This window comes from Halomonas sp. DN3 (assembly GCF_024137905.1).
GTDB classification, from domain to species: Bacteria; Pseudomonadota; Gammaproteobacteria; order Pseudomonadales; family Halomonadaceae; genus Halomonas; species Halomonas litopenaei.
This window is the reverse complement of record NZ_CP099965.1, coordinates 2,360,126-2,415,308: the sequence shown is the minus strand read 5'-3', so window position 1 is coordinate 2,415,308 and position 55,183 is coordinate 2,360,126. Positions and strand designations below refer to the sequence as shown.

At 63.5% G+C, this 55,183-nt stretch carries 56 protein-coding genes and 1 tRNA gene (1 of these 57 only partly in view); 18 read left to right on the top strand and 39 right to left on the bottom strand.

Annotated elements, in window-relative coordinates; translation table 11 throughout:
* Positions 1–244: the start of an NADP-specific glutamate dehydrogenase gene (gene gdhA / locus NKF27_RS10415; RefSeq protein WP_253556365.1), read on the bottom strand. 1,109 nt of this gene lie to the left of the window's left edge; only the first 244 of its 1,353 coding nucleotides appear in the window; it begins with the start codon at positions 242–244; its stop codon lies off the left edge, out of view.
* 215 nt (positions 245–459) lie between these two features.
* Between gdhA and NKF27_RS10410 the strand changes: the two genes are divergently transcribed.
* Positions 460–1,257: a M48 family metallopeptidase gene (locus tag NKF27_RS10410; RefSeq protein WP_253556364.1), complete on the top strand. Its 798-nt coding sequence runs from the start codon at positions 460–462 to the stop codon at positions 1,255–1,257.
* Positions 1,258–1,318: 61 nt separating this feature from the next.
* Here the strand turns inward: NKF27_RS10410 and NKF27_RS10405 are convergent, their stop codons facing one another.
* The 4 genes from NKF27_RS10405 to NKF27_RS10390 form a co-directional block, all read right to left on the bottom strand.
* On the bottom strand, positions 1,319–1,516 hold the full coding sequence (locus NKF27_RS10405; protein ID WP_124804775.1) for a hypothetical protein: 198 nt from the start codon (positions 1,514–1,516) through the stop codon (positions 1,319–1,321).
* Between the two features lie 70 nt (positions 1,517–1,586).
* Complete coding sequence (locus tag NKF27_RS10400; protein ID WP_253556363.1) at positions 1,587–3,971, bottom strand: arylsulfatase; 2,385 nt, start codon at positions 3,969–3,971, stop codon at positions 1,587–1,589.
* Between the two features lie 295 nt (positions 3,972–4,266).
* Positions 4,267–5,592 carry an MFS transporter gene (locus NKF27_RS10395; RefSeq protein WP_253556457.1) on the bottom strand — a complete coding sequence of 442 codons (1,326 nt, stop codon included), beginning with the start codon at positions 5,590–5,592 and terminating at the stop codon, positions 4,267–4,269.
* Between the two features lie 404 nt (positions 5,593–5,996).
* Positions 5,997–6,086 (bottom strand) — tRNA-Ser (locus NKF27_RS10390).
* A gap of 319 nt (positions 6,087–6,405) precedes the next feature.
* Here NKF27_RS10390 and NKF27_RS10385 point away from each other — a divergent pair.
* From NKF27_RS10385 to NKF27_RS10360, 6 genes are all read left to right on the top strand, one after another.
* The gene (locus tag NKF27_RS10385) at positions 6,406–7,077 is read left to right on the top strand and encodes a Bax inhibitor-1/YccA family protein (RefSeq protein ID WP_045991749.1); all 672 of its coding nucleotides are present in this window, start codon (positions 6,406–6,408) and stop codon (positions 7,075–7,077) included.
* A 121-nt stretch (positions 7,078–7,198) separates the two neighbouring features.
* Positions 7,199–7,591 carry a sulfurtransferase complex subunit TusD gene (gene tusD, locus NKF27_RS10380; protein ID WP_045991750.1) on the top strand — a complete coding sequence of 131 codons (393 nt, stop codon included), beginning with the start codon at positions 7,199–7,201 and terminating at the stop codon, positions 7,589–7,591.
* 81 nt (positions 7,592–7,672) lie between these two features.
* Positions 7,673–8,053: a DsrE family protein gene (locus NKF27_RS10375; protein WP_045991751.1), complete on the top strand. Its 381-nt coding sequence runs from the start codon at positions 7,673–7,675 to the stop codon at positions 8,051–8,053.
* A 118-nt stretch (positions 8,054–8,171) separates the two neighbouring features.
* Entirely contained in the window at positions 8,172–8,462 is a 291-nt protein-coding gene (gene tusB / locus NKF27_RS10370) for a sulfurtransferase complex subunit TusB (RefSeq protein WP_052704269.1), read from the top strand.
* Positions 8,463–8,471: 9 nt separating this feature from the next.
* On the top strand, positions 8,472–8,825 hold the full coding sequence (locus NKF27_RS10365; protein ID WP_222569569.1) for a TusE/DsrC/DsvC family sulfur relay protein: 354 nt from the start codon (positions 8,472–8,474) through the stop codon (positions 8,823–8,825).
* Between the two features lie 10 nt (positions 8,826–8,835).
* The gene (locus NKF27_RS10360) at positions 8,836–9,411 is read left to right on the top strand and encodes an ACP phosphodiesterase (RefSeq protein WP_253556362.1); all 576 of its coding nucleotides are present in this window, start codon (positions 8,836–8,838) and stop codon (positions 9,409–9,411) included.
* Between the two features lie 68 nt (positions 9,412–9,479).
* Here NKF27_RS10360 and glp read toward each other — a convergent pair whose 3' ends face one another.
* The 11 genes from glp to NKF27_RS10305 form a co-directional block, all read right to left on the bottom strand.
* Positions 9,480–10,703 (bottom strand): gephyrin-like molybdotransferase Glp, encoded by a 1,224-nt coding sequence (gene glp / locus NKF27_RS10355; protein WP_253556361.1) that lies wholly within the window; start codon positions 10,701–10,703, stop codon positions 9,480–9,482.
* A complete protein-coding gene (moaB, locus tag NKF27_RS10350; RefSeq protein WP_253556456.1) occupies positions 10,693–11,205 on the bottom strand; it encodes a molybdenum cofactor biosynthesis protein B in 513 nt (170 codons plus the stop codon). Before moaB ends, glp begins: the two co-directional genes overlap by 11 nt.
* Before the next feature lie 20 nt (positions 11,206–11,225).
* The gene (locus NKF27_RS10345) at positions 11,226–11,555 is read right to left on the bottom strand and encodes a DUF1244 domain-containing protein (RefSeq protein ID WP_108133399.1); all 330 of its coding nucleotides are present in this window, start codon (positions 11,553–11,555) and stop codon (positions 11,226–11,228) included.
* 149 nt (positions 11,556–11,704) lie between these two features.
* Positions 11,705–12,748, bottom strand: coding sequence for a formate dehydrogenase subunit gamma (locus NKF27_RS10340; protein ID WP_253556360.1), 1,044 nt, complete (start codon positions 12,746–12,748; stop codon positions 11,705–11,707).
* 9 nt (positions 12,749–12,757) lie between these two features.
* Positions 12,758–13,381 (bottom strand): formate dehydrogenase FDH3 subunit beta, encoded by a 624-nt coding sequence (gene fdh3B, locus NKF27_RS10335; RefSeq protein ID WP_045992214.1) that lies wholly within the window; start codon positions 13,379–13,381, stop codon positions 12,758–12,760.
* A 34-nt stretch (positions 13,382–13,415) separates the two neighbouring features.
* Positions 13,416–16,271 (bottom strand): formate dehydrogenase subunit alpha, encoded by a 2,856-nt coding sequence (locus tag NKF27_RS10330; protein WP_253556359.1) that lies wholly within the window; start codon positions 16,269–16,271, stop codon positions 13,416–13,418.
* An 18-nt stretch (positions 16,272–16,289) separates the two neighbouring features.
* The gene (locus tag NKF27_RS10325; protein ID WP_045992212.1) at positions 16,290–16,502 is read right to left on the bottom strand and encodes a twin-arginine translocation pathway signal; all 213 of its coding nucleotides are present in this window, start codon (positions 16,500–16,502) and stop codon (positions 16,290–16,292) included.
* A gap of 2 nt (positions 16,503–16,504) precedes the next feature.
* On the bottom strand, positions 16,505–17,164 hold the full coding sequence (locus tag NKF27_RS10320; protein ID WP_253556358.1) for a molecular chaperone: 660 nt from the start codon (positions 17,162–17,164) through the stop codon (positions 16,505–16,507).
* On the bottom strand, positions 17,161–18,963 hold the full coding sequence (locus NKF27_RS10315; RefSeq protein WP_253556357.1) for a 4Fe-4S binding protein: 1,803 nt from the start codon (positions 18,961–18,963) through the stop codon (positions 17,161–17,163). The genes NKF27_RS10320 and NKF27_RS10315 overlap by 4 nt, the downstream gene beginning before the upstream one ends.
* 119 nt (positions 18,964–19,082) lie before the next feature.
* Positions 19,083–19,895 carry a DUF3306 domain-containing protein gene (locus NKF27_RS10310; protein ID WP_253556356.1) on the bottom strand — a complete coding sequence of 271 codons (813 nt, stop codon included), beginning with the start codon at positions 19,893–19,895 and terminating at the stop codon, positions 19,083–19,085.
* Positions 19,892–20,323 carry a DUF3305 domain-containing protein gene (locus tag NKF27_RS10305; RefSeq protein WP_222569575.1) on the bottom strand — a complete coding sequence of 144 codons (432 nt, stop codon included), beginning with the start codon at positions 20,321–20,323 and terminating at the stop codon, positions 19,892–19,894. The genes NKF27_RS10310 and NKF27_RS10305 overlap by 4 nt, the downstream gene beginning before the upstream one ends.
* A 223-nt stretch (positions 20,324–20,546) precedes the next feature.
* Between NKF27_RS10305 and NKF27_RS10300 the strand changes: the two genes are divergently transcribed.
* Complete coding sequence (locus tag NKF27_RS10300; RefSeq protein ID WP_222569576.1) at positions 20,547–21,404, top strand: formate dehydrogenase accessory sulfurtransferase FdhD; 858 nt, start codon at positions 20,547–20,549, stop codon at positions 21,402–21,404.
* A 31-nt stretch (positions 21,405–21,435) separates the two neighbouring features.
* Here NKF27_RS10300 and NKF27_RS10295 read toward each other — a convergent pair whose 3' ends face one another.
* Together NKF27_RS10295 and NKF27_RS10290 are read right to left on the bottom strand one after the other, a co-directional pair.
* Positions 21,436–22,068 carry a helix-turn-helix domain-containing protein gene (locus NKF27_RS10295; protein WP_045992207.1) on the bottom strand — a complete coding sequence of 211 codons (633 nt, stop codon included), beginning with the start codon at positions 22,066–22,068 and terminating at the stop codon, positions 21,436–21,438.
* Positions 22,069–22,400: 332 nt separating this feature from the next.
* Entirely contained in the window at positions 22,401–23,336 is a 936-nt protein-coding gene (locus NKF27_RS10290) for a histone deacetylase family protein (protein ID WP_253556355.1), read from the bottom strand.
* Between the two features lie 228 nt (positions 23,337–23,564).
* Between NKF27_RS10290 and NKF27_RS10285 the strand changes: the two genes are divergently transcribed.
* Positions 23,565–26,312 (top strand): bifunctional acetate--CoA ligase family protein/GNAT family N-acetyltransferase, encoded by a 2,748-nt coding sequence (locus tag NKF27_RS10285; RefSeq protein ID WP_253556354.1) that lies wholly within the window; start codon positions 23,565–23,567, stop codon positions 26,310–26,312.
* An 80-nt stretch (positions 26,313–26,392) separates the two neighbouring features.
* Here the strand turns inward: NKF27_RS10285 and pdxH are convergent, their stop codons facing one another.
* Positions 26,393–27,034, bottom strand: a complete 642-nt coding sequence (gene pdxH, locus NKF27_RS10280) for a pyridoxamine 5'-phosphate oxidase (protein ID WP_108133409.1) — start codon at positions 27,032–27,034, stop codon at positions 26,393–26,395.
* A 264-nt stretch (positions 27,035–27,298) separates the two neighbouring features.
* Between pdxH and NKF27_RS10275 the strand changes: the two genes are divergently transcribed.
* The gene (locus tag NKF27_RS10275; protein ID WP_253556353.1) at positions 27,299–28,126 is read left to right on the top strand and encodes a cytochrome b/b6 domain-containing protein; all 828 of its coding nucleotides are present in this window, start codon (positions 27,299–27,301) and stop codon (positions 28,124–28,126) included.
* Positions 28,127–28,138: 12 nt separating this feature from the next.
* Here NKF27_RS10275 and NKF27_RS10270 read toward each other — a convergent pair whose 3' ends face one another.
* The 5 genes from NKF27_RS10270 to NKF27_RS10250 all read right to left on the bottom strand — a co-directional run bounded on the left by NKF27_RS10270 (position 28,139) and on the right by NKF27_RS10250 (position 30,715).
* Positions 28,139–28,627 (bottom strand): cytochrome c, encoded by a 489-nt coding sequence (locus NKF27_RS10270; RefSeq protein WP_045992202.1) that lies wholly within the window; start codon positions 28,625–28,627, stop codon positions 28,139–28,141.
* A gap of 131 nt (positions 28,628–28,758) precedes the next feature.
* Positions 28,759–29,163 carry a DUF2069 domain-containing protein gene (locus NKF27_RS10265; protein WP_253556352.1) on the bottom strand — a complete coding sequence of 135 codons (405 nt, stop codon included), beginning with the start codon at positions 29,161–29,163 and terminating at the stop codon, positions 28,759–28,761.
* Complete coding sequence (gene wrbA, locus NKF27_RS10260; RefSeq protein WP_045992200.1) at positions 29,160–29,780, bottom strand: NAD(P)H:quinone oxidoreductase; 621 nt, start codon at positions 29,778–29,780, stop codon at positions 29,160–29,162. The genes NKF27_RS10265 and wrbA overlap by 4 nt, the downstream gene beginning before the upstream one ends.
* A 71-nt stretch (positions 29,781–29,851) precedes the next feature.
* On the bottom strand, positions 29,852–30,202 hold the full coding sequence (locus NKF27_RS10255) for an arsenate reductase family protein (protein ID WP_253556350.1): 351 nt from the start codon (positions 30,200–30,202) through the stop codon (positions 29,852–29,854).
* 81 nt (positions 30,203–30,283) lie between these two features.
* The gene (locus NKF27_RS10250; RefSeq protein ID WP_253556348.1) at positions 30,284–30,715 is read right to left on the bottom strand and encodes a gamma-glutamylcyclotransferase family protein; all 432 of its coding nucleotides are present in this window, start codon (positions 30,713–30,715) and stop codon (positions 30,284–30,286) included.
* A gap of 169 nt (positions 30,716–30,884) precedes the next feature.
* Here NKF27_RS10250 and smrA point away from each other — a divergent pair, with 169 nt between their 5' ends.
* Positions 30,885–31,502: a DNA endonuclease SmrA gene (smrA, locus tag NKF27_RS10245; RefSeq protein WP_108133414.1), complete on the top strand. Its 618-nt coding sequence runs from the start codon at positions 30,885–30,887 to the stop codon at positions 31,500–31,502.
* 245 nt (positions 31,503–31,747) lie between these two features.
* The gene (locus NKF27_RS10240) at positions 31,748–32,194 is read left to right on the top strand and encodes a hypothetical protein (protein ID WP_213227871.1); all 447 of its coding nucleotides are present in this window, start codon (positions 31,748–31,750) and stop codon (positions 32,192–32,194) included.
* A 58-nt stretch (positions 32,195–32,252) separates the two neighbouring features.
* On the opposite strand, the gene NKF27_RS10235 is transcribed toward NKF27_RS10240, so the two are convergent.
* The 5 genes from NKF27_RS10235 to metH all read right to left on the bottom strand — a co-directional run bounded on the left by NKF27_RS10235 (position 32,253) and on the right by metH (position 41,091).
* Positions 32,253–33,242: an AraC family transcriptional regulator gene (locus tag NKF27_RS10235; protein WP_253556346.1), complete on the bottom strand. Its 990-nt coding sequence runs from the start codon at positions 33,240–33,242 to the stop codon at positions 32,253–32,255.
* 404 nt (positions 33,243–33,646) lie between these two features.
* Positions 33,647–34,189, bottom strand: a complete 543-nt coding sequence (locus NKF27_RS10230) for a DUF934 domain-containing protein (RefSeq protein ID WP_045992194.1) — start codon at positions 34,187–34,189, stop codon at positions 33,647–33,649.
* A complete protein-coding gene (locus NKF27_RS10225) occupies positions 34,182–35,834 on the bottom strand; it encodes a nitrite/sulfite reductase (protein WP_045992193.1) in 1,653 nt (550 codons plus the stop codon). Before NKF27_RS10225 ends, NKF27_RS10230 begins: the two co-directional genes overlap by 8 nt.
* Before the next feature lie 140 nt (positions 35,835–35,974).
* Positions 35,975–37,390, bottom strand: coding sequence for an MATE family efflux transporter (locus NKF27_RS10220; protein WP_253556344.1), 1,416 nt, complete (start codon positions 37,388–37,390; stop codon positions 35,975–35,977).
* Entirely contained in the window at positions 37,390–41,091 is a 3,702-nt protein-coding gene (metH, locus tag NKF27_RS10215) for a methionine synthase (RefSeq protein ID WP_253556342.1), read from the bottom strand. The genes NKF27_RS10220 and metH overlap by 1 nt, the downstream gene beginning before the upstream one ends.
* Before the next feature lie 320 nt (positions 41,092–41,411).
* On the opposite strand from metH, the gene nfuA reads away from it, so the two are divergent.
* On the top strand, positions 41,412–42,002 hold the full coding sequence (gene nfuA / locus NKF27_RS10210) for a Fe-S biogenesis protein NfuA (RefSeq protein ID WP_045992189.1): 591 nt from the start codon (positions 41,412–41,414) through the stop codon (positions 42,000–42,002).
* 298 nt (positions 42,003–42,300) lie between these two features.
* On the opposite strand, the gene NKF27_RS10205 is transcribed toward nfuA, so the two are convergent.
* Entirely contained in the window at positions 42,301–43,335 is a 1,035-nt protein-coding gene (locus tag NKF27_RS10205; RefSeq protein WP_253556340.1) for a DNA-binding protein, read from the bottom strand.
* Positions 43,336–44,729: 1,394 nt separating this feature from the next.
* Here NKF27_RS10205 and NKF27_RS10200 point away from each other — a divergent pair.
* Positions 44,730–45,884: a site-specific integrase gene (locus NKF27_RS10200; RefSeq protein ID WP_253556455.1), complete on the top strand. Its 1,155-nt coding sequence runs from the start codon at positions 44,730–44,732 to the stop codon at positions 45,882–45,884.
* A 74-nt stretch (positions 45,885–45,958) separates the two neighbouring features.
* On the opposite strand, the gene NKF27_RS10195 is transcribed toward NKF27_RS10200, so the two are convergent.
* Positions 45,959–46,117, bottom strand: a complete 159-nt coding sequence (locus NKF27_RS10195; RefSeq protein ID WP_156088610.1) for a hypothetical protein — start codon at positions 46,115–46,117, stop codon at positions 45,959–45,961.
* Positions 46,117–46,536 (bottom strand): hypothetical protein, encoded by a 420-nt coding sequence (locus NKF27_RS10190; RefSeq protein WP_045992081.1) that lies wholly within the window; start codon positions 46,534–46,536, stop codon positions 46,117–46,119. The genes NKF27_RS10195 and NKF27_RS10190 overlap by 1 nt, the downstream gene beginning before the upstream one ends.
* A 173-nt stretch (positions 46,537–46,709) precedes the next feature.
* Here NKF27_RS10190 and NKF27_RS10185 point away from each other — a divergent pair, with 173 nt between their 5' ends.
* A complete protein-coding gene (locus tag NKF27_RS10185) occupies positions 46,710–47,135 on the top strand; it encodes a SufE family protein (RefSeq protein ID WP_253556338.1) in 426 nt (141 codons plus the stop codon).
* Positions 47,136–47,169: 34 nt separating this feature from the next.
* Here the strand turns inward: NKF27_RS10185 and yidD are convergent, their stop codons facing one another.
* The 6 genes from yidD to NKF27_RS10155 all read right to left on the bottom strand — a co-directional run bounded on the left by yidD (position 47,170) and on the right by NKF27_RS10155 (position 52,021).
* Positions 47,170–47,469: a membrane protein insertion efficiency factor YidD gene (gene yidD, locus NKF27_RS10180; RefSeq protein ID WP_253556454.1), complete on the bottom strand. Its 300-nt coding sequence runs from the start codon at positions 47,467–47,469 to the stop codon at positions 47,170–47,172.
* A 100-nt stretch (positions 47,470–47,569) separates the two neighbouring features.
* A complete protein-coding gene (gene hisI / locus NKF27_RS10175) occupies positions 47,570–48,013 on the bottom strand; it encodes a phosphoribosyl-AMP cyclohydrolase (protein WP_253556336.1) in 444 nt (147 codons plus the stop codon).
* A gap of 5 nt (positions 48,014–48,018) precedes the next feature.
* On the bottom strand, positions 48,019–48,537 hold the full coding sequence (locus NKF27_RS10170; RefSeq protein WP_253556335.1) for a Fur family transcriptional regulator: 519 nt from the start codon (positions 48,535–48,537) through the stop codon (positions 48,019–48,021).
* Positions 48,538–48,609: 72 nt separating this feature from the next.
* Positions 48,610–49,590, bottom strand: coding sequence for an alpha-L-glutamate ligase-like protein (locus NKF27_RS10165; RefSeq protein ID WP_045992077.1), 981 nt, complete (start codon positions 49,588–49,590; stop codon positions 48,610–48,612).
* Between the two features lie 3 nt (positions 49,591–49,593).
* On the bottom strand, positions 49,594–51,108 hold the full coding sequence (locus NKF27_RS10160) for an inactive transglutaminase family protein (protein ID WP_253556333.1): 1,515 nt from the start codon (positions 51,106–51,108) through the stop codon (positions 49,594–49,596).
* Positions 51,109–51,169: 61 nt separating this feature from the next.
* On the bottom strand, positions 51,170–52,021 hold the full coding sequence (locus NKF27_RS10155; RefSeq protein ID WP_108133627.1) for an ATP-dependent zinc protease: 852 nt from the start codon (positions 52,019–52,021) through the stop codon (positions 51,170–51,172).
* A gap of 450 nt (positions 52,022–52,471) precedes the next feature.
* On the opposite strand from NKF27_RS10155, the gene NKF27_RS10150 reads away from it, so the two are divergent.
* From NKF27_RS10150 to NKF27_RS10140, 3 genes are all read left to right on the top strand, one after another.
* Positions 52,472–53,155 carry a type 1 glutamine amidotransferase domain-containing protein gene (locus NKF27_RS10150; protein WP_108133626.1) on the top strand — a complete coding sequence of 228 codons (684 nt, stop codon included), beginning with the start codon at positions 52,472–52,474 and terminating at the stop codon, positions 53,153–53,155.
* Positions 53,156–53,196: 41 nt separating this feature from the next.
* A complete protein-coding gene (locus NKF27_RS10145; RefSeq protein WP_253556331.1) occupies positions 53,197–53,412 on the top strand; it encodes a hypothetical protein in 216 nt (71 codons plus the stop codon).
* A 71-nt stretch (positions 53,413–53,483) separates the two neighbouring features.
* On the top strand, positions 53,484–53,996 hold the full coding sequence (locus tag NKF27_RS10140; RefSeq protein ID WP_253556329.1) for a GNAT family N-acetyltransferase: 513 nt from the start codon (positions 53,484–53,486) through the stop codon (positions 53,994–53,996).
* A 414-nt stretch (positions 53,997–54,410) separates the two neighbouring features.
* Here the strand turns inward: NKF27_RS10140 and NKF27_RS10135 are convergent, their stop codons facing one another.
* Complete coding sequence (locus NKF27_RS10135) at positions 54,411–55,169, bottom strand: FadR/GntR family transcriptional regulator (RefSeq protein WP_213227835.1); 759 nt, start codon at positions 55,167–55,169, stop codon at positions 54,411–54,413.
* Positions 55,170–55,183 lie beyond the last annotated feature (14 nt).

Below are 55,183 nucleotides of genomic sequence, written 5' to 3'. Positions count from 1 at the left end.
TGAACTGGACACGGTAGCCCTTGTTGACCTGGATGTTGCCGTTGTCGTCGGTCCAGCAGACGCGGAACATCAGTTGACGCTCGGGCTCGACCAGTCGCTCGATGATGGCGTGCTCGAGATAGCGAGAGTCCGACTCCAGCAGAGGCCTCAGGGACGCCAGGATCTTCTCTGCAGCGGCATAGAATTCCGCCTGGGCGGGGCTGGTGGCTTTCAGCCCCTCCAGAGTGTTGTGCAGGTAGTCCATGGCCGCATCTCCTTTTCCGAGGCTTCCTTCGGCGTTGTGCCGTAGCTGGCTCGTTCACTATAGAAGCGGGGCCGCTGGTCAGACAGCGGGATGCGCTCTATGGCGAATTCCAGATGCGTCTGGCAGCGGCCGTAGTCAAACACCGTGACAAGCGGCATCATTCAAACGAAAGGGCGACGGTCGCCCGGTAGCCGTTGATGAAAAGGTCAGGCGCGATGAAACGATCCTATTTTCCCGTGATACTGGCGCTCCTGGTGTCGATTGGCCTGGTGGGCTGCGACGAGACACCCACCGGGCGTAGCCAGCTTGCGCTGGTGCCAGGCTTCGTGATGAGCGACATGGGGGGTGACGCCTTCGATCAGATGCGTAGCCAACTGCCGCTTTCCAGCGATGCTTCCATCAAGACCGAGGTCCAGTGCGTCAGCACCGCCTTGATCAAGTCGGCGCGGCTCGTCTATCCCCAGGTCGAGATGCCTGATGACTGGCAGGTGGTCGTGTTCGACAATCCCTCGCCCAACGCCTTTGCCCTGCCGGGAGGGCGCATCGGCGTGCACTCGGGGCTTTTGCAAGTGGCTCAGACGCCTGACCAGCTGGCGGCGGTGGTCGGTCATGAGATCGCCCACGTGCTCGCCGACCATGGCAACGAACGATTGACCCAGCAACTGGGCATCAAGGCCGTGCTGCTGGTGGTCGGACTGATGAGCGAGGGGGACGTGGGTCAGGAACCCTTGCTTCAGGCGCTGGGCATCGGCAGCCAACTCGGCATCGCCTTGCCGTTCAGCCGAGCCCATGAGTCCGAAGCCGACGTGATGGGGCTGGCCATCATGGCGCGCGCCGGATTCGATCCCGGCGAGAGCGTCGCCCTCTGGCGCAATATGGCATCGGTTGGCGGTGATCAACCGCCGGAGATCCTGTCCACCCATCCGGGGCATCAGTCACGTATCGAAGGGTTGCGTGCCGAGATGGTGCAGGCCAAGGAGGTTTACAGAGGCGTTTCGCCCAGCCGCTGCTAGGGCTTGTCTGAAAAGTGCCTGCGCTCGCTAAGACGGCGTGAAAATCAGATCAACAGGTGGGTCAGACGTTGGTGGGCGTTCGACCGAGCTTGTCTTCAAAGGCCAGGGCCGCGGCGGCGGCCCTGGCTTCGTCCTGTCCATCGTGGCGAGAGACCACCCGCCGTGAGGCGTTGGGAGAGGAATCCGAAAATGCCACCACCGCCCAGCGAGTGCGCTTCATCGTTCTTGTCTGATAACTCTCTACACGATAATGCTTCATGTCCATCCATCTCGGCATAGTTCACGGGTATGACCCTGATTGCCGACGTAAAGTTCGAAAGCCTCACCAATTAGAGCAGCTCAATCGTAAAGGCTTCTATCTTGCCGCCAAAGGCGAAAGGGCGTCGCTCTGCGTAGTGGCGTGAGACGGGGGAGCCCAGATCGCGGCCCACGTCGAAGGTCTCGCTGGCGCTGAAGGCCAGGGGGACCGTCGAGAGCACCTGACCTTCCGCCGCGGTCTGCCCATCCACCTCGATCGTCACCTGCGCCGCTTTACCGGGCACCGGGATCCGGGTGGTGATGACGATGTCGTGGCTGCCCGGGGCCAGGGCGGCTGTGTGAATGCGGGTATTCTCCATCAGCAGCATATTGTACTCGTAGGTCAGCCTGCCCTGATCAAGATAGACGCTGAGCCCGCCGCCGGCACCTCCGATCGCATACAGCACGCCGTCGACGCTGTCCTGGCTGGTGTCGATACGCAGGCTGGCCCGGGTGCTCTGGCGGCCGATGCCCGGGGCCGAAAATTCCGGCATGCGTTGGGTCGTCTGGGTAAAGGTCCAGTGATCGTAGCGCGTCTTGACCCGGTCCTCGGGGTGGACGCGAAGCCAGTTGCCCGCACCGGTGGGGAAGGCCTTGTTGTCCTCGGCGATATCCATGAAGCGTTGTTTCATCATGGCCAGTCGCTCAGGCTGAGCGTGGGCCAGATCTCTGGCCTGGGAAAAATCGCTTCGCAGGTCGTAGAGTTCCCACACATCTTCGGCGGAATCCCAGTCGGCGATCCGCTGTGCCGCGCTCGAGGTATCCCAGGGAACCAGCGGGCCAAAGGTACCGGCAAAGTAGCCATCCAGGTAGAGCCCTCGACTGCCGTTATTGTCGAAGAACTGGTGGTGCTTGCGCTCGGGCGCCCCGGGGTCGTCGAAGGTGTAGCTCAGACTGATACCGTCCATGGGCATCTGCGGGTAGCCGTTGACGACGTCCGGTAGCGGGATCTCCAGAATGTCGTAGAGGGTCGGGGCAATATCCACCACGTGGTGGAACTGGTGGCGGACCCGATCATCCGGTGCGATATGCCCGGGCCAGGAGATGACCATGGGATTGCGGGTGCCGCCGAAATAGGCACCCAGCAGCTTGGTGCCCTTGAAGGGAGTGCTGCCCGCCCAGGCCCAGCCTGCGTGGTACATGTTTTCGGTCTCTGGGCCACCGAGTGCGTCGAGGCCGCCCATGCGGTCCAGGACTTTCAGCTGCTGTTCGACACTGCTGCCGATGTTGTTCTGGGCCAGCAATTCGCTGATCGAACCGTGCTGGCCTTCGGCGCTGGAGCCGTTGTCGCCGACGATATAGATGACCAGGGTGTTGTCTCTAAGTCCCATGTCCGCCATGCCTTCGAGCAGTCGCTCGACCTGGCTGTCGGTGTGCTCCACGAAGCCCGCGTAGATTTCCATCAAGCGAGTCTGGAAGTCGCGCTGGCCCTCGGGAATCTCGTCCCAGCCTTGCAGGCTGTCGTCGCGGGGCGTGAGCTCGGTGCCGTCAGGGATGATGCCCATCTCGAGCTGTCGCTGGTGGGTACGCACGCGGTAGGCATCCCAGCCATCGTCGAACTGGCCGGCGTAGCGATCGGCCCATTGCGGTGCAACGTGATGGGGGCCATGGGCCCCGCCCGGCGCCCAGTACATGAAAAACGGCTTGTCCGGATCGAAGGCCCGGTAGTCGGCGAGCCACGCGAGCGCCTGGTCCGTCAGGTCCTCGGTCAGGTGGTAGTCGGGGTCGTCTTCGGGGGGCTCGACATGCAGAGTGTCCACGGTCAGTCGTGGCTCCCACTGGGACGTCTCGCCCCCCAGAAAGCCATAGAAGTGCTCGAAACCATAGCCGGTGGGCCAGCGGTCCTTGGGGCCGATCGCTGTCGTCTCGACCGCCGGGGTGTTGTGCCACTTGCCGAAGGCGGCGGTGTGGTAGCCGTACTGCTTGAGCACCTCGGCGATGGTGGCGGCATTCTTCGGAATCACGCCGGTATAGCCGTCGAAGGCCACCGCCCGTTCGGCAATGGTACCGGAGCCCACCCGGGTATGGTTGCGACCGGTCAGCAGGGAGGCCCGCGTGGGGGAACAGATGGACGTGGTATGAAAGCCGGCGTACTCGATGCCTTCATCGGCCAGGCGCGACAGCGCTGGCATCCTGATCTCGCCACCGAAGACCTCGGACACCCCGAAGCCCACATCGTCCAGCATGACGATAAGAACATTGGGGGCGTCTTCCGGCAGGTGGGACGGCTCGTCCGGCCACTGCATGGTGGCGTCCTGGAGGCGAGGTGGTACATCGCTCGGCATGGGGGCGGGGGCGAAGGGTAATAACGCTCCGTCCGTCTCGGGCCGACCGGTCTCGGGCTGGCTTGCCCCAACCGGGCCCGATACGGGAGAGAGCAGCACCAGGCCGGCGAGGGCGCCGACCATGACTTGCATGGACCTTTGCATGGACCTCTGCATGACACACCTTCCTCGATAGCGGATTGCTGCGCATGGAAACGCTGGCTCGACGGGCGTGTCCCTGGCGACAATCGTTGCTGTGTTTCGGTACCCGACTCGTTCAGAAATCGTTGAGCGCCTATCACAGCAGGCCGAGCTATCGGCGGCGATAACACTGAGGAGAGATGTCGCGACGTTCTCTGGGGTGATTGACCCCGGTCAGGATTGCCGCATTGTCCTGGCAGGGCATGGCTTATGCCGGGCATAGCGCTATTTGGGGCTGCGCCGTGCGTCACCGCCGTTCTTCTTCACGTCTATGTTCAAGACCGGCGGTCGGCTCGCCTTGTGGGTCTTCTCCAGCCAAGTATTCAGGGTCCTCCAGTGGCTCGCCCGCTTCGTTCTGAAGCTGTAGATCGTAGGCGGACTGGAGGCCCGGTGGATCCTCCACCTCTTCATCGCCCACCTGATGAATATGGCCTGGGTACAAGGGCGACAGCAGGGCAACAAGGATGCCGATTGACGCGAAGATGGCGAACCCCTCGGCATAGCTGAAGACATTGAGCAGAGCGCCGATGACCGGCGAGCCGGTGGCCTGGCCGAGCGACACGGCCATGAAAGGCAGCACCGGCCCCATCGCCAGACGCCCGGGCAGCAGGCGAATACCGGTCATCAGGTAAAGGCCTGTCAAGCTCATGTAGGCAAGCCCAAAGACAAGAGCGGAGAATGCTGCCAGCACAGGTTGAGCGGGACTGGCAGCAAGCAAGGCCAGGCTTGCCGCCAGCATGGTCAGCATCAAGGCCTGGGTGATGGGCGGATTGTTGCGATCTGCCAGATCCGCGACTACCGCACCGCCGAGCCCGGCGATGCCGACGGCGAGCCACAACCACCCCGTGGCACTTGGCGACAGACCGCCAAGTGTCACCACCAGGTCCGGAGCAAAGATCCAGTAGGCGGCCGAGATGAAGCCCATCGCGTAAGCAAAGAGAGAAAGCCTGACGAGCCGTGACCACGGCAGTTCACGCAATGGGGGCGGGTCGGCAGCGTTCGCAGGGGTGATTCGCGATACCGAGGGTAGATACAGCCAGGTGGCGCACACGCCGATGACCGTCAAAACGGCGAACGACAGATAGGCCAGCCGCCAGGCGTCCGCCATGAACAGTACGGTCGGCACGGCGACGATCACGCCGATACTGGTTCCCGCATTCATTACCGAACTGACACGAGCATGCAGGGAGCGCCTTACCAGCGCCTGCATCCCGGCGGTGAGTGCGGGCATCATCAGGCCGGTACAGATGCCACAGGCGAATACTCCGATGCTGAGCAGGGTGGCATCTTGCGCCTGGCTGATCAGCGCCAGGCCGCCGACACAGAAAAGCCCGGACAGTACCGCTGCATAACGGGCGCCGAGACGATCGGTGGCGTAGGGCGCCACCGCCGTGGACAGCAGGAAGCTGACGAGGGGAAGGGCGCCAATGATGCCGATGGCATCAGGCGTCAGTGACAGCTCATCACGAATCTGGGGGACAAACAGGCCGAAGGCAAAACGCGCCAGTCCGTAGCTGATGGCGACCAGGGCCGCGCCGAAAACCGCAAATCCGGTGCTGGAAAGAGACCTCATGCTAGCTCCTCTGACATGCACGTTGCGCCACCTGTAGCGCTCTGGCGCCTTGATGCATCGTGTCTGGTTCGTCCCTGTCGTGCTGACTGGAGCAACAGATGCAAGCAGGGTGCACGATTGGCGGCGTTGTCGGCAATCCAGTAACGACAACCGTCGATCTTTTCACGACAACGTGTGAACACACCTTGCTGCTGGGGGGCCTGGTGTACAGAACCAGATGTGCAGTAGCTGGTGTGCAGTCCCTAGTGTGAAGAACCATGTGTGCAGGACCATGGCGGGGCAGCGCCTCGAGACCGTCGAAGGACTGGCGTGCCGACAGGCAGGGAGCTGTTGAAGGAAGAGGGAAGAGGGAAGAAACGAAGAAGGGGATCAGTCATTTGACTGATCCCCTTCTAGATTCGAGGTGGCGGAGGGACAGGGATTCGAACCCTGGAAGGGCGTTAACCCTTGCCGGTTTTCAAGACCGGTGCATTCAACCGCTCTGCCATCCCTCCGGCTCACGGCGATGTACTTTACCAGCTTTTCTTCTCACGTCAACACTTCTGTGCGATCAATGTCTTACGCGAGAGAGTGGCCTCCGTCCATGATGGCTTCAGGGAGGCCGTTGCAATAGGGTGACTGCGCAAAAATTGTGCAGCTAAGCAAATTTTTGTCGCCGATAGGAAACAGTGTTCGTGCCGCCCATGGCGGGGCAGAGGGCAGGTTCAATCGCTTGAAGGGCGTTGAAACCGCGCCGCCAGGCGGCTTGCGTCGGGAACCTGCGGGGGGCATGCTGTGTCGAATGCATGTCAACCAACAGGGAGCTCTGGATACATGGCTTATCAAGAGTCACAGGTGAATCGTCAGACCCAGACGCAGGTCGCTGCGACGAACAAGGTTCTGCGCAACACCTACGGCTTGCTGGCGATGACACTACTGTTCTCTGCCATCACCGCAGGGGCCGCCGTGGCCCTCGGCGTACAGCAGATGAACATTCTGGTGTTCTTTATCGGCGCCTACGGCCTGATGTTCCTGGTCCACAAGACCGCCAACTCGGCCCTCGGCCTGCTGGCGACCTTTGCCTTCACTGGCTTCATGGGCTTTACCCTCGGCCCGATCCTGAGCGCCTATCTGACGCTGTCCAACGGTCCTGAGCTGATCATGACCGCACTGGGCATGACCGGCCTGACCTTCTTTGGTCTGTCGGCGGTGGCGTTGATCACGCGCAAGGACTTCAGCTTCCTGGCCAATTTCATGATGGCTGGCGCCATCGTGCTGATCCTGGCCATGGTGGCGGCGTTGATCTTCAACATTCCGTCGCTGTCGCTGATGGTATCGGCTGGCTTCGTGCTGTTCTCCTCCGCGGCGATCCTGTACCAGACCAGCGAGATCGTGCACCGTGCCGGCGAGACCAACTACATCCTCGCCACTATCACTCTCTATGTGTCGATCTACAACCTGTTCATCAGCCTGCTGTCGCTGCTGGGCGTGGTAAGCCAGGACTGATCGTCGCAAGACGTTCTGGCACAACTGTCGTACACTGTCGGCCCCGCCTTGGCGGGGCCGACGTGTTTTTGATGACCCGCTTTGTTCAACTCCCGACGTTGGCGGGAGCCAAGGGAATACCATGCGTTATGCCATCCTGCTGCTGGGTGCCCCCTACAGCCATCAGGCCGCACACAGCGCGCTGCGCTTCGCTCGTGCCGTGATCGCCCGTGGTCACCACCTGGAGGCCGTCTTCTTCTATCGCGATGGCGTTCACAACGCCGCGCGCCTGGCATCGCCGCCCCAGGACGAGCCTCATCTGGTCGACGGATGGACCACGCTGAATCAGGAGCATGGCGTGCGTCTCGAGGTATGCATCGCCGCCGCACTGCGCCGAGGCATCGTCGACGCCGACGAGGCAGCCAGGCACGGCAAGCAAGGCCACAGTGTCCAGGCGCCGTTCGAGCTGACCGGCCTCGGCCAGCTGGTGGACCTGGGTCTCGAGTGTGACAGGCTGGTAACCTTTGGTGCCTGAACGACACCGAGCTGCTGCCGACTGCCGCCAGGCAATGGGTCCCGAGCAGGGCAACGCTGAACCGAGAAGAGTGGAAGGTCGATGATTGAGGAACCCAACGACGATTCGGGGGATCTGCTGGTGATTCTTCGTCATGGCCCCCATGGCACCAGCTACCTGAAAGAAGGTCTCGACACGGCGCTGGTGGCCGCCGCCTTCGGACGCCGGGTATCACTGTTGTTCATGGCCAGTGGCGTGGCGGCACTGGTGCCGGGGCAGGGCGCCGGTCCGCTGGGGCAGAAGGGCACCCAGCCGACGCTGGCCATGCTCGAGATGTACGACATCGACCGGCTGTTCGTGGATGGGGCAGGACTTGCCGAGTTGGGCGTGGCGCCCGAGACGCTGACGCCGGATGCCACTGTCATCGAGGGTGACGCCATTGCCGCCCTGATGGCGGAGCACGCATTGGTGCTGACCTTCTGAATCGGCGTCACAGACGACTCGAGACCGCGTCTCTGTCGGGGCTCGCTCCCACCAGGTTTCACCCATCGACGTCAGCCACTGGACTCACCCACGACCACTACCACTACCAGGAATCGGGATGATACTGCACACCCTCAATCGTTCACCGCTGGAGTCGACGGTCTATCGGCAGGCGCTACGGGCGTTGGCAGAAGACGACAAGCTGTTATTGATCGAAGACGGCGTGCTTGGCGCTCTGCCGGCCCAGCAGGCGCTGTGGTCGTCGCTGCCCGGTCGTCTACTGGCGCTGGCCGAAGATCTCGAGGCGCGCGGCTTGAGCGAACACTGTGCCACCGGCATCGAAGTCGTCGACGTGGACGGTTTTGTCAGGCTCACCGAAGAGGCCGATAAAGTGGTCAGCTGGTACTGAGGTAACACGATGGCAAGCACTGAAACTGCACGAACCCTGGAACTCGGCCAGGCCTCCGTCCCCCTGGACCCGGAAGGCTATCTGGTCAATCTCGATGACTGGAGTCCCGCCGTCGCCGAGGCTCTGGCGGCGGAAGAGGGTATCACCCTCGGCGACGAACACTGGCAGGTGATAGACGTCCTGCGAGACTTCTATGCGCGCTTCGAGCAGGCACCGGCCATGCGCCCGCTGGTCAAGGCGGTGGGCCAGGCGCTGGGCAAGGACAAGGGGAGCTCGCTGTACCTGATGAAGCTGTTCCCCGGCAGTCCCCCCAAGCTGGGCGCCCGCTTGGCGGGGCTGCCCAAACCAACCAACTGCCTGTAGACGTGCGGCGTTGAACTTTCTCGCCCACGCCTGGCTCGCCCGTGCCGGTGACGACGACTTTCTGCTCGGCAACCTGATCGCCGACGGCGTCAAGGGGCGCGATCTCGGCCAGTGGCCCGAAGGCGTCGCAGCAGGCATACATCATCACCGGCGGGTGGACGCCTTCGTCGATCATCATCCCTCGGTACTTGCCGCTCGACGTCGGGCACCTGCGGCGAGTCGTCGTGTGGCCGGTATCGCCCTGGATCTGATGTGGGACCACTTTCTCGCTCGGGATCTGGCTACCAGCGACCCGCACGAGCGCGAGGTCGTGATCGAGCGATGCTATCGACTGTTCGAGTGCCACGGCGCACCGCAGCGGCTGGCCACCATGGTGCCGGTACTGGTGCGTGAGGACTGGCTGCGTCGCTACGCCAGCCTCGCCTTCACCTGCCGTGCCATCGCCGGCATTGGCTCACGCCTGTCCGGGCCCAACCGACTGGCCGAACTGGTACCGCATCTGCGCGATGACTATCGTCAACTGGACGACGACTTTGCGACCCTGTGGCGCGATACCCGCACGGAACTCGAGACCTCGGGTTCCTAGGGCTCTAACCTTCGCTCGTCGACTTTTCGGACCGCGCCTAGCGACTACCGCGCTGCTTCAGCGGACCGCTACCAGGTCCGCAGCCACAGGCATTCCACCTTGTCGCCCGGCGCTATCTCGCAATGGGGCGGGATCACCGCCAGGGCGTCGGCATCAATGCAGGATGACAGTACCCCGGAGTTCTGGTCGGAAAACGCCAGGGCGCTGACGCCCTGTGGGCCGAAGACGAGGCGCACCCGCATGTAGTGCTGGCGCGGACCGGTGGAGGTGGCAAAGTCGCTGCGGGCCCATAGCCGCGGTAGCTCCGCCATGGACTCACAGCCCTGCAGGGCACCCAGCAGCGGGCGCAAGAATAGCCAGGCACCGACATAGCTGGACACCGGATTGCCGGGCAAGCCGACAAACCGCACTGGCGTGCCGCCAGGACCTTCCATCTGGCCCAGGGCCAGCGGCTTGCCGGGACGAATGGCCAGGCGCCACAGGTTCAGCGTGCCCAGTGACTCCAGCGCCGCCTTGACGTGATCTTCCTCACCGACGCTGACGCCGCCGGTGGAGACCACCAGGTCCGCTACCTCGGCGGCCTCCTTCAGACAGGCGCGGGTACCCTCCGGGCTATCCGGTACGCTGCGCGTGAGCACTACTTCGGCGCCGAAGCGCTCCAGCAGGCTCTTGAGCATGGGGCGGTTGGAGTTGTAGATCTGGCCAGCTGCCAGGGGCTTGCCCGGATCGATGATCTCATCGCCGGTGGACAGCAAGGCCACCCTGGGTCGGCGGTGGACGTCCACTTCGACGATACCCTGGCCTGCCAGGTGGCCAAGTGCGGCGGCGTCCAGCCGAGTGCCGGCGTCCAGCAGCGGGGCGCCTGCGCGTACGTCGCGGCCGCGCCGGCGCACGTTGTCGCCCGCCGGGATGTCGGCGGGAATGACGGCCTCATTACCTTCACGCTGGACCTTCTCCTGCATCACCACGCAGTCGGCGCCTTCGGGCAGCTGGCCACCGGTAAAGATGCGGGCACAGCGGCCGCGCTCCAGTCGCTCGCCCGGGGCCCCGGCGGCCACTCGCAGGGCCACAGGCAGGCGTTGTCCGGCGTCCTCATGGTGCAGGGCGTAACCGTCCATGGCGCTATTGTCGAACGGCGGTACATCCAGGGCGGCCACGACCGGGGCTACCAGCACCCGGCCTTCGGCCTGTTCGCAGGGCTGGCGCTCCACCGGCAGCGGCGCGACGCCTTCGAGCAGGGTGGCCAGGGCGTCCTCCATGGGCGCCAGTGACGCTGCGTGGCTAGACGTCATGCTGCCCCCGCTCCGGTATCACCAGATTGGCGAAGTTGCAGGGCCGGTGACGGCTGTCGAGCTGCTCGGCAAGGATGCCGTCCCAGGCGGTGCGGCAAGCGCCGGTGGAGCCCGGCAGGCAAAACACCACGGTGTGATTGGCCATGCCTCCCAGGCAGCGGCTTTGCACGGTGGAGCTGCCGATTTCCTGATAGGACAGCTGGCGGAACAGCTCGCCGAAGCCCTCGATGCGCTTGTCGAGCAGGGCCGATACCGCCTCCGGGGTGGAATCCCGTTCGGTGAAACCGGTACCACCGGTGGTCAGGATCACCTGCACTTCGGGGTCGGCGATCCAGCCTGACACCACCGCGCGGATACGATAGATGTCGTCGATCACGATCTGCTTGTCGGCGAGCTGGTGGCCGGCGGCCTCGAGCCGCTGCACCAGCGCCTGACCGCTGCGATCGGTGTCTTCGGTGCGGGTGTCGGAGACGGTCAGCACCGCCACCTTCAACCCGATCATGGTGTCCTGACTCACTGGCGTCACTCCTTGTCACCGGTACGCTGCTGCTTGGCCTGCTGGCGAGCCTCGAAGGCCGCCATCTGTTCGGGGGTGGCCTTGGCCTGATACATGTCCTTCCATTCGCTGTAGGGCATGCCGTAGACGTGTTCACGGGCGCTTTCGTAGTCGAGCGTCTCACCGCGCTCTTCGGCGGCGGCGACCAGCCACTTGGACAGGCAGTTGCGGCAGAAGTCCGCCAGAATCATCAAATCGATGTTCTGCACATCCTTGTTGTCGTCAAGGTGGCGAAGCAGGCGGCGGAAGGCGGCCGCCTCGAGTTCGGTGCGAGTGGCCTCATCGAGGTGCTGCATGGGGGACTCCAGTAACAGAAAACGATCAGTCGGGCGACAGTCCCACGATGGTAACGCAAGACCGTCACAAGAACAGCGGCAAAAGAATGCCGCCCCGAGTGAGCCCGGGGCGGCGAGAGGGATAGCGGTCACCGTGGGTGGGGCTGCGCTCAGGAGGGGCTGGGAGATTCCGGTTTGGTATCGTCCGTTGCCTCGACGTCAGCCGGGGCCTCGGCCTGATCCTTGACCTCTTCGTACCACAGGTTGTGGTGCTGCTTGGCCCAGCTTTCGTCGACGTAGCCGGTGGTCATGCCCTCGAGCGCACCCTCGGTCCCCAGGGTGCCGATATAGATGTGACCGAAGGAGACGGCGGTAAGCGCGAGGGCACCCACCGCATGGATGATGTTGGCCCACTGCATGGTGTCCCGGCTCTGGTCGAAGTTCGGGAAGTCCAGTACCAGGCCGCTGACGAAGACAACCATGCCGGCCGTGGCCAACAGCCAGAACCAGGCCTTCTCGCCACCGTTGGCAAAGCCGGCGTCTGGATGCTTGTCGCCGACCATGCCGCCGCCTTGCTTGAACCACTCGATATCGTGGGCCTTGATCCAGTTGTGCTTGAGAAAGCGCAACAGCACGAAGATCAGCAGCAGACCGAAGAACGGACCGATGTAGTTGTGCAGGAACTTTGTGCCGCTGATCATCGCAGCCCAGAAGGCGTCGCCAAACACTGGCTTGAACACGAACTTGCCGTAGAGAATGTTGAGGCCCGTCAGCGCCAGGATGATGAACAGCGTCGCCAGGGTCCAGTGCAGCGCCCGGCTGAGTACCGACCAGCGCAACAGCTTACGCCCGGTGCGTGGCTCATCGAGGCGGCTGCGACCGACGATCAGATAGAAGATGGTGATCATCGCCAGCATGCCGCCCACGGCGATCAGCCCGAAGGGCGAGACCCACTTGTTGCGCCATTGGCGCCAGCTCTCGCCGCTCTGGTTGATCAGGCTGTAGGTCGAATCATGGCGGGTATCGATAAAGGACTCGCCATCCTTCACCTGGCGCCAGGTGTCGGCGTCGGCGCTGGGCACGGCGGTGGCGATCTCGGCATTGGGGTCGGCACCCATGGCGGGAGCGGCGCAGGCCAGCAACAGCAGCAGCAGTGCCGGCAGCACCAGCCTCAGGGCTCCACCCGGTCGAGGCAAGGCATCACGAAGGTTCATGGGGCCTCCTCACTGGTTGCGTGTGGCGTCGTAGGCCATGGCGTCGATCGCCGAGGGCGAGCCATTGCCGATATCCGACCAGGCGCCATCCTTGTGACCACGGCGCACCACCCGCTCGCGGAAGATGTCGGCAACGGTCTGGGCATCGCCTGCCAGCAGCGCCTTGGTCGAGCACATTTCGGCGCACAGCGGCAGCTTGCCCTCGGCGATGCGGTTGGCGCCGTATTTCTCGTACTCTTCTTCGGGGCTGTCGGCGGGGCCGCCGGCGCAGAAGGTGCACTTGTCCATCTTGCCGCGCTCGCCGAAGGCGTCCTGCTGGGGAAACTGCGGCGCGCCGAAGGGGCAGGCGTACAGGCAGTAACCGCAGCCGATGCACAGATCCTTGTCGTGCAGCACGATGCCGTCGTCGGTCTTGTAGAAGCAGTCGGTGGGGCAGACCGCCATGCAGGGTGCGTCATCGCAGTGCATGCAGGCCACCGAGATGGACACCTCGGACGGCTCGCCATCGTTCAGGGTGACCACCCGGCGGCGCTGGATGCCCCACTCGACCTCGTTGGCGTTCTTGCAGGCGGTGACGCAACCATTGCACTCGATGCAGCGCTCGGCGTCACACATGAATTTCATCTGGGCCATGTCGAAACTCCTGTTGGTTCGGTGACGTCGGTGTCTAGCTGGCGAGTTCGATGCGACACAGGGTGCACTTGGTTTCCTGCATCTGGGTCACCGAGTCGTAGCCGTAGGTGGTGGCGGTGTTGACCGCCTCACCGATCACGTAGGGCGTGGTGCCATCCGGATAGCGGTCGGCCAGGCTTTCGCCCTGGAACATGCCGCCGAAGTGGAAGGGCATGAACACCACTTCCCGCGCTACCCGAGGCGTCACCATGGCCTTGACCTTGATACGGCCGCCTTCGGCGCCTTCCACCCACACCATGTTGCCGTCCTTGACCCCCAGGTCGTTGGCCAGGGCAGGGTTGATCTCGACGAACATCTCCTGCTGCAGCTCGGCCAGCCACGACATGGAGCGCGTTTCCTCGCCGCCGCCTTCGTACTCGACCAGGCGGCCAGAAGTCATGATGATCGGGTACTTCTTGCTGGCATCATGCTGCTGAATGCTCTGGTACAGCGTCGGCAGGCGGTAGTGCGAGGCGACGTCATCCCAGGTGGGGTAGTCCTCGACCAGATCCCGGCGTGAGGTATAGAGCGGCTCGCGGTGCTTGGGAATCGGGTCGGGGAAGGTCCAGACGTTGCAGCGCGCCTTGGCGTTGCCGAAAGGTGAGCATTCATGGGCGATGGCAACGCGCTGGATGCCGCCGGACAGGTCGGTCTTCCAGTTCTTGCCTTCCGCCGCGGCCTTTTCTTCGTCGGTCAGCTCATCCCACCAGCCCAGGTCCTTGAGCATCTGGGCGCTGAACTCGGGGTAGCCGTCCTCGAGGTCGGAACCGGCGCCGAACGAGTTGTCGGCGAGAATCGGGGTGCCTTCGTGCTCAATGCCAAAACGCGCACGGAAGGTCAGGCCGCCCTGGGACACCGGTTTGCTGGTGTCGTACAGAATGGGGGTGCCGGGGTGATTGAGCTCCGCGGTACCCCAGCAGGGCCATGGCAGGCCGTAGTAATCGCCGTCGGCCGGGCCGCCTTCGGCACGCAGATCGCGGAAGCTGAAGGTATGCCAGTTCTGCTGGTGGGTCTTGAGCCGCTCGGGGCTCTGCCCGGTGTAACCCACGGTCCACATGCCGCGGTTGAACTCCCGGGTGATGTCCTCGATCAGTGGCTCCTCGCCGTTGATCTGAATGTTCTTGAACAGCTCGTCGGCAAATCCGAGGCGCTGGCTCAGCAGGTACATGATGCTGTGGTCGGGCTTGGCCTCGAAGGCCGGCTCCACCACCCGGTCACGCCACTGCAGAGAGCGATTGGTGGCGGTGACGCTGCCGTAGGTCTCGAACTGGGTGGCCGCCGGCAGAAGATAGACGCCATCGCTGCGATCGTGCATGACCCCGGCGACGGTGGGATAGGGGTCGACGATGACCATCATCTCGAGCTTCTGCATCGCTTTCTGCATTTCGGTGCCGCGGGTCTGGGAGTTGACCGCGTGGCCCCAGTAGAACATCGCCTTCAGGCTGGTGCGCTGGGAGATGTCCTGATCTTCCTCGAGGACGCCATCGATCCAGCGCGATACCGTGATGCCGCTGGAGTGCATGGGGTAGCCGTCGGCGTACTCGGTCTGATCGAAGCGGCTCTTGAGCCATTCGTAATCGAGGTCCCAGATCTGCGCCCAGTGCTTCCAGGCGGCTTCCGACAGACCGTAATAGCCGGGTAGCGAATGCGACATCAGGCCGAGATCGGTCGCCCCCTGGACATTGTCGTGCCCCCGGAAGATGTTGGCGCCGCCGCCTGACTTGCCGATATTGCCCAGCGCCAGTTCGAGGATGCAGTAGGCCCGGGTGTTGTTGTTGCCGGTGGTGTGCTGGGTGCCGCCCATGCACCAGACAATGCAGCCGGGACGGTTTTCCGCCAGCCGCCTGGCGGTATCGTACATGGCGGCTTCCGGCACCCCGGTGATGCGCTCCACTTCACTCGGCGGGAAGTTGGCGACCTCGTTGCGGACCTCGTCCATGGCGTAGACGCGCTGGTCGATGTACTGCTGGTCTTCCCAGCCGTTCTCGAAGATGTGCCAGAGCAGGCCCCAGATGAAGGCCACGTCGGAACCCGGCCGGATCCGCACGTAGTGGTCGGCCTTGGCCGCCGTGCGGGTGAAGCGCGGATCGACGACGATGATTTCGGCCTGGCTGCGCTCCTTGGCCAGCAGGATGTGCTGCATCGCCACCGGGTGCGCTTCGCTGGGGTTGGAGCCGATGAACATGATCGAGCGGCTGTTCTGGAGGTCGTTGAGCGAGTTGGTCATCGCTCCGTAGCCCCAGGTATTGGCGACGCCCGCCACGGTGGTGGAGTGGCAGATGCGCGCCTGGTGGTCGGTATTGTTGGTGCCGGCCAGCGCCGCGAACTTGCGCATCAGGTAGGCCTGTTCGTTGCTGAACTTGGCCGAGCCGAGCCAGTAGACACTGTCCGGGCCATGCTGCTCGGTCAGTTCCAGCACCTTGGCACCGATTTCGTCGATGGCCTGGTCCCAGGACAGACGTTGCCACTCGCCCCCGACCAGCTTCATCGGGTACTTGAGGCGGCGGGTGGAGTGACCGTGCTGGCGTAGTGAAGCGCCCTTGGCGCAGTGGGCACCGCGATTGATCGGGTGATCGAAGGCCGGTTCCTGGTGGGTCCAGACCCCTTCCTGGACCTCGGCGTAGACGCCACAGCCCACCGAACAGTGGGAGCAGATGGTGCGGCGGGTTTCCACCGGAGCATCGCTGTAGGGCGTCTTCTCGACCGCCTCGGCGCGTTGCATCATCGGTGAGCCGAACAGTCCAAGACCGGCGACACCGCTGGTCGCTGCGCCACTGCGCTTGAGGAACTGGCGCCGCGAAATGCCGAGACCGGAGACCTTGGGTGTGGTGGAGGTACGTGTCAGTCGCATGGCAGGCTCTCCTTGTTGTCAGTCGCGCAGGGATGCGTAGAAGGCACGTACGTGTTCTGTCTCGCGGTAACCGGCGCTGTCATCGGCTTTCTCGGTGGCGGTCGTGGCGCTGTCATCGCGCGCCACAGCAACCGAGGCCTGGCCGACCACCACCGCGGCACCGGCGGCCACGGTGCCGCCCCCCAGGGCCTTGAGAAGACGACGGCGTTGAGTGTTGGGCGTTGTGCTCATGCTCATTCTCCTGCTCCAAGGGCCTGGCCTCGGTCCTCGTGGACGCTGGTGCCGGGCACAGGGGTTCCAAGGGTAGTGTTGTCGATCAGGATGGCGCTCTCGCGCTGGAAAAACAGCGTCGCCAGTTCACCCAGCGCCGCATAGAAGGGGGTGTCGACCCGGGCAAGATCGTGCATGCAGCGGTTGGCCCAGGGTGCCAGGTGGCGATGGAAGAAGCTGCCGGCTCGCTGATCGTTCTGGCCGATCAGCATCGCCATGACCTCGCACATTGCCGCCAGATGATCTTCCGGCTCCGAGACGTCGGCAGAGCGCTGGATGCCCAGCGTCTTGAGATCCCGTCGCAGTGCGACCAGTGATGCTTCCATCAGCCCGCCTTCGCGGTAGTAGGAGGCGTAGGGCAGCACGTCGCCCTGGATGACCCCGATCAGATGACGAAAGTGGGCACGCTCCAGGCGTTCGACGTCGCTGTCGGCAGCGGCGGCGGCCAGCCGGCTCCAGGCCTGGCTCAGACGAATGTCGTCCGGCTCTCCCTCGAGGCCGGCAAGCCACTGGCGAAGGGCTTCGCTGGGGGGCTCGCGCAGCAGTGCCGCCAGCAGGGCGTAGATGTCGGCCCGCAGTTCGGCTTCTTCGGTGCGGGAGTCAGGAATGTCGTGCGTGGTCATAGCTTGAGCTGGGCCTCCGGATTGGTCGCCATCTCGTGCCATACGTCCTTGACCCGGCAGTCCTGACACATTTCCAGCCGACGTGCCTGGTCACCACTGAAGTACGCATGGTTGGCCAGCTTCTGCTGGATGGCGGCGATGGTGCGGGCGTTGGCGAAGGCGCTGCCACAGACGATGCAGTGAAAGGGTGCGTCTTCGTGGCACACTCGCCACTGGCTGCGTTCCGCGCTGGCGAGGAAGCCGGGAGACAGGCGGATGGCGGATTCTGGACAGCTCTTGCTGCACAGGCCGCACTGGACGCAGTCTGCTTCGCGAAAGTCGAGGCGCGGGGTGTCGCCTCCGGCGCCGAGCGCGCCGGTCGGGCAGCTGGCAACACAGCCCATGCACAGAGTGCAGGCATCGGCATTGACCTCGATGCCCCCGAATGGACTGCCCGGAGGCATCGGGTGCCGCTCGCCGTCCACATGGCCAGTGGTGGCCAGATGGTCCAGTACCAGGGTGAGACGCTCGCGCTTGCCCGGCGCTTCTGCGCCATCTGTTGCCCCTGTATTGCCGGTTCGCCCGCCGGCCATTTGTACCGTGGCCGACGGGGTGTCCTTGTCGCTCCCGAACGCTTGAGCCTGTTCCAGGGAGCGCAGCCGGGGCGTCAGACCCGCATGGCGAGGCAGGGCGAGCGAGCTTTCCTGCTCCTCGTCGCTGAACCACTGCAGTCGGCCGGGATCATGCCCCAGCGCCTGGAGGATCGCTCTGCCCTGGGCCAGCTGATCCTCCAGGTGAGCGACCAGCCTGTCCGGCATGTCGGAGTAGGCCTGGATGCGCACTTCGCAGGCGCCGGCGGCAATGGCCGACAGCCAATGGTCGACGCCGGCAGAACCCAGATCTTCCAGCGCCACATCGATGACGTGGCCGGCCGCGTCGGGTTGCAGGTGCTGGGCGTGATCGGCCTGAACGAAGCGCAGCACCGCCGACTGGCCGCCGGCGGCGTGGTAGTGGTCGAGCCAGGCGAGCAGGGTGTCCTGCTGACGCAGGCTATGCGGTTGGCGGAATTCGATGGCCCCGGTGGGGCAGGCGCTGGTACAGCTACCGACCCCCTGACACAGGTAGGGATCGATCTCGATGCGGGCATCGATGCGTCCGGGGACGCTCTTGATGGCGTCGGCGGGACACACTTCCAGACAGCGGGTACAGCCACCGAAGCCACGAGTGGAGTGGGCGCAGCGATCGGCGTGGACCTCGAAGTAGCGGGGCTTTTCGAATTCACCGATATAGTCGCCGAGGCCGTCGATCAGTGTCGTGCGCGCTTCACCGGCGACCGGGGCATGAAAATAGCCGGGAGGTGGCAGTTCCAGGGGCAGGCGCGGTGTCGGTGTCAGATCCAGCACCAGGTCATGGTGTTCTCGGCCCAGCAGTGCCCGGGCAAGCTCGATGGGGCCCTCATGGCCGTCGAGCCAGGCGCTGAAGTGGCCAAGGTAGCCTTCCAGGTGCAGCCGTCCGAGTTGGGAGGCGAGTAGCGGCTGGAGCTGCACATCGGCAGCCTCGGCACGCTGCAACAGAGCATCATCCGGCACATCGGTCACCACCAGCGTGATACTGGCAAGCCCTTGTTCAAGCCCTCGTGCACGCTCCAGCACTTCCAGCAGGGACGCGCTGTCGCCAATCGCCAGTAGATGGCCATGGCTTTGGTAACCCACCGTTGCTGCGACGAGATTGAGCGGCCAGGAGACGGCGCCAAGGGCTCGCTCACGGGCCTGCCGGTTGACCTCGGTGTCCACCGGCACGGTTGCGATTTTCTGGTTCATGCTGACTCACGGTCGAAAACTTTGTGTTCGTTATGATTTTTTTCTTATGTGTCATCCCCAAGTGTGAGCGCTCTACATCAAATGCGCCAACACTCCTTGGTCGAAGGCGGTAAGCACCGCTATGACGAGGTGGGACCAGGCCCCTCGGGATCTTCCTCGCTGGCAGCCAGCGCCCGGCCAGCGGCTGGCGCTGCACGGCCTGCCTTGGCGGATGCGGAGGTGTGGCTGACACCTCGTTCGCCAGCTTGTGTCATGGCCTCCGACGTTGTGGCGTTGGCTTGTGACTGTGACTGTGACGGCGTTGGCGTCGTGGTGGTTTCGGCGATGTCCTCGTCGGTGGAGCCGTCTTCCTGATCGCTGTGCCCTGGCGGGGTGTCTGGCAGGGCGTCTGGCGGGGTGCCTGAAAGAGCGTCTGGCGTTTCGCCGGTTGAGTCGGCGACGCTGTCTTCCGCGGTCTCCTCGTCATCGACGTTATCCCACCACCGGCGCAGGCGCTGGGCGGTCTCGCTGGGCAAGGGGGTCAGCTTGGCGCGAAAGTCATCATCATAGTCATCCAGCCCGTCGCGCAGGTTGTAGCGTTCACCGCGAAACAGCTGGCGCAGGGCGCGTTTCTTGAGCGCCCGGTCCACGCCCGAGGCGAGGTATGCCCGAATATCGCTGCCTGGCGCCAGCGACTCGGGAGGCGGTAGCTCGACGTCCGCATCAGAGGTCGCGTCCGCAATTGATGCGCCGTCGTGCACATCGTGCTCGGGCGCGGCAGCGGTATCGACCTCGGAGTGGGACGGTTCGGCATCGCTGCTGGCAATTGGGGCGGCGGGGGCTCCCTGCTTGTCGACAGCAGCATCACTGGCGGCGGTGGCGTCAGGGGGTGTGCCGTCAACAACCGACGGGTCCTTGAGCTTTCTGCGGGACCACTGTGACAGGCGACTCATGGGGTGTTCTCCCGGGCACGTCCGGCACCCTTGCGCTTTTTCTTGCGCCCCTCGATCGGCGCCTCGCCATGGGCCACCAGATAGGCCTCTATCCAGGCCTGGATCGCCAGTGGCATCTCTGTGGCGAGCACGCGGTGTTCTCCGTCCATCCAATTGGCCGCGACGTCCTGACTTGCGGTGATGGCATCGAGATGGGGCTCTCCGTCGCTATGTCCGGCGCGGATAAACAGACGTGGGGCAGCGGCCTGAAGGTTGAACCGATAAGCCGCCCGCTCGGTCAGGCTGAGCACCAGCGTCACGACGCTGGGCCCCTGATCGCCAGGCTCCAGACGCTCGACTGCCCAGCTGCGCTGGCGAAAGCCCTTGATTACCTTGTCCTGTGGCGTGATCGTCACACTGAGTGGCCGGCGATTGGCTAGCCTCGTCATGGCGTAATGTCCTTGGCAATGGCAGGATGCGGTCAGTCATGCCGTCGAACCTGATCCGTGGTTCCGACTGCTTTTATCGGCCGACTCGTGTCAGCAAGCAGTATTAGCAAAGCAGTTTCCGCATCACGCCGTCAATTCGACGTTATCCGGCCACCTCAGCGCTTATTGTCCGATGGGAAGGTCGATCGGAAAGGCCTATCGGAAATGTTTATCGGGGATCGAAATGTCGACCATACAACGTAGTCACGCCCTGTTGCCGCCCACCATCGAGATCGACGTCGTCGATGAGTTCGGCGAATCGCACCGTCAGGCTATCGCCGCGGAGCGCTCGCTGACGGTTTACCTCAACCGGCGGGAAATCGTCACCCTGATGTCGCTGGGAGCGGACCCGGAGGCGTTGGTGGTGGGCTATTTGCGCAATCAGGGGTTGATTACGCAGCGCAAAGACCTCGAGGCGGTGATGGTCGACTGGGAAGTCGAGGCTGCGGCGGTTGTCACTCGCCATTCGCCGGAGGATCTGGAGCAACGGCTAGGCCAGCGCACCGTTACCACCGGCTGCGGCCAGGGCACGGTATTCGGCCGCCTGCTCGATGCGGTGCCACAGACCCGGCTTTCCCAGGCCAGGGTGAGTCAGTCGGTGATCTATCGGCTGCTCGACAACCTGGGAGACTACAACGAGACCTACCGCAGCGCGGGGGCGGTCCATGGCTGTGCGTTATGTCGCCAGACCGAGGTGCTCGACTTTGTCGAAGACGTGGGCCGGCATAATGCGGTGGACACCCTGGCTGGCCGAGAGTGGCTCGACGACCTTCCGCTCGGCCAGGCGGACATCTTCTATACCACCGGACGGCTGACGTCTGAGATGGTGCTCAAGGTGGCCCAGATGGGTATCTCGGTGCTGGTGTCGCGCTCAGGCGTTACCCAGAAGGGCGTGGAGCTGGCCCGGCGCTTCGGCGTGCTGCTGATCGCTCGGGCCAAGGGGCGCAGGCTCCAGATTGTCCATGGGCGCGAGCGCTTCGACTTCGACGCACAGCCGGCCCGGCGTCCCGGAGATATCAAGCGCCGGCAGACGAAAGACTAGGCGTGATCGGGGGCTTCCCAGACGTTGTCGCTCAGGTGTTCTCGCGACGGGTACAGACCGACAGTACGGTGGCGTCCTCTTCACTCACCGAAACCAGCGCGTGACCCATGTCGCTGTCGAAGTAGATACTGTCGCCTGCAACCAGGCGCAGCGGCTCGTAGAATTCCGAGTACAGCAGAATCTCGCCGTCCAGCACCATCAGGAATTCCTCGCCATCATGGCGCACCCACTCGGAAAATTCCTCGAAGTGTCTGGCGCGCACGATGGTCTTGAACGGGATCATGCGCTTTTGCGCCAGCTCACAGCTGAGCAGCTCGTGTTCGTAGGTTGGGGTAGGGTGGCGCTGGCCTTCGCCGCGGCGCGTCATGTCTCGCCTGCCCATGGTGCGGGTCTGCTGCCTGGGCGGTGACAGCAGTTGGGGCAGGTCGATGTCGAGGCCGCCGATCAGCTTCTGAACGGCGGTAAAGGTCGGCGAGATCTGATCGTTCTCGATCTTCGACAGGGTAGAGCGCGCGAGACCGGTCTTCTGGCTGACGTCCTCCAGGGTCCACTGGTTGGCCAGACGAATCTCCTTGAGTCGCTCCCCAAGACGAAGGGGTTCGACGAAGGCCTTGCGGCCGGAGGCGATCTTGAGTGCCGCCTCCTGATCGGTGTGTTGCGCCATGTCGTGTTCACAATAGGAAACCAGGTTTCCTCTAGGCTACCACAGCGTCGCCACTCCCTGCCTGTGTCTCGGCGGGCATTCGACCCGGGTTTTCTATCTGGACTATCTGCCCCGGCCTGCTACTGGAGTTTACTGACAGCCTGGCGGTTGAGTCCACCATGAGGCAGTTCGGCGCGTCGATATTTCCCGGACATGTTTCCCGGCATCGGGAAACACAAGCCGACGGAAGGGGCGGGGGCAGGGCAAAGCAAGGGCAAGGCAAAGCAAGGGCAAGGGGTGAGCCAAGCCACCAGGTGAAAGGCGATTCGCCAAGGCGGCTCCAGTCGCCGTCGTCAGGGCTGGTAGGCCAACCCCAGCAGGGCCCGCAGATGGGCTTCCACCGAACGTCCCAGCGCCGCCAGGTCATAGCCCCCTTCCAGCACCGAGACGACGCGGCCCTCGGCATGTCGCCGGGCAATATCGAGGATGCCCTGGGTGATCCAGTGGTAGTCCTCGTCGGCGAGACACAACTCTGCCATGGGGTCGTCGCGATGGGCGTCGAAGCCCGCCGAGACCAGTATCAGTTCCGGGCGGAAGTCTTCAAGAGCGGGCCACCAGTCACGCTCGATGGCCGCGCGAAAACCAGCGCTTTCGGTGCCGGCGGGCAGCGGCGTGTGGACCACGTTGGGGTAAGGGGTATCCAGATAGCGCCAGGGGTAGAAGGGATACTGGAAGCTGGTGCAGACCATCACCTCGGGGTCATTCTTGAAGATGTCGATGGTGCCGTTGCACTGGTGGACATCGAAGTCGAGGATGGCGATGCGCCGGGCTCCATGGACGGCGCGGGCGTGGGCCGCGCCGACGGCAACATTGTTGTAGAAGCAAAAGCCCATGGCCTCCTGGGCCTCGGCGTGGTGACCGGGGGGCCTGACCGCACAGAAGACATTGTCGGCCTGACCGCGAAACACCTGATCGACCCCCTTGACCACGGCGCCGGCGGCCAGACGTGCGGCCTGCAGGCTGTCGCTGTTCATCAGGGTGTCGGCGTCGATCGAGGCGTGCCCGTCCTGGGGCGAAGCCTGCTCCAGCCGAGCGAGGTGCGCCTCGGGATGCACGCGCTGCAACTGCTCTTCAGTGGCCTCCCGAGCGTCTGCCTGCATCGCGTGTTGCAGCACGCCAGAGCGCATCAGTTGCGCCCTGATGGCATCGAGTCTCAAGGGACTTTCGGGATGATCCGGCCCCATGTCATGACGCTGGCAGTACGGGTGACTGAGAAAGGCTGTGATCATCGATATCTCCGACTGGTCTGGCGCCACCTTAGGAGTAATACGAACCCCGAGACAGTGGCAAATGGTCGAAGCGTGATGCCAAGGATGCCTTGTTCCTGGTCAAGCTAGCGCTGGACGTGGTTGTGGGGTAGCGCCACACTCCGGCACTATTTCCATAACGTTCAAGTGCGCAAGTGCGCACAATTCGCCGCCAGGGTGTCGGCTACCCGTCGCCTGAGGAGACCACCTGTGAGCACCCAGTTTCTTCGTCGCTTTTTCGATCCCGCCTCGATCGCCGTGGTGGGTGCCTCCGAGAAGCCAGAGTCCACGGGTGGGCAGGTCATTCGCAATCTGCTTGACGGCGGCTACGGCGGCAAGCTGTGGGCAGTCAACCCCAAGGGGTACGCCAGCGTCCACGGGGTCGAGTGCGTCGCTCGCACCTCTCAACTTCCCGAGGTGGTGGACCTGGCGATCCTGTGTTCGCCGGTCTCGACCCTGCCGAAACTGTTGAGCCGGCTGGGTGAACGCGGGGTGCGAGCGGCCCTGGTGCTGTCCGGTGGCAGTCAGCTGGAACAGGACGAAGGCGGCAAGTCGTCGATCCGCCAGCGCATGCTCGATGCGGCCCGGTCCTCCGGCATCCGAATACTGGGGCCGGAGTGCATGGGCTTGATCGTGCCGGGACGACGGCTCAATGCGTCCTACTCCAGTCATACGGTGCCCAGGGGCAAGGTGGCGTATCTGGGGCAGTCGGGCATGCTGGCCAACGCCATGATCGACTGGGCGGCCGGGCGCGGGATCGGCTTTTCTCACCTGTTGACGCTGGGGGAAAGCGTCGATGTCATGCTTCCCGACCTGATCGACTACATCAACCAGAATTCGCCCACCCAGGCGATCCTGTTGCACCTTGAGCGAGTGCACGACGCCCAGCACTTCATGACCGCCGTGCGTGATGCATCGCGCAATCGGCTGGTACTGGCAATCAAGAGTGGCAGGACCAGCCAAGCCGACCTCAGCGGCCTGCCACCGACGCCAGGCGTCACCCATCGTGATCGGGTCTTCGATGCCGCCTTCGCGCGGGCTGGCGTGGTGAGGGTCAACGATTCCGACGAGCTGTATGACGCCCTGGAGACACTGTCACGGATGCGCCCACTCAAGGGTGACCGTCTGGCGATCGTATCCAACGGGCTGGGTCCGGCCATGCTGGCCATCGACAAGTTGATCAACGCCGGAGGTCGTCTGGCCGAATTCGAGGAGGCTACACAGGCATCGCTGCGTGAGCGAGACCTCGATATCAGCAAGCCCGGCGAAAACCCGGTGGATCTCGGGGGCTACGCCACCCCGGAACGCTTCGTGGCGGCGTTGGAGATCGTCGCCGCCGACCCCAATGTGGACGCCGTGCTGGTGGTCCATGCTCCGACACGTCTGGCGCCTTCCAAGGCGACCGCCGAGGCGCTGATCCGTGAACGCAAGCGCTTTCGGCGTAACTTGTTGACCAGCTGGATGGGCTTCGAACAGGCGATCGGCGCTCGTCACCTGTGCCACGAAGCGGGTGTGCCCACCTATCTGTCGCCGGAGAAGGCGGTGAAGGCCTTCATGCACATGGTCGACTATCAGCGGGTCCAGTCGCTATTGCAGCAGACGCCCCCGAGCCTGCCGTTTTCGACCTCTGCCGAGGTGCGAGAGCGTTGCCACCGGCTGATCGACGAGGTGCTCGCCGATGGTCGCGAGAGCCTGACCCATAGCGAGACCGCCCAGGTGCTCAAGGCCTACGGCCTGCCGGTGGCGGAGAGTCGCTATCCCGACGGTGCCCAGGCCGCCGAGGAGGCCGCCCGGGAGCTGACGGGACCCTTCGCGATCAAGATCGTGCACGACGGCAACAGTCGGCCATTTCGTTACCGGCGACATCCTCACAAGCTGTCGGCGGGGCTGGTCCAGGATCTGGCCAGACCCGGCGACGTGGCCGAGGCGGTGGATCGCCTCAGCGAGAAGGTCTCCGAGAAATTTCCCGGCTTTCGCGTGCGAGAGTTCTGTCTCCAGCCCATGCAACGGGGCAAGCATTCGATGCAGCTGTGCGCGGGCATCACCCGGGACCCGGTCTTCGGACCACTGATTCTATTCGGCATCGGTGGCTACAAGGTCAATATTCTGGCGGATCGACAGGTCTCTCTGCCGCCCTTGAACATGACGCTGGCCGCGGACATGGTGTCTCGTACCCACGCCGCGCGGCTGATTCGTGAGCACTCGAGTGATCCAGAGCGCGATGAACAAAGGCTGTGCCAACTACTGGTCACCCTGTCGCAGATGGCCACCGACCTGCCTCGGCTGCGTGGTCTCGAGATCAACCCGCTGCTGCTCAATCGCGACGGCATGGTGGCGGTGGACTTCGCCATGGACCTCGGTTCTCCTGCACGCTTCGCGATCATGCCCTATCCCGAAGAACTGAGGGAGTGGGTCAAGCTCAGAAACGGCTGGGACGTCGAGTTCAGGCCCATTCGGGCAGAAGATGCCCCGCTTATTACCGACTTCCACGGGCAGTTGTCCGAGGAGAGCATCCGCTTTCGCTACTTCCACAACAAGACCGATTTAAGCCAGGGCGATCTGTCGCGCCTGGCCCATATCAACTACGACCGACAGATGGCGTTTATCGCCGAGCGTCTTTGCGAAGACGGCAGCAAGGAGATGCTGGGGGTGGTTCGGGTCTGGAACGATCCCGACAATATCCGAACCGAGTTTTCGATCATCATCCGCGATGACCTTCAGGGGCTCGGTATCGGCAGTCGTCTGATGGAAAAGATGATCCGCTACTGCAAGGGGGTCGGCACCCTGGAGATGGTCGGCAAGATCATGATCGACAATCACCCCATGCGCGCACTGATGAAGCACCTCGGGTTCCGACAAAGCTTCAACATGGAGGAGCAGGTGGTGGACGCAGTGCTGCGCCTCAACGAGCCGGGTAACGATTGGCAGCGCCACCGCCTGGAACGGCCGATGGAGTAGCAGGTCGGCGTTCGATTCCAGGACCGCCGGCCTGGCCTCCCGCCTGAGCTTGCAAGGCGGGAGCCGGTCGGATGATTCGTTCAGGGTGCCAGCCGCACCACTTCCCAGTGGCCATCGCGGCGGCCGTAGCGAACCCGGTCATGCAGGCGACTGGGCTGTCCTTGCCAGAACTCGATCATTTCGGGGACGACGCGGTAGCCGCCCCAGTGCACCGGGCGCGGGATGTCCTGACCTTCGTAGGCCTTCTCGAAGCGCCGCTGGCGCTGCTCGATCCAGTCGCGATCGGGGATGACCACGCTCTGGGTGGCGATCCAGGCCCCGAGCTGACTGCCGCGGGGACGGCTTGCAAAATACTCGTCCGACTCCTGCTCGGCGACCTGCTCGGTGCGTCCCTCGATGCGCACCTGGCGCGCCAGCTTGGGCCACCAGAAGGTCAGGGCCGCATGGGGGACGTTGGCCAGTTCGCTACCCTTGTGGCTGTGATAGTTGGTGTAGAAGACCATCCCGTTTTGATCGAACCCCTTGAGCAGCACCACCCGCGCGTGGGGCAGGCCCTGGCTATCCACGGTCGACAGGGTCATGGCATTGGCATCCTGGGGATCGGTATCCAGGGCCAGGGCGAACCACTCATCGAACATGGTGAAGGGATCCTTGGGTACCTGGCCTTCGTCCAGGCTGCCGCCTTCATAGTCACGTCGAATGTCCGCAATATCACGGGTCATCGGTATCTCCGGTGGAATCAGACAAAAAAAGGACGGCCACTAGGGGTACCGTCGTCCAATTGATAAATCATCGCACCTTGTGTCCGAGATGTCGCCCCGCGTCGCCGGGAACACCACCGTCATCGTCGCGAGTCATGATGAATGTCAGCTGCTACAGCTTTAGCAAGTACCGCTTTGGCAAGGCGCCACCACAGGGAGTGGCTATCTTGAGTATATCGTCACTGGCGCCAGGCGTTGTGCCTTTATCAGCGAGGGGGAGCGACCATGCCATCTATCGAGTCAACGTCAGCCGCCGAGCACAGGCCATCAGGGCGTAGCCGGCGTGTCTGGAGCCTGGCCATCCGGCTATTCCACTGGGGGCTTGTGGCCTGCGTTGTACTCTCATTTCTGACCATGAAGGTGGAGACCGACCTGTTCGACTTTCCGCAGAACGTGCACGCCAGGGCTGGGCTGATAGCGCTTGGGCTTGTGCTGTTTCGATGGGGGTGGGCGCTGGTCGGCGATTACCACGCGCGCATCGGCTCATGGTTGCGATCTCCCTCGGTAACGCTGGCCTATGCCAGAGACCTGATGAAGCGACGCGCCGATATCTTTGCCGGTCACAATCCGCTGGGGGGCTGGGCGGTGCTGGCGATGCTGATGAGCCTGACGATTCAGGCACTGACGGGGCTCTTTGTCACCGATGACATCTTCTTCGAGGCGCCGCTGCATACCCTGGTGCCAGCAGCAGTCAGCGACGCGGCTCTGTGGATTCATCACCTCAACGCGAATGTGCTGCTGGCGCTGATCGTGCTTCACCTGGGTGCACTGGTGGCCCATCGCTGCCTCGGCGAGCGACTGGTAGGCGCCATGTTCAGCGGCCGAAAGACGCTGCCGCGGGGTGCGCACTGGGCCGAGACGGACGCAGAGACCCACCAACAACCAGAGCAACAGTCAGATCAAGAGCTAGTTCGGGCGTCAGATCAGCAGCAAGGGCAAAGTGGAAGCAGCGGCAAAGGGGTAGAGCCTGGCCGCTCGGCCCTGATGGTGCGAGCGGCGCTGCTGGCCCTGTTCAGTACGGGGTGTGTGATGTGGCTGTGGGGGCGCTTGTGAAGCGGCGAAGGGTCACTCGGCGCGGAAGTTGTCGTGACACCCCTTGCAGGTATTGCCGACGGTGGCCACCTGCTTGAACAGCGCATCCTGGTCACCACCATCGGCCATCTCGGCGAGTTTTGCGGTTTCCTCGATCAGGGTGTGGTAGCGCTGGTCGAAGTCTTCGTAGTCATCGGCGATGTCCGCCAGGGCATCGGTCTCGACGCCATGGTCGTCTCCCTGCAGTGAGCCCTTGACGAAACCTTCCCAGGGTAGCGGCGCCACGGCGGCGAGGCGACGCGCCTTCTCGAGAAACAGTTCGGCGTCGAAGTCGCGCTTGCCCTGGGCCATCGCGCCCAGCGGGCCGATCTGCCAGGCCATCACGCCTAGCGCGTCCTGACGGTATTCGATGGCGTCTTCGATCTCGACGCTGGCATCGGGGAGTTCCTCGGCGAGTGCACAGGCGCTGGCCAACGTTAGTCCAAGTCCGGTCACGAGGGCATGCAACGGGGTCACGGTCATTGTCCTTACTCCTTGCCTGGCGACATGGGCCGGGCGTTGTCGAGGATGGCGTCGCGAATGCAACGACATCCTCAAGATAGCAAGGAGAGCGGCTGCCGCCAGAAGGGCATGACGGTCAGCCTGAACAAGAGCTATGAATTGCCCTGGTGCTGTCGCATCTGACGAGAGCGAAAGCGTGCGTAGCCCATGCAGCCGGTAAACAGCACCAGCGCCACCAGTGCCTCAGCGACGCCACGCAGACCGAGTCCCGGCAGGGTGGCGATCATCACCCCCTGGGCGAAGTAGAGCAGACTGACGAAGGCCAGCCAGGCATGGCCCCGTGGACGGCGGGTCAGGATGGATGGCAGAAACAGCACAAGAGGCAGCACGAAGGCGATTATCGGACCGAAACGATTGCCGTCGGCTTCCACCGCGATACCGCGGTACACCATCATTGCCAGCAGCAGGCCAAAGCCGACCAGCACCAGCTGGCGCGACTGCCGGGTCAGGCGGTCAAGCCCGCGGCGCTGTTCTACCCCCTCAAGCCAGGCTCTCATGAGGCCCCCTTGCGGGCGTCAGCCAGAGCGAGCGTCAGCCGCGCCAGGCGCGCGCCCTGGGCGAAGGCCAGCTCACGCTCGTGTTCATCCAGCGGGCGATCGCTGCGAACGCCAGCCAGGTGGCTGACGCCGTAGGGGGTGCCTCCGCCCTGGGTGCGGGTCAGGGCCGTCTCGCTGTAGGGCAGCCCAGCGTAGACCATGCCATGGTGGAGCAGCGGCATCAGCATCGTCACCAGCGTCGTCTCCTGGCCGCCGTGCAGGCTCGAGGTGGAGGTGAAGGCGGTGGCGGGCTTGTCGATCAGCGCTCCTGACAGCCACAGCTCGCTGGTGCCGTCGAGAAAGTGCTTGAGAGGAGCCGCCATGTTGCCGAAGCGTGTGGGGCTGCCGAGCGCCAGGCCACTGGCGTTGCGAAGATCGTCGAGGTCAGCGTAGATAGCGCCTTCGGCGGGGATCTCCGGGTCCACCGCTTCACAGGTCGGCGACACCGGAGCCACGGTACGCAGGCGAGCATCGACGCCGGCGACAGACTCGACACCGGCGGCGATGCGCTCGGCCAGCGCCCGGGTGGCGCCCTGGCGGGAGTAGTAGAGGACCAGAACGTAGGGCAGATCCGACATGCACTTTCCTTATGGCAAGAGCCTATGGGTTGACGAAAGCCCGAGGCAACGGGCGAAGAGGCTGGCTGGCCTCAACTCTCCAGCAGTGACGTGATGGCCTCGGGCGGGCGGCCGATTACCGCTCGCTCGCCGTTGTCGAGAATCGGGCGCTGGAGGATTCGAGGATGGGCCAGGATGGCAGCCACCACCTGGGATTCATCCTCACGGTCGGCGCCCAGACTCTTCCATTCGGTCTCGTTGGCGCGCACCAGGTCGCTGAGCTTGCCGTCCAGCCGGGCGATCAGGCCACGCAATTCCTCACCGTCCAGGGGATCGTCGAGGTAGCGGCGGACCTGGACCTCGGCGCCGGCCTGATCCAGCAGGGCAAGGGCTTCGCGGGACTTCGAACAGCGAGGATTATGCAATAGCGTGAGTGCGGCCATGACAGCTCCGGTCGAGTGGGAATCGGCGGCTATTGTAGATCGCCGGCGCGACCGGCCACAACGACGCGCCGCCAAGGCAGGTCATTGCTCGAGAAGGCGATAGGCCCAGACCTCATCGCCGCGAGCGAGGGTTAGCCTGACGCGTTCATAGCGCACGCCCAGACGCTCGTAGCGGTCCAGTTCGGCCAGGGTCTCGCTATCCACCGCCAGCAGCTGACCGGCCACCTGGTCGTCACGATCGATCGCCAGGTCGAGCCCCTCTCGGCGATACCCCGGGAGCAGTGCGGGCGTCGACTCGAGTCTTTCTCCGGTCACCAGCCAGCGCACCCAGGGGGAGCGCAGGGTGCCGTAGACAAAGACTGGGTGGGGGCCGTCAGCGGACTGCTCCATGGCGGCCGGAGGCGTATAGCCATAGGGGCTCTGGTAGGTGTACCAGAACCAGCCGTAAAGGCCGATGATCAGTGCGCCAACAAGACAGAGCAGGCGGGCAAGCCAGAGCGTCAGGGTGTTCATGGGGGACCAGTGACAAATGAGCGGTGTGTGCAGGAAATCGAAAGTTGGCGTGTCTCGCTTGACTAGCCTCTCACCAGGCGGCCGGCTTGTCGAACCGAGGTTTCCCTCTATCGGTGGCGGTCCCGGCCTTGCTAGGATAAAGATTCCCGCCAAGACGAGGAGGTGCCCCATGAGCGAATTTCTCCGCGCCGAGTCTTTTGATGGTGCCCATGATGATGTGGACTTCAAGGCCATGATGGGGGACGTCCAACCACTGCGCCAGGCCAACAATCGTGCCGATGCCGGCCGTCGCCGTGGCGCGCCAACCGAATCACAGCTGGCCAGGCGTCGTCATGCCCTGAGTGGAGACGACGGGCTTGACGGGCTCAGTGACGACTTCGTCGACCTGGTGCCTCCCTTCGATCCGCTGGAATACCGCCGCGATGGCATTCAGACCGGGGTGGTCGAGCGCCTGCGGCAGGGCGGCTATCCGGTGCAGGCCAGTCTTCACCTGCTGCGGCGCCCGTTGCATGAATGCCGGGGGAGTCTGCCCCAGTTCATCCGCGACGCCTACGCGGCCGATCTGCGCTCGGTGTTGATCGTCCATGGACGCAGCCGCGAGATCGATGGCGCCGCCAATGTGCTGCGCTCCTGTCTGGCCAAGTGGCTACCCGCCCTCGACGAGGTCCAGGCGTTCGTGTCTGCTCAGGAGGCTGACGGTGGACTCGGCGCCACCTGGGTGATGCTCAGAAAGAGCGAGCGTGCCCGCGCGGCGAACCGTGAACGCCAGCAGAAGCGTCGCGGATAGACCTGGCGAAGCCTGTTGCGGCTTCCCGGCCGCTTTCCTGCATCGATCCTCTTGTTACTTCCTTTCCACCCGGCGCCATCCTGCAGATGGCGCCGGGTCGCTTGCGTGGCCTCGCCAAGGACGCCATCGAGACAATCGGCATCAAGTTGGAACAGTCTGCACTGGCTGCCGCGACTAGGGTTCCTATAGCGCGATAGTGGCAAGCAATGCGCTGGCAGGGTCACGGCAAGGTGGGGAGCGACTTGATGAGTCATCCACTGTCGGTGCAGTGGCCTTACGACGTCATTCAGTTGGCAGGGGGCTACATGATCATCGCGGAACTTCACGATCACTGGCAGTGGTTCAAGCATCACTCGATACCTACCTTGGGGCACCGCTACTGGCACTGTGATGAGCTGATGCCATTGCTGCGCCGGCTAGACCGGGCGAACCGGCGGATTCAGGACTTCGGCCCGGTATTCACCGACCATGACCAGCAAAAGCTGGATCATCTGCGTGATCGCGCCATGGCACTTGTCGAGCAGGCGAGTGAAACAGCGACAAGGTGTCAGCAGCGGCTGGCGCTGGGCGACCAGGGGAGCTCTCGACCGCTTGACGAGCAAGAGCGGGCCTTGCTGCTGTCTTTCTACACGCTTCACGTCATCGAGCCTCTGGAGGATGCCCGGGCCCATCTGCTCGAAGAGCTTGGCTAGTCGACCTCTGGCATCGGGTGGGGGTGACGCCAGACACGGACATTGATGTCGCCAGACATCAGAGCAGCAACTGACGCTCGCACCACTCTCGGTGCCAGTCCTGGGGGCTGGCACCGTATTGACGCTTGAAGGCACGGGTGAAGCTGGCGGCGTTCAGGTAGCCACAGTGGTACGAAAGCTGATCGATGCTGGGCGGTTGGCGAGTCTTGAGCCTGGCCCTTGCCTGTTCCAGCCGGGTTCGCCTGAGGGTCTCGGCCACGCTCTCTGGATGGGCCGCAAAGGCGCGGTAGAGCCCGGCACGAGAGCAGCCAAGAGCGTGAGCGATGCAGGCGACGTCCAACCGAGGCTCACCGGCGTGCAGTTCGATATAGCGGCAGGCGGCCTTCAGCAGGCTTTGGCGCTGGGTCGCCTCCCACTCGAGCGACAGCGGCCCTTTCAACTGCGCCAGCGCTACCAGGCTCATGTCGCGAGCGGTATCCAGTGCGCAGGCCAAGTCCTCGCCGGCGAGGGCCTCTTGCTCCTTGATGACGCCAAGCAGATGGGTCGTGAGCAACCGGGTCATGGCGTTGTCGGGAAGGCTGAAGGGGCTCGACTCGGCCAGCGTAAGCGCACCGGGCGCCTTGGCGTGGACCTGATCTCGGGGAATCATCAGGTACAGCATCGAGTGCTGCATGGCGAGGCTGGACAGGGGCTGGAGGCTATCCAGCACCACCAGACCACTCTGGCTGGTGACACGATGTCGCTGGCCGTCGGCTTGCTGTAGGCGTGCTTCCCCCGCGAGCGTCAGGCTGACCAGCACAAAGTCGCTATTGTCCTGGGCGAAGTGGGCGCTGGTGTCATCGTTGGTGCACCAGCCAAGGACCGTGCCCTCGGTGCTTGAAGCGTTGATCAGGCTGGCACGATAGTCGCCGGCATGGCGGCCCTGGGGAAGGTCGAGCGCTATGGAGGGATGCAGACTGCGCCAGTAGTCAAAGCGTAACTCTGGTGCAACCACCATCGTCGAGTGACGCTGAAAGGCCGCCAGGGGGGATGGCGCTTCGCTGGACATAAGGAGCCTGAACAAGGTCTGGGGTGCGTGATCATCATCTGTTGCGCGTTCGAGCAGCGCTTGTTCAGCATAGATCACTACGCCAACTGGTTCGGCGGCCAGTGGCGAGCTACCTCCAATGCCTGAGAAAAAGATGAGATTGGCTCGTCTTTCAGAATCGTTCGCTTACATATTGTGCATGGATGGGCATGGGTGGGCATGAACGGGTATAAAGCGCGGCACACCGAGATCCCATCTGCTGGTGCCCCTTCCACCAGACACGACAATGCCGCGATTCCTGCTGGCGCCAGCCTGTCACCACTGGGGCGATGGCGCCGGAGATCGCGGCATTGTTGATGGTGATGCTTCCTGCTTGCCTGGCAGGAGGTCGGTCGAACCAGGCAAGCTGTGCAACCCGGATAGGGTCAGGCGACGGCGGTTTCCCGCTGGCGTTCACGCGCCTCGCGCTGACGGCGCAGGAACATCGGCTCCGGGTTGTCGACGGACACCTGGTAGTGGCGCGAGAACACCGTGAGCGAGGCCAGGGCGTCTTCCACGACCTGGTCTTCGCGCAGCGAAAAGGCGTCGAAGCCACAGCGTGCCATATAGGACAACTGGTCGATCAGCACGTCGCCCACGGCACGGATCTCGCCCTTGAAACCGTGACGCTCCCTGAGTACCCGGGCCAGCGAATAGCCGCGGCCGTCGGTAAACTTGGGAAAGTCGATGGCGATCAGCGGCGCGTCTCTGAGTGCGGCGACGGTGTCCTCATCGAGCTGGGTGTCGCTGGGCAGCCAGGGCGCCAGGTCGTCGCGACGCTCGGCGGCCAGCCAGACGTCCAGGCGGACGATGGTCATGGGCTTGACGGGGGTTGCACCCTCGTCATCGACGTCAGACTGGAGCACCCAGGCGTCTTCCACCAGGCGGCGTTCCTTGATCAGCGGGCGTTGCGGCGTCTGCTCAGGCATAAACGTGCTCCTTGAAGGGTTTCAGACCGATGCGGCGATAGGTGTCGATGAAGGTTTCGTCGGCTTCGCGGGCGCCAACATACACCTGCAGCACCTTGTCGATGACCTCCGGCACATCTTCGCGGAAGAAGGAGGGGCCGAGGATCTTGCCCAACGAGGATTCGTTGCCCTGACTGCCGCCGAGGGAGATCTGGTAGTACTCCTCGCCTTTCTTGTCCACGCCGAGAATGCCGATGTGGCCGACGTGGTGATGACCGCAGGCGTTCATGCAGCCGGAAATATTGAGATCCAGCGGGCCAAGGTCGTAGAGGAAGTCGAGGCTGTCGAAGCGCTCCTGGATCGCCTGGGCTACCGGAATGGACTTGGCGTTGGCCAGGGCGCAGTAGTCGCCGCCAGGGCAGCAGATAAGGTCCGCCAGGGTGCCCACGGTGGGGTTGGCCAGGCGCAGCTCCTCGAGCTTGTGCCACAACTCCTCGATGCGGTCGACGGCCACGTCGGACAGCACCAGATTCTGTTCGTGGGTCACCCGCAGCTCGCCGAAGCTGTACTCGTCGGCCAGGTCGGCGATCTGAGCCATCTGTTCGGAGGTAACGTCACCCGGTGAATGACCGCTGCGCTTGAGCGACAGGGTAACGGCCTTGTAGCCCGGTACCTTGTGGTCGGTGACGTTGTTGGTGACGAAGCGAGCGAAGGCCCGGTTGTCACGACGCAACGCCTCGAAGGCCTCGATGGCGGCGTCATCCACCTTGCGACGGGGCGGATCGACGAAGTGCGCCGCCATGTCGTCGATGGCCTGCTGATTGAGGGTCTGGGCGCCGTCCTTGAGGTGGGCCCATTCTTCCTCGACGCGCCGCCGCATCTCGTCGATGCCGAGTGCCTTGGTCAGGATCTTGATGCGCGCCTTGAACTTGTTGTCGCGGCGACCGAACTGGTTGTAGACCCGCAACACTGCCTCGAGGTAGGTCAGCAGATGCTGCCAGGGCAGGTCCTCGCAGATGGTCTCGCCGATCATCGGAGTACGGCCGAGACCGCCACCGACCAGCACCTTCACGCGGACGTCGCCGGCGTCGTTGCGCCACAGACGCAGACCGATGTCGTGCACCTGAATGGCGGCACGATCCTCGGCGGCGCCGGTCACGGCGATCTTGAACTTGCGCGGCAGATAGTAGAACTCCGGGTGGAAGGTCGACCACTGACGAATCAGCTCGCACCAGGGGCGCGGATCCACTTCTTCATCGGCGGCGATGCCGGCGAACTGGTCGGTGGTGGTGTTGCGGATATCGTTGCCGCTGGTCTGGATCGAGTGCATCTGCACGCTGGCGAGCTGTGCCAGCATCTCGGGCACGTCTTCAAGCTTCGGCCAGTTCAGCTGAAGGTTGGTACGGGTGGTGAAGTGGCCGTAGCCGCGGTCATAGCGGGCGGCCAGTTCACCGAGCTTGCGCAGCTGGTAGGAGGCCAGCATGCCATAGGGGATGGCGATGCGAAGCATGGGCGCGTAACGCTGTACGTACAGACCGTTCTGCACCCGGATCGGGAGGAATTCTTCCTCGCTGATCTTGCCTTCGAGGTAGCGACGCATCTGGTCGCGGAACTGTGCGACGCGTTCGTCGACCAGGGTCTGATCATGGTTGTCGTAGCGATACATTCAGCGCTTTCCTGCAGCCAGGGAATGACGGGACGTTGCGGGTTACTCTACCTGCACGCCATTATGCTATAAAAGAATAAATAGTCATAGTTTGGGTGCAAAAGGTAATTAAAAGGTGTTGATAGGCGTCGTGCGGGGCGTTACACCTTCAGACTCTGCCAGCGGCGGCGTTGCCAGATCACCGCAAAGCACAGCGAGTTGAGCGCGCGGTAGCCTAGCTGACACCACCAGATGCCGGCCAGGCCGAAGCCTTCATGCACGCCGAACCACCAGGCCAGCGGCAGGAAGACCAGCCACTGACCGGTCAAGGTCAGCTGCATCACCGTACGATTGGCGCCGGCGCCGAGCAGTGCCTGGGTGAACACCAGGGCGGCGGCGTCGAGCACGATCATCAGCGCGGTCAGGCGCAGCGGATCGACGCCCAGGGCGATCAGTTCGGGGTCATGCAGAAACAGGCCCAGCACGGCTTCCGGCATCAACGCCATGGGCAGGGACAGGGCAGCGAGCAGCAACCAGGCCATGTGCACCACCTCCCAGCCCCAGCGGTGGGCCCTTTCCGGCGACTCGCGCCCCAGCGCCTCGCCGACCAGGCTCATCGCCGCCATACCGAGGCCCACGCCAGGCAGAATCAGCAATAGCGATAGATTCACCAGCACATGGCCCACCGCCACGCTGGCGGTGTCGACCTGGCCGAGGATCCAGAACAGCACGGCGTAGCCGGCGGCGAACCAGAGCTGCTGGAAGGAGTGCGGCGTGGCCAGCTTCAGGGTGGTGGCCATGGTGCTGCCGCCGAGTCGCCAAGGCGAATGACACGGCCTGTGACGAGTGCCGCGATGGCCAGGCGTATGGCTCAACCAGGCCCAGATGGCGACACCGGCAAACAGCGACAGGCTGCTGCCGAGCCCGGCACCGCTGACGCCCATGGCGGGCAGGCCCCAGTAGCCGAAGATCAGGCCGATGCTGGCCAGCAGGTTGACCAGATGCATTACCAGCATGATCCGCAGGTACAGGCCGGTCTGCTGGATGCCGTTCCAGTAGCCTCGGTAGCAGAAGATCATCGCCACCGGCAGCAGCGCGATCAGACGCCAGCGAAAGTAGTCCACCGCCATCGACGTCACCCGCGGATCGTCGTTGAGCCAGGCCATGATCGGACCGGCCTGCCACAGACACAGAACCATCAACGGCAGGCCGATCATGACGGCCAGGGTAAGTCCCGCCGCCAGCGGCTCCCCGCGTGGATCGTGGCGCAGCTCAACGCCAAGCTCGGCGGCCGCCGAGGCAACGGGCGTCTGATGGCGTTCGCCATGGCGCCGCGCTACCTGGGCCTGAACCCCCGACGACAGCCCGAACAGGCAGGCGGTGACCATGAACATGGCGTAGCCGCCGATGCCGGCGGCGGCCAGCTCGGTCTCGCCGAGCCGGCCCACCAGGGCGGCATCGACCAGGTTCATCAGGCTCTGGCTCAACATGCCGGCCATGATCGGCAGCGCCAGGCGCAGGATCAGACGCCAGCGCGTCAGGTCGGGCAGCAGGGCCTGTTGTTGCAGGGAACGCATCAGGCGTCGTAGGACAGTACCGGCGACAGCCAGCGTTCCATGACGTCCAGCTCCATGCCCTTGCGACTGGCCAGGGCCTCGACCTGATCCCGGGTAATCTTGCCGGTGGCAAAGTACTTCGACTGCGGGTGGGAGAAGTACCAGCCGGACACCGCCGCCGCCGGCCACATGGCAAAGCTCTCGGTCAGTTCGAGTCCGGTGCTGGCCTCGGCGTCGAGCATGCGGAACAGCGTCGCCTTCTCGGTGTGGTCAGGGCAGGCGGGGTAGCCGGGGGCAGGGCGGATGCCCTGGTACTTCTCGGCAATCAACGCCTCATTGTCGAGCTGTTCCTCGGGTACGTAGGCCCAGAACTCCTTGCGCACCCGTTCATGGATCAGTTCGGCGAAGGCCTCGGCCAGGCGATCGGCCAGCGCCTGGACCATGATGGCGTTGTAGTCGTCGCCCTTGGCCTTGTAGGCCGCAGACAGCTCCTCGACGCCGTGACCGGCGGTGACCGCGAAGCCCCCGATCCAGTCCGGCTTGCCGCTGTCCTTCGGGGCGATGAAGTCGGCCAGGCTGTAGCAAACTCCCTCTCGGTTCTTGGTGGTCTGCTGGCGAATATGGTGCAGACGCTCGATCACCTCGCCGCGGGTCTCGTCTGAATAGACTTCGATGACGTCGTCATCGACGCTGTTGGCGGGCCACAGGCCGATGACCCCGCGCGCCTGAATCAGGCGCTCATCGATCAACTTGCGCAGCATCACCTGGGCCTCGTCGAACAGTTGGCGTGCGGCTTCGCCGACCACCTTGTCGTCGAGGATCTTCGGATACTTGCCGACCAGCTCCCAGCTCATGAAGAAGGGCGTCCAGTCGATACGATCGACCAGTTCGTTGAGGTCGTAGTCCTCGAACACCTTGAGACCGGTAAAGGTCGGCGCCGGCGGGGTATACCCCTGCCAGTCCAGCGCCGGCTTGCGCGCCCGGGCATCGGCGTAGGACAGGTCGGCGGCCTTGGGGCGGCGCTTGGCATTGCGCTCGCGGACCTTGACGTACTCCTCGCGGATCTCGTTGACGTAGGCCTCTTTCAGCCCCGGTGACAGCAGCTTGCCGGCCACGCCCACGGCACGTGAGGCGTCGGTCACATAGATCACCGGCTGCTCGTACTGGGGTTCGATCTTGACCGCGGTGTGCGCCTTGGAGGTGGTGGCGCCGCCGATCAGCAGCGGCAGCTCGAAGCCCTGGCGCTGCATCTCCTTGGCTACATGGACCATCTCGTCAAGCGAGGGGGTGATCAGTCCCGACAGGCCGATGATATCGGCGTTCTCTTCCCGGGCGGTCTTGAGGATCTTGTCGGCGGGCACCATCACGCCGAGGTCGATCACCTCGTAGTTGTTGCACTGGAGCACCACGCCGACGATGTTCTTGCCGATGTCGTGGACGTCGCCCTTGACCGTGGCCATGACGATCTTGCCCTTGGCCTGGGTGTCTTCGCTCTTTTCCGCCTCGATGTAGGGGATCAGGTAGGCCACCGCCTGCTTCATCACCCGTGCCGACTTGACCACCTGGGGCAGGAACATCTTGCCGGCACCGAACAGGTCGCCGACCACGTTCATGCCGTCCATCAGCGGCCCCTCGATCACCTCGATGGGGCGAGTCGCGCGCTGGCGGGCCAGTTCGGTGTCATCCTCGATGTAGGCGGTGATGCCCTTGACCAGAGCATGCTCGATGCGCTTCTCGACCTCCCAGCTACGCCACTCGAGGTCCTCCTTCTTCTCACCGCCGGAGCCGTCGCCCTTGTACTTGTCGGCGATATCGAGCAGCCGCTCGGTGCTGTCATCACGGCGATTGAGCACCACATCCTCGACGGCTTCGCGCAGCTCTTCCGGCAGGTCGTCATAGACCGCCAGCTGGCCGGCGTTGACGATGCCCATGGTGAGCCCTGCGCGAATCGCGTGGTAGAGAAATACCGAGTGGATCGCCTCGCGCACCGGATTGTTGCCGCGAAACGAGAAGGACACGTTGGAAACGCCGCCCGACACCATGGCGTGCGGCAGGTGTTCGCGAATCCAGCGGGTGGCCTCGATGAAGTCCACCGCGTAGTTGTTGTGCTCGTCGATGCCGGTGGCGATGGCAAAGATGTTGGGGTCGAAGATGATGTCTTCGGCGGGGAAGCCGATATCGTCCACCAGCACCCGGTAGGCACGTTGGCAGATTTCGGTCTTGCGCGCGAAGGTGTCCGCCTGGCCGGCCTCGTCGAAGGCCATCACCACCACGGCGGCGCCATGACGACGGCACTCGGTGGCCTGGTGGCGGAAGGCCTCTTCGCCTTCCTTGAGCGAGATCGAATTGACCACCGCCTTGCCCTGGATGCACTTGAGGCCGGCCTCGATGATCTCCCACTTGGAGGAGTCGACCATGATCGGCACTCGTGCGATATCCGGCTCACCGGCGATCAGATTGAGAAAGCGCACCATGGCTTCCTGGGACTCGAGCATCCCCTCATCCATGTTAATGTCGATCACCTGGGCGCCGTTCTCGACCTGCTCGAGCGCCACCTCCAGGGCGGTGGTGTAGTCCTCTTCCTTGATCAGTCGCTTGAAGCGAGCAGAGCCTGTGACGTTGGTACGCTCACCGACGTTGACGAACAGCGAATCGTGCTCGATGTTGAACGGCTCAAGGCCGGACAGACGACAGGCTCTGCTGCGGTCCGGAATCTGGCGCGGGGGCAGGTCCTTGATCGCGCGGTGGATGGCGGCGATATGCTCGGGGGTGGAGCCACAGCAGCCACCGATGATGTTGACCAGGCCACTGCGCGCGAACTCGGCGACAATCTCGGCCATCTCTTCGGGGGTCTGGTCGTACTCGCCGAACTCGTTGGGCAGACCCGCGTTGGGGTGAGCCGAGACGAAGGTGTCGGCCTTGGTCGACAGCTCCTCGACGTAGGGGCGCAGCTCCTCTGCGCCGAGGGCACAGTTGAGGCCCACGGTCAGCGGCTGGGCGTGGCGTACCGAATTCCAGAAGGCCTCGGTGGTCTGGCCCGACAGGGTGCGCCCGGAGGCGTCGGTAATGGTGCCCGAGATCATTACCGGCAGGCGCTCGCCGGTCTCGTCGAAGATCTCTTCGAGGGCGTAGATCGCCGCCTTGGCGTTCAGGGTGTCGAAGATGGTCTCGATCATGATCAGATCGGCGCCGCCTTCGATCAGTGCCAGGGCTGCCTCACGGTAGTTGTCACGCAGGGCATCGAAGGTGACGTTGCGCTTGGCCGGGTCATTGACATCCGGTGACAGCGAGGCGGTACGCGAGGTCGGACCGAGCACCCCGGCCACGTAGCGCGGCACCCCGGTCTCTTCACCGACGTCGTCGCACACCTGGCGGGCCAGCCGAGCGGCTTCGCGATTGAGCTCCGGGACCAGCTCCTCCATACCGTAGTCCGACTGGGACAGGCGGGTGGAGTTGAAGGTATTGGTCTCGAGGATATCGGCCCCGGCAAGCAGATAGTCGCGATGGATGCGCGCCACCAGGTCCGGGCAGGTGAGGGCCAGCAGATCGTTGTTGCCCTTGAGGTCCGAGGGCCAGTCCTTGAAGCGCTCGCCGCGGAAGTCTTCCTCGCTCAAGGCCGCATTCTGCAACATCGTGCCCATGCCGCCATCCAGCATCAGAATGCGGTCTTTCAGGCTATCGATGAGGCGGGCTGTCTGAGGGGTCGGTGCTGCTACGGCCATGGGCGGGTGTGTCTCCAGCTAGACGCTTGTCAGGTCGACGAACGATAAAATTTTTATGGGCCAGCGCTTGTGTCCACGCGGCAGGACCCCCATGTGCATGCCGGAATACACGGCGATGTATCGGGAGTCGGTCGAAGGGGCCATATGGTACCAAAGCACCGGGCCTGGCGGCAGGGGCAGCGTACCTGCGAAGGCGGAAACCAAAATCCGAGTAAAATACTCGGGATTGAGTCTGACGCAGGTGTCGCTTACCATGGTCCTGACCAAACCCGCGGGGCCACAGCGCCCGCTGTCAGGCGGGGCGAACTAGCGAGAGACCCATGAGCGAGAATATCCAGATCACCGACAGCGCACAGGACTACCTGGCGGAGCTGCTCGAGAAGCAGAACGTCGAAGGTATCGCGGTGCGGATCTTCATCACCCAGCCGGGCACGCCCTACGCCGAGACCTGCCTGGCGTACTGCCGGCCGGGCGAGGAAGAGCCCAGTGACGAGCGCCTGGAGCTTTCCAAGATCGCCGTCTACCTCGACGCCAACAGCATTCCGTTCCTGGAAGAGGCGGTGGTCGACTTCAATGCCGACCGCATGGGCGGCCAGCTGACCATCAAGGCGCCCAACGCCAAGATGCCCAAGGTCAACGCCGACAGCCCGCTGGAGGATCGCATCAACTACATCCTCTACAGCGAGATCAACCCGGGTCTGGCGGCCCACGGTGGTGAGATCAAGCTGATGCAGCTGACCGACGACCAGGTGGCGGTGCTGGCCTTCGGCGGCGGTTGCCAAGGCTGCGCAGCGGTGGACCTGACCCTCAAGGAAGGCGTCGAGAAGACCCTGATGGAGCGCATCCCGGAGCTCGCCGGCATCCGTGACGTCACCGACCACACCGATACCACCAACGCCTACTACCGCTGATGTCCTGACGGGCTGGTTCAGGCCCTGGCGCACATCGCGCAATCATCAACGCCGCTCCACGGAGTGGCGTTTTCGTGTCCTGACCCTTTGCCTCGCTCGGTCGATGGCGCCTTGGAGTCGACAGGCCCCTGACTCTGCGGGCCACGTCAATGCAGACTACCTTGAGCGGCCAGAACCAGGTGATGCTTCCTGCGGTCGATAGACCTCGCCACGACAGCCGGCCAGTAGAACTGGTCCGGAGAGTTGACTGGCAGAGAGCTGGGCGAGGGCCTAACGAGGGCCTAACGAGAGAACCGTGCTAGAAGGACGGGGTCTCTTGCTTGCCGTTTCCGCCGGATGTGCTCTGGTTGTCGTCGGGACGCTCCCGTTGCTGCCTGGCCAGTGCCCAGATCTTCTCGTCCAGCTTGGCCTCGAGTGCCTTGAGTCGCTCTGACTGATTCGCCAGCAGGCGCCGTTGCTCTTCGATGCGCTCGTTGAGCAGGTCTACTTCGTGGCCTCGGGCGCGCAGGTTCTCCTCGGCTCTCGAGCGCTCCATCTGCGTCTCGCGATGGCGCTTTTCCTCGTCTGACAGCTCGCCCCGCAGTGCCTGAAGCTGCTGCTGCAATGCCTCCTGGCGCTGGTCAGCCTGCTTGAGCCGCTGGGCATGGGCCTTTTCCGCGCTTTGTCGTTCCTGGCGCGCCTCGTCCAGCATGGCCATCAGCCGCGCCTCGGCGGCCTCGTGGCGCTGTTCTTCCTGGGCCAGGCGCTCGCGATGCTGTTTCTGCTGTTCATCCAGCGCCTGCTGGTACTCCCTGCCTTCACGTTCCTTGTCCTGCTGCAGACGGGAAAGCTGAGCTTCGAGCTGGGTGGCGCGCTCGCCTTCCTTGATGAGCTGCTGCTCCAGTGCCTGATTGGCGCTCGCCAGCCGTGCCGACTCCGAGGCCGCCTCCTGCAGACGCTGCTCCATGGATGACAGGTGGGCCGACAGGGCGCTTTCGCGCTGTTCGGCGTCCTCGGCGCGACGATCAGCGGCGGCCACCTTTTCAAGCGCGCCTTCCACGTTGCGATCGGCCTCCTGGCGATAGTGGGCCAGGTTTTCCGCCGCCGCCTCCTGGGCCTTGCTCCAGAGCTCTTCGGCCAGTCCCTGAAGCTCCACGGGCATCCCCTGGGGGGGCGGAACGTCTCGTCGCTCTTCCCGGCGCGAACGCCAATCGCGCAGATGCTCGCTGATGGTGGTGAAGCTGCCGGTGCCGAGTATCTCTCGGACCTTCTGAACGCTGGGGGTTTCCTGCTGCTTGAGCAGGGTGTCCACCGCTCGTTGAACGTCGTCGTAGGTGATCCCGGTACGGGCCATGAAGCTCTCCTTGATGCGGTGGTCGAATCCGCCAGCGGCTGATCATGCCTGAATGCCCCCTCGCTCGCCATGCTCCGGTTCGCTTTCTGTGACACCCGTTGGCACTGCCGTGCGGTGACGTCACGTGAGCGGTGCTCACACTCCTGCGAACCCCTGCCAGCTTCATGAGGGGGCGGCTGATGCCGCCAGCCATCATTTCCATTAAGCAAAGGCGATAGTACGTGTAATTACATAATGCGTAAATACGTACGCATATTTATGATATGCGACGCTAAATCAAGATTACGCGCCTTATCTTGAATTTTTGCACCTACAGGGGCAGACTAAAACGATCAGCGCTCGTTGCGAATGCATGGGAGAAGCTGGCGTCGTATAGCGCGGGAAGGGCTGCGGCGAGTTGGTTGCAGCGGTAGAAGCGGTGCGCCTTCTCGTTGACGTCGAACAAGGGCGGGTAGAGAGCGTCTACGGGAGAAGTTCTTCTTTTGATAATGACTAGTTTAAAATCAATGCGTTACACGATTACCTTTTTCGCCTGCGAGGCGGCCTTTGGCTAGCCTGGAGCAGGGAAAAACGAGAGCAGGAAAGAGCGCGGGCATGGCAGCGCCAGACCGGGGAAAAGCGAGAGCGAAGAATGGCTAGAGAAGAGCTAGAGCAGAGAAGGGCCAGGCCGGGGAAAAGCGAGAGCTGAGAATGGCTAGATCAGAGAAGGGCCAGAATAGAGAGCGGCAAAAGTAGAGAAGCACGAGGGCGGGAGAGGGCGGGCAGGTGAGTAGCGGTCAAGCCACCCTGACAGCAGGGCATCAGGGGTTATGCCCACGCCACTTGGCATAAGCTGCCGTTCCAAGCGCCAGAATGATCAGCGGCGAAGCCACGAACAGGAACGTCTTCAGGGATTCGAGAATATCCGGTGTCATACGCCCTCCTCAGAGGAAAACCTCTTCTTAGTAGTGATTCCGAGAGCTGCACAGCCAATCCCCAGCAGCACCCCCGCGAGCGAAAGGAGTGCGGGTATCTGAGACGTGAATAGGCCGCCCATGACACTGAGTGCCGCGATGGTGGCACCAACCCGGTGAACGAAGTCCCCGAAGCCACGGGCAACGAAATGCTGGTTGTGACTCATGATCGATCTCGACGGCTCCCTGTCGTTCATACATCAGCATACCCGAGCCCCCAGATACCGGCGCAACCAGGCTGCGCACTATCGCGTTCTCGCACATTGGCCGCGCGCAACCGGATGTGGCCATCGGTGTCTTGAGCGGCCAGCTGGTCAGCAGGACTTTTTATCTATTCAGCCGCGCCAAGCGACGACACGCAATGGCGCAAGCCAATGGGCAGGTCATATGAGCAAGACACCTCCGGTACAGGCACAGGACGGCAGGGCGGTCATCGACAGCATGCCGCGGGGCACCCTGGTTGAGGGCGAATTACCATCTTCGTCGTCCCCGCAGGCCCTGATCGAGGCGGAAGATGACTGGCAGGCGGTGGCCCACTGGCTTGCCGAATACGCCGGCAGTGCGCAGACCCAGCGCGCCTACCGCCGCGAGGCCGAGCGGTTGCTGCTGTGGCTTGAAGAGCGTCACCTTTCGCTGGCCCAGATGACCCGGGCTCACCTTGATGAGTTCGAGGCCTTTCTCGCCGACCCGCGCCCCCGCGAACAGTGGATAGGCCCGGTCAGGCCGCGTCAGGATCCTCGTTGGCGACCGTTTCGTGGCCCACTGTCGCCGGCAAGTCGGCGCCAGAGTCTGGTGATCCTGCAAGGCATGATGGCCTGGCTGGTGGAGGCGGGCTGGCTGTCGCGCAACCCGTTTCGACTGATGCGCGACAAGCGCAGGCGACTCAACAATGGTCAGCGGCGTGTCGAGCGCTATCTGGAGCGTCCGCTGTGGGACTGGTTGTGGGCCTGGCTCAACGAGCCGCTGGAGCCAGGTGCCGACCGACGAGCCAGATTTCTCTGGACCAGGCGGCGACTGGTGTTCGGCTTTGCCTACCTGCTGGCCCCGCGGATCAACGAGATGAGCCAGGCGCGCATGGAGGATCTGGTGAGGCGGGAAGGGCGCTGGTGGTGGCAGGTGGTCGGCAAGGGCGGCAAGTTTGCCGAGATTCCGGTGCCGCCCGACATGATCGAGCTGGTCCGGGAGGCGCGGACGCTCTACGGCGAGCCGGCCGATCCCGCCGGAGACCCGGCGCCACTGTTGAGACGCCTGGATGGAAAGACCGCGCTGGGTGACAACCAGTTGTACCGACTGATACGCACGACCTTCAGCCAGGCCGCGGACCGCCTGGAAGAGCAGGGCGGGGATCCCCAGGCGGTGGCACGGCTACGACAGGCTACGCCGCACTGGCTCAGGCATACCGCTCTGACCCATCAGGCCCAGGCGGGCGTGGAGCTTCGTTATCTGGCGCAGTCGGCACGTCACTCACGCCTGGAGACGACGTCACGCTACCTTCATACCGAAGACGAGGAGTGGCATCGCCAGCAGTCGCTGCACGGCCTTGGCCAGGCAGAAGGGGCAAAATGGGGTCAAGGGAAGGGGGAGAACAAGGAATGAAGAAACAGCGCCCCTGGACAGGTTTCTGGCTGGGGGCGGCTAGTAGAGCCCGCCAATGGAGCCACCAGGCAAGCCTAGTGCTCGAGGGGGCCGCGCTTTCGGGCGATATAACGATTGGCGTGCTCGGTGAGCGCCTTGACGTCGGACTTGTAGCCACGGTCGAGTCGGTAGGCGGCCACTGCCAGCGCCAAGGTGGCGCCCAGCATGATCAGCATGGCGATATGGAATGTCATCACTTGTCCCTCCAGGTGAGCAGGGCCTTGGCATAGGATGCCACGAGTGCCAGGCCAAAGCCAACGAAGGCGCCCCAAAGCGGCTTGGCCGTGCTGGCCACCACCAGCGTCGCCCCCGAGCTATCCTTGTCGGCGAAGAACAGCGCAATCAGCGAAAGTGCGCCGACGGTGGTGCCCGCGCGATCGGCCAGATCCAGCAAATTGGTAAGGATGGCCGCTCGCTTGGCCCGCCGCTGGGCAGCCAGGTGAGCGATGATCTCTTCCAGCTGCTGCTGCGTCAGGCCTCGCTCGGAGGCCGGCGTGCCGGTCTTGTCGGCCCGTGACGAGCCCAGATACTGGTCGAGCTCCTTTTCCAGTGCATCGAGTCGTCTATCACGTGAGCGATGCGGGCCCTGTCCTTGGGGGTCTGGCGCTTGCATGTCGATCTCTTTATGTAGCTTAGGCGGCGAGCGACAGCGAGTGTTCCGTTGTCACCCGCTCAGGACGAATTCTAGCATGACGCCTGGCCGGGTTCTCCGAACCGGGGCTGACCGGGGGAGGACGACGGCGGGGCCTGGCAGGTATAATCCTGGCAGCATTCTAGGGAGTCACCATGACCACGACGAGTACCGCAGAACAGGCCCAGCAGGAGCTGCTGGAAGAGTTTGAACTGTTCGACAACTGGATGGACCGCTATCAGTACATCATCGACATGGGCAAGGCATTGCCGGCCTTCCCCGATGAGCACAAGCGTGACGAGCTGAAGATTCAGGGCTGTCAGTCCAATGTGTGGATGCACCACGAGCGCCAGGGCGACACCCTGCACTTTGCCGCCATCTCGGACGCCGCTATCGTGTCAGGGCTGATCGCCGTGCTGATGCGCATCTACAACGCTCGAAAGCCCAGCGACATCCTCGCCACCAGTCCACATTTTCTCAAGGACCTGGGCCTCGACAAGCACCTGTCGCCGACCCGCAGTAATGGCCTCAACGCCATGCTCGAGCGCATCTATCGCGTCGCTGAGCAGGAAGCCGCCTGACCCTTGAACCCTGGGCGTCGACGAGGCGCCCGCGTCAGTCCGCTGATCTCGAGTCGCTGTCGCCGCGCACCTCAAACCGCTCGTCGAGCTCCGGGTCCTGGCGGCACAGCCTCTCGCTGGGCCCGCCAGGCACAGGATCGATGCCGCCCTTGGCGCCGGGATGGCAGCGCAGAATACGCTTGAGCGCTAGCCAACCGCCCCGTATCGGACCGTGAACCACGATGGCTTCGTGACTGTAGTGCGAGCAGCTTGGCCAGTAGCGACAGCGTGGGCCCAGCAATGGGCTGATGACACCCTGGTAGAGGCGAATCAGCGCCAGTAACGGCCATGCCAGCCAGCGCTTCGGTCCGCGCGCCCGGGGTGATGGCTCCTGCGCGGGGGGCGATCGATCATCGCGACCACGGCTGCTGTCAGCCCCGGCCGTCGCTGATGACTCAGGGTCCCTTGGTGTAGAGCTCATCAGGATCGATCAGCGCAGCGCTGTTGATGCGGGCGCTGTCCGCTTCCAGGGACAGATAGAAACAGCTACGACGGCCGGTATGGCAGGCCGGACCGGTCTGCTCGACCTGCAGCAGCAGGGTATCGCCGTCACAGTCCAGCGACGCACTCTTGAGATGCTGCTGCTGGCCGGAAGACTCGCCCTTGCGCCACAGCTTGGCGCGGGAGCGGGAGTAGTAGCATACCCGGCCAGTGCGCAGCGTTTCCTCCAGCGCCTCCCGGTTCATCCATGCCATCATCAGGACTTCGCCGCTATCGTGCTGCTGGGCGATGGCCGGCAGCAGGCCATCGCCGTTGAATCGCACATTGGCCAGCACCTCTTCGAGAGAATGACGGCTATCGCAGGGTTCGCGCTCGAGGCGTTTGAGCAGGTCGGTCATGGGGCTCAGGTGGCGTCCTTGGGGGTGGAAGAGGCTGTATCGACTGGATCAGCGGTGGCATCGGCACGCTCCTCGGCACCATCGTTGTTGCTGCCTTGGCAGGCCTGGCACAGGCCAAGCAGTTCGATGGTCTGGCGCTGTACCTGGAAGCCCAGCGTCCTGGCACGACTTGCCAGTTGCTCGTTGATCTCGTCGAGGTGCAATTCCTCGACGCGCCCGCAGTCCCGGCAGATCAGCAACTGGAAGCGATGGGCATGCTCGGGGCAGGGACAGGCGACGTAGGCATTGAGCGACTCGATGCGATGTACCAGCCCCTGTTCGATCAGGAACTCCAGCGCACGGTACACCGTCGGGGGGCGCGCGGCGGCGTGATCCTTGGCTAGCCGATCCAGCAGATCGTAAGCCTTGAGGCCACCGCTGGCCTCACCGATCAGTTCCAGTACACGGCGCCGGATGGGGGTGAAACGCACGCCACGATGTGCGCAGTGAGCTTCAGCCTGTTGTAGCAGGGCGGTTTCGGTCATGGGGTCCAATATTCACGAAGCGGCAACCTAGTCTACGCGCTGGCCCGCCGGCGGGCCAGACACGCGAAACTGTCAAATGGCTTCTGCCGGGGCTTCCTGCAGCTCGCCCTGGCGGGCGAAATGGTGCTGGGCGAAGGCCACCCGCTCGGCAGCGCTGCGCTCCTCGGTCTGCGCCTCGATCAGATCGAGGCGTCGCCGCAAGCCTTCGCCATTGGCCATCTGGATCGCCAGGCCAGGGCGGGCGTTCAGCTCGAGCAACATGGGGCCGCGATCACGATCGAGCACCATGTCGGTGCCGAGATAGCCAAGCCCGGTCATCTCGTAGCAGCCGGAGGCGAGCTCGAGAAGGGTGGTCCAGCCAGTGATCTGCAGGCTGGCCAGTTCGTGGCCGGTATCGGGATGATCGGTGCGCGAACGATCGAACTGGACGCCTCGTACGGCGCGCCCGCTGGCGATATCGATACCGACGCCCACCGCACCCTGGTGCAGGTTGGCCTTGCCGTCGGAGGCGGCGGTGGACAGCCGCATCATCGCCATCACCGGGTAGCCCTTGAACACGATGACACGGATATCCGGCACCCCTTCGTAGGTATAGGCAGCGAAGGTGGTATCGAAGTTGATCAGCCCCTCGACCAGGGCAACGTCCGGGGAGCCCCCAAGCGAATAGAGCCCCGAAAGGATATTGGAGACGTGGCGTTCGACATCCTCGATATCCAGCTCCGCGCCGCTGGGCTTGATGAAGTGCTTGCCCTCGACTCGCTCGATGACCAGGATGCCCTTGCCGCCGCTGCCCTTGGCCGGCTTGATCACAAAACCGTTGTGGCCCGCCAGCATCTCGCTGATGTGCTTGACACTAAACTGGGTCGACACCGTACCGATATGCTCCGGCGTGGTGATGCCGTATTCCTGTGCCAACAGCTTGGTCTTGAGCTTGTCATCCACCAGCGGATACAGCTTGCGACTGTTGTAGCGACCGATGTAACGGATGTTACGCCGGTTCATGCCGATGATGCCCTTGGCCTTGAGCTTGCCGGGACTGGTCCAGTTGAGCATGGCTCAGTCCTCCGTGACCGGCTTGAAACGACGCAGTTCGAGCAGCCGGTAACCGGTGTAGTTGCCCAGCAGCAGGATCAGCGCCATCAGGATGAGCTGCAGGCCGAGGAAGTTGAAGGTGATGTGGCGAATCCAAGGATTGTTCATCGCCAGATAGGCCAGTACCGCGGTCAGCAGGCTGCCGCCGCCCTGGATCAGCACCTCCTTGGGGCCTTCTTCTTCCCACAGGATCGACATCCGTTCGATGGTCCACGACAGGATGATCATCGGGAAGAAGGTGATCGTCAGGCCCGCATTGAGGCCAAAGCGATAGGACAGCACGGTGAAGATCGAGATGATCGCTATCACCGTTATGATCACCGCCGTCACCCTGGCCACCAGCAAAAGATTCAAGTGTGACAAATAGCTGCGGATGACCAGACCGACGGCCACCACCAGCAGAAACCCGACCAGGCCGGTGAGCAGGGTGGTCTGGATGAAGGCCAGGGCAATCAGTACCGGCATGAAGGTACCGGACGTCTTGATGCCGATCAGCACCCGCAGCAGCACCACCACCAGCGCACCGATCGGGATCAGCAGGATGGTCTGGAACAGTGCCTGCTCCTCGAGCGGCAAGCTGTGAATCGAGAAGTTGAGCAGGGTATCGCTGTCCTCGGCGAGCTGGCTGCGTACTGCCGCCGCGGCGGGCTGGTTGCGTACCAGCATGGAGAAGGAAATACGTGAATCGCGACCGCCTTCCACCTCGAGCACGGCATTGCCCGCGCTTTCCCACATCAACAGGTTGTCGGGCTTGCCCTGTTCGCCGGTGGCCGGATTGAACAGTGCGCGCCTGTCGCCGTCATAGACCTGTATCCATGAGGTCAGGCTCTGGCGCCGACGGCCGCTGTCGAGCATCAGGCCACTGACCTCACGGGCGGCAACGCCGGCCTGGTTCAACAGGCGCACGGCCAGCGGCACACGATCGAACTGGGTCAGCAGTAGCCTGGCATTTTCCCCCTGGCGGTCATCGGCGAATTCGCTCAGCAATTCACGGGCGAAGGTAAAGGCGTCGGACGAGCGTGCCCAGGCGCGGTCGATCACCTGCTGGGCGGCGGTGTCGTAGGGACGCTCCCAGGCGACATCGGTCACCGGCGGCGGCGGGGGCGGAGTGGTTGCCTTGCGGGCACCTTCGGTCACCAGTACCTGGGCGGTGTAGTAGAGGCGTTGATCGCCCACCGCCTCGCGGGTGGACCACTCGGCGCGACGTGCGCCGTTTTCCTGCAGGAACGCCAGGCCATAACCCGGCGAGGCGGTGTGCTCGGTCAGCACACGAAAGCCGTCCTGAGAGGAGGGCAGGGCCATGTCCACCTTGGCCGGCTCGCCCTGGCCATCGAAGGTGACCTGAGCCTCGATTTCCCAGACCTGGCGCTGTTCGCCCGGCGTCCAGGGGACCTCGAACTCCACGTGGCGGTGAATGCTCATCGCGATGCCAACCACCATCAGCAGGGCGACGATCAGATAAAAGGGCAGTCTGGACATGGGTCTTCCTTAATCGGGAGCGAAAGGCCGACGCCCCGGGGCGTCGGCACACTGCGTTATCTCAGGGCTGTTCCTGATCATCACGATCGGCCGCTTCCTCGTCGGCGGCTTCGCTGGCCGATTCCCCTCCTGGGAATTCGGGACGGTCGTGCAGGTAGTGGCGGGCCACGTCGATGACGGCGATATCCAACAGGAAACGACGGCCAAGCAGGACGGGATAGCTCAGGTGGGTGCGGTCGTTCAGGGTGAATTCGACCTGTTCACGCAGCGGGCCGAGGGTCATCAGCAGACTGACCACGGGGCGGCTTTCTTCACCATTGGCCTGGACGATGGTCACCTTGCGTTCTACCGGTGCCTCGATCCATTCATCGCGCACGGCCTCGACCACCGAATCCTCTTCATTGAGGCCCAGCTTGAAGCGCACCCATTCGTCGCCATCCCGTTCGAAGGTGGTGACATCGGTAGCAGACAGCGATGAGGTATTGGCCCCGGAGTCGATCCGCGCCTTCAGATAGGTGCCCACATCGGGCAAGCCAACCCACTCGCTGCGACCCAGCAGTTCCTTGTTGTCGATACCGGACTCGGTGCTGGCCTCACACTGCGTCGTCCGAGGACCGGGCTCCGCGCTGCCGCGCTCGAGCCCGGCCAGATCCTGGCGTACGCCGCGCAGCAGGCTACCGACTTCGCGGATATCGGCGGTCATGCGGCGATCCTGCGCCGCCTGTTCACTGAGCATGTCGTGGGTCAGGTCGCAGCGTCCCGCCAGGCGCGTCTCGAGCCCTCGGATCTCGGCGTGGAATTCCGAAGGCGTGAGAGGTTCGGGGGGAGGCGGAGCGTCGACCGGTGCCAGTGCACAGCCACCGAGCATCGCGGCGGCGGCCAAGGAAAGAAAACGAGTCGGTCGGAGGGGCATGACGCTAGCGTCCTTGTATCGGCATCGACAAAAAAGGTGAGACTCGCAAAGATCGCTCCCGAAGAAAGCAATCGAACGAGACAAATTGAAGCGATGATAAGGAGCGACGCCAGCGCTGTCCATGCTGGGGCCGGGTTGATCACGCCTCAGGTGCTCCGCTGTACTGCTGAGAACCGCCTACAATCCCGAGCCCGCACCCCTGGAAAAGCGCTAGGGTGTCTACTGGGCGGGGCTCATGTCTACCTCATCAGAAATCGGGACAATAGAACCAAGGAGTTGCCTGAGTATTGGCGGCTACACAAGTCCCTATACACGCCCCTGGGCATTCCGCTTCTACTATGCAGAACCTTTCGTGCTTTGCTGAAGCTAGCACGAGGCTGACTACAATAACGCAACAAGATAGCGACATAGTCGACTACAAGGTTCAACGTTCTCGTCGGAGCCCTCGCCATGGACAACAAGATTCTTGTGGTAGTGACCAGTCACGCCAAGTATCCCAATCATGATCGAGCCACGGGTCTGTGGCTAGGTGAAGCCGTGCATTTCATCGATCATGTCGAACAGGCTGGCTGGACCTGCGACATCGCAAGCCCCAAGGGGGGCTATACGCCCATCGATCCCCACAGTCTGGCGGCCGCCGAGGCGATTGACTGGGACTACTATCAGAACAAGGACTTCATGAACCGCCTGGGTACGACGCTGGCCCTGGACGAGGTCAACGCAGCGGACTATCGGGCAATCTATCTGGCGGGCGGGCATGGGGTCATCTGGGACTTTCCGGGCAACGAGACGCTCCAACGCCTGTGTCGGGACATCTACGAGGCAGATGGCATCGTATCCTCTGTGTGTCACGGTGCCGTGGGCTTGCTCAATGTGACCCGGGATGATGGGGAATACCTGATCAAGGGCATGAAGGTGACCGGCTTCTCCAATCACGAGGAGCACTTGGCCAAGCTCGACGACATCGTGCCGTTTCTTACCGAAACGGAGCTTGTCGAGCGTGGCGGACTCTATCTGAAGGCGGATCGCGCCTGGGAGCCATTCGCCGTGGTCGATGAGCGGCTGGTCACCGGGCAAAATCCCGCCTCGGGCCGACGCGTGGCCGAACTGGTGCTGGAAGCGTTGGGCGACTGATCACCGTCGGTCAGCAAGATCTTTTCTATCCGGACATCACCATGGCAGCCAGACATCGTCAGGGAAGACGCACGATAGCTGTTATCGTCATCACGGCGCTGGTCGCCGGACTCGTCATGGGGTTCTACGCAGGAAGCCGTTACCAGCTCTGGCATCTCCAGGACGCCTGCCTGGATGCCGGAGGACGGGTTTCAGGCGACGGTGTGGCACGATGTGAAATCGAACGTGAGATCGAGCGTGAGTTCGACCCCAGGTAGCCTTGGTTCGAACCTGTTGGCGGCAGCAACCGTGTCGGTCGTGGGTATGTGCGCGCCATCGGAGATCGCCAATGATTGTTCGTGAAGAAGCTCCAAGAGATCACGACGCCATCGAAGCATTGATTCTTGCGGCCTTCGACGGCCATCCCCAGCATGCACCGGGCACAAGGCCTACAGAACACCTGATCGTCAGAGCGCTGAGGGCAAGCGAACGCCTGACACTATCCTTGGTGGCGGACAACCAGGGCATGATCGTCGGGCATCTGTGTCTGTCACCGGTGCTGATCGATGGCCAGGCGACAGCCTGGTTTGGGCTTGGCCCTGTAGCAGTAGCGCCGGCATGTCAGCGCAAGGGCATCGGCGCACGCCTGATCCGCGAAGGACTTGGGCGCATGCAAGAGCAAGGCGCCGCTGGTGTGGTCGTGCTGGGTGAGCCCGAGTACTACGGGCGCTTCGGCTTTTCGCGACATCCGGGGCTATGGCTCGCCCAAGTGCCGGCTGAGTTTTTTCTGGCGCTGCCGTTGGATGATCGCGAAGGTATGCCGACCGGGGAGGTCACGTATGATCCGGCGTTTTCATCCTGAACCGCCAGAGGTGCAAGCGGCGATGAGCGTGTCAACAGAGGGGAGCCGGATGGATGGGGCAGAAATGGATGGGGCGGAAACGGATGGTACAGAAAGCCGGCACCGTATCATTAACGTCCATCGATAGGGATGATGCAGAGCGCAGAGGCTAGTCCGGGAGAACCGGCAAACACCTAATTTAACATAATATAGATTATGCGAACTATGGGTCATGAAAGCTTGTGAAGGCTGATAACAGCCTCTTGTCACCAGAACCCCGCGTCAATCGCTGTCCTTATCTACCTCGGACTTACCTCGAACCCGGCGGTAGCTTCCCACCGAGCCCAACGGATTCAGATCATCGAACTGGCAGCCCTGTCGAACGGTCTGGGTCAACCGATGACAACTGACGTACTGGCAACCGCCGGCACTGACTCAACCCTTCTCCTTGAACTGCTGGTAAGTCTCCCGGGCGCGTTCCAGGTGGCGCGCCATGGCGGCTCTGGCGGCGTCGGGGTCGCGTGACAGGATCGCGTCGAGAACGTCCTGGTGCTCGGCTTCCACGCGCTTGAGATAGGTGCTGGTGGAGTCGGTATTGACCTCGCTGGTCGCCAGCTTCGAGCGTGGAATCGCGCTCAGGTTGAGCTGCTCCAGCGCCTGAGGGAAGAACGGATTGTGGGTGGCCCTGGCAATCGCGTGGTGGAACTCGAAGTCCTCGTTACGCGCCTGGCTACGCTGCTGACGAGCCTTGACGAAGGCCGCATGGGTGTCACGCAGGCGAGTCTCGTCGTCGGCCTCGAAGCGCTCGGCGGCCAACGCCGCCGCCGCAGGCTCCAGATTAAGCCGCAGCTCGATGACATGCAGGATGTCTTCGACGGTGGTCGGACGAATCCGCTTGGCGGGCATGGCCTCGGCCGGTGCGGCCCGGATCACCGTGGTGCCGACGCCACGCCGTGCCTCGACCAGGCCCAGCGACTTGAGGTGAGCCACCGCCTCGCGAATCACCGTCCTGCTGACACCGAAGGAATCACACAGGCCGCTTTCTGTCGGCAGCTTCTCGCCGACGGCGATGGTTCCGGCGGTGATCAGACCTTCCAGCTGGTCGGCCACGTTCATCGACAGACTGCCTTCACGCGTCAGCTTCTTGACGTTTAGCGGTGCCGGTTCCGTGCGGGGTGCTGGCTTGGCTGCCATGGTCGATTCCTCTT

Bases quoted from the DNA above. Each gene is read 5' to 3' on its own strand.
- NKF27_RS10275 (WP_253556353.1), top strand. From the start codon at position 27,299: ATGCCATCTATCGAGTCAACGTCAGCCGCCGAGCACAGGCCATCAGGG.
- NKF27_RS10135 (WP_213227835.1), bottom strand. From the start codon at position 55,169: ATGGCAGCCAAGCCAGCACCCCGCACGGAACCGGCACCGCTAAACGTC.
- NKF27_RS10255 (WP_253556350.1), bottom strand. From the start codon at position 30,202: ATGGCCGCACTCACGCTATTGCATAATCCTCGCTGTTCGAAGTCCCGC.
- fdh3B (WP_045992214.1), bottom strand. From the start codon at position 13,381: ATGGCCCAGATGAAATTCATGTGTGACGCCGAGCGCTGCATCGAGTGC.
- smrA (WP_108133414.1), top strand. From the start codon at position 30,885: ATGAGCGAATTTCTCCGCGCCGAGTCTTTTGATGGTGCCCATGATGAT.
- NKF27_RS10290 (WP_253556355.1), bottom strand. From the start codon at position 23,336: ATGATCACAGCCTTTCTCAGTCACCCGTACTGCCAGCGTCATGACATG.
- NKF27_RS10140 (WP_253556329.1), top strand. From the start codon at position 53,484: ATGATTGTTCGTGAAGAAGCTCCAAGAGATCACGACGCCATCGAAGCA.
- NKF27_RS10205 (WP_253556340.1), bottom strand. From the start codon at position 43,335: ATGGCCCGTACCGGGATCACCTACGACGACGTTCAACGAGCGGTGGAC.
- NKF27_RS10150 (WP_108133626.1), top strand. From the start codon at position 52,472: ATGGACAACAAGATTCTTGTGGTAGTGACCAGTCACGCCAAGTATCCC.
- NKF27_RS10225 (WP_045992193.1), bottom strand. From the start codon at position 35,834: ATGTATCGCTACGACAACCATGATCAGACCCTGGTCGACGAACGCGTC.
- hisI (WP_253556336.1), bottom strand. From the start codon at position 48,013: ATGACCGACCTGCTCAAACGCCTCGAGCGCGAACCCTGCGATAGCCGT.
- NKF27_RS10160 (WP_253556333.1), bottom strand. From the start codon at position 51,108: ATGTCCAGACTGCCCTTTTATCTGATCGTCGCCCTGCTGATGGTGGTT.
- NKF27_RS10300 (WP_222569576.1), top strand. From the start codon at position 20,547: ATGTCGACCATACAACGTAGTCACGCCCTGTTGCCGCCCACCATCGAG.
- NKF27_RS10250 (WP_253556348.1), bottom strand. From the start codon at position 30,715: ATGAACACCCTGACGCTCTGGCTTGCCCGCCTGCTCTGTCTTGTTGGC.
- NKF27_RS10295 (WP_045992207.1), bottom strand. From the start codon at position 22,068: ATGGCGCAACACACCGATCAGGAGGCGGCACTCAAGATCGCCTCCGGC.
- NKF27_RS10235 (WP_253556346.1), bottom strand. From the start codon at position 33,242: ATGTCCAGCGAAGCGCCATCCCCCCTGGCGGCCTTTCAGCGTCACTCG.
- NKF27_RS10265 (WP_253556352.1), bottom strand. From the start codon at position 29,163: ATGAGAGCCTGGCTTGAGGGGGTAGAACAGCGCCGCGGGCTTGACCGC.
- NKF27_RS10190 (WP_045992081.1), bottom strand. From the start codon at position 46,536: ATGCAAGCGCCAGACCCCCAAGGACAGGGCCCGCATCGCTCACGTGAT.
- glp (WP_253556361.1), bottom strand. From the start codon at position 10,703: ATGACGTCTAGCCACGCAGCGTCACTGGCGCCCATGGAGGACGCCCTG.
- NKF27_RS10170 (WP_253556335.1), bottom strand. From the start codon at position 48,537: ATGACCGAAACCGCCCTGCTACAACAGGCTGAAGCTCACTGCGCACAT.
- NKF27_RS10315 (WP_253556357.1), bottom strand. From the start codon at position 18,963: ATGAACCAGAAAATCGCAACCGTGCCGGTGGACACCGAGGTCAACCGG.
- NKF27_RS10310 (WP_253556356.1), bottom strand. From the start codon at position 19,895: ATGAGTCGCCTGTCACAGTGGTCCCGCAGAAAGCTCAAGGACCCGTCG.
- NKF27_RS10325 (WP_045992212.1), bottom strand. From the start codon at position 16,502: ATGAGCACAACGCCCAACACTCAACGCCGTCGTCTTCTCAAGGCCCTG.
- NKF27_RS10270 (WP_045992202.1), bottom strand. From the start codon at position 28,627: ATGACCGTGACCCCGTTGCATGCCCTCGTGACCGGACTTGGACTAACG.
- moaB (WP_253556456.1), bottom strand. From the start codon at position 11,205: ATGATCGGGTTGAAGGTGGCGGTGCTGACCGTCTCCGACACCCGCACC.
- NKF27_RS10375 (WP_045991751.1), top strand. From the start codon at position 7,673: ATGATTGAGGAACCCAACGACGATTCGGGGGATCTGCTGGTGATTCTT.
- metH (WP_253556342.1), bottom strand. From the start codon at position 41,091: ATGGCCGTAGCAGCACCGACCCCTCAGACAGCCCGCCTCATCGATAGC.
- nfuA (WP_045992189.1), top strand. From the start codon at position 41,412: ATGAGCGAGAATATCCAGATCACCGACAGCGCACAGGACTACCTGGCG.
- NKF27_RS10400 (WP_253556363.1), bottom strand. From the start codon at position 3,971: ATGCAAGTCATGGTCGGCGCCCTCGCCGGCCTGGTGCTGCTCTCTCCC.
- NKF27_RS10395 (WP_253556457.1), bottom strand. From the start codon at position 5,592: ATGAGGTCTCTTTCCAGCACCGGATTTGCGGTTTTCGGCGCGGCCCTG.
- NKF27_RS10240 (WP_213227871.1), top strand. From the start codon at position 31,748: ATGAGTCATCCACTGTCGGTGCAGTGGCCTTACGACGTCATTCAGTTG.
- NKF27_RS10330 (WP_253556359.1), bottom strand. From the start codon at position 16,271: ATGCGACTGACACGTACCTCCACCACACCCAAGGTCTCCGGTCTCGGC.
- NKF27_RS10405 (WP_124804775.1), bottom strand. From the start codon at position 1,516: ATGAAGCATTATCGTGTAGAGAGTTATCAGACAAGAACGATGAAGCGC.
- NKF27_RS10195 (WP_156088610.1), bottom strand. From the start codon at position 46,117: ATGACATTCCATATCGCCATGCTGATCATGCTGGGCGCCACCTTGGCG.
- tusB (WP_052704269.1), top strand. From the start codon at position 8,172: ATGATACTGCACACCCTCAATCGTTCACCGCTGGAGTCGACGGTCTAT.
- NKF27_RS10200 (WP_253556455.1), top strand. From the start codon at position 44,730: ATGCCGCGGGGCACCCTGGTTGAGGGCGAATTACCATCTTCGTCGTCC.
- NKF27_RS10185 (WP_253556338.1), top strand. From the start codon at position 46,710: ATGACCACGACGAGTACCGCAGAACAGGCCCAGCAGGAGCTGCTGGAA.
- pdxH (WP_108133409.1), bottom strand. From the start codon at position 27,034: ATGACCCGTGATATTGCGGACATTCGACGTGACTATGAAGGCGGCAGC.
- NKF27_RS10165 (WP_045992077.1), bottom strand. From the start codon at position 49,590: ATGCTCAACTGGACCAGTCCCGGCAAGCTCAAGGCCAAGGGCATCATC.
- NKF27_RS10230 (WP_045992194.1), bottom strand. From the start codon at position 34,189: ATGCCTGAGCAGACGCCGCAACGCCCGCTGATCAAGGAACGCCGCCTG.
- NKF27_RS10220 (WP_253556344.1), bottom strand. From the start codon at position 37,390: ATGCGTTCCCTGCAACAACAGGCCCTGCTGCCCGACCTGACGCGCTGG.
- NKF27_RS10305 (WP_222569575.1), bottom strand. From the start codon at position 20,323: ATGACGAGGCTAGCCAATCGCCGGCCACTCAGTGTGACGATCACGCCA.
- NKF27_RS10145 (WP_253556331.1), top strand. From the start codon at position 53,197: ATGGCAGCCAGACATCGTCAGGGAAGACGCACGATAGCTGTTATCGTC.
- NKF27_RS10320 (WP_253556358.1), bottom strand. From the start codon at position 17,164: ATGACCACGCACGACATTCCTGACTCCCGCACCGAAGAAGCCGAACTG.
- wrbA (WP_045992200.1), bottom strand. From the start codon at position 29,780: ATGTCGGATCTGCCCTACGTTCTGGTCCTCTACTACTCCCGCCAGGGC.
- NKF27_RS10410 (WP_253556364.1), top strand. From the start codon at position 460: ATGAAACGATCCTATTTTCCCGTGATACTGGCGCTCCTGGTGTCGATT.
- NKF27_RS10365 (WP_222569569.1), top strand. From the start codon at position 8,472: ATGGCAAGCACTGAAACTGCACGAACCCTGGAACTCGGCCAGGCCTCC.
- NKF27_RS10385 (WP_045991749.1), top strand. From the start codon at position 6,406: ATGGCTTATCAAGAGTCACAGGTGAATCGTCAGACCCAGACGCAGGTC.
- NKF27_RS10345 (WP_108133399.1), bottom strand. From the start codon at position 11,555: ATGCAGCACCTCGATGAGGCCACTCGCACCGAACTCGAGGCGGCCGCC.
- NKF27_RS10340 (WP_253556360.1), bottom strand. From the start codon at position 12,748: ATGAACCTTCGTGATGCCTTGCCTCGACCGGGTGGAGCCCTGAGGCTG.
- NKF27_RS10155 (WP_108133627.1), bottom strand. From the start codon at position 52,021: ATGCCCCTCCGACCGACTCGTTTTCTTTCCTTGGCCGCCGCCGCGATG.
- tusD (WP_045991750.1), top strand. From the start codon at position 7,199: ATGCGTTATGCCATCCTGCTGCTGGGTGCCCCCTACAGCCATCAGGCC.